At 42.9% G+C, this 51,156-nt stretch carries 55 protein-coding genes, 1 tRNA gene and 1 pseudogene; 46 read left to right on the top strand and 11 right to left on the bottom strand.

From position 1 onward, the window contains the following. The first annotated feature begins 691 nt into the window (after nucleotides 1-691). From FZ952_RS08400 to rpmH, 12 genes and pseudogenes are all read left to right on the top strand, one after another. Complete coding sequence (locus FZ952_RS08400; protein ID WP_148881337.1) at nucleotides 692-2,359, top strand: ribonuclease J; 1,668 nt, start codon at nucleotides 692-694, stop codon at nucleotides 2,357-2,359. A 160-nt stretch (nucleotides 2,360-2,519) separates the two neighbouring features. Beyond that, entirely contained in the window at nucleotides 2,520-3,299 is a 780-nt protein-coding gene (locus FZ952_RS08405; protein WP_148881338.1) for an alpha/beta hydrolase, read from the top strand. 111 nt (nucleotides 3,300-3,410) lie between these two features. Beyond that, nucleotides 3,411-4,868, top strand: coding sequence for a glutamate--tRNA ligase (gene gltX, locus FZ952_RS08410; RefSeq protein ID WP_148881339.1), 1,458 nt, complete (start codon nucleotides 3,411-3,413; stop codon nucleotides 4,866-4,868). A 97-nt stretch (nucleotides 4,869-4,965) separates the two neighbouring features. Further along, entirely contained in the window at nucleotides 4,966-5,541 is a 576-nt protein-coding gene (locus FZ952_RS08415) for a DUF6287 domain-containing protein (protein ID WP_148881340.1), read from the top strand. A 190-nt stretch (nucleotides 5,542-5,731) separates the two neighbouring features. Beyond that, entirely contained in the window at nucleotides 5,732-6,931 is a 1,200-nt protein-coding gene (locus tag FZ952_RS08420; RefSeq protein ID WP_148881341.1) for an argininosuccinate synthase, read from the top strand. Nucleotides 6,932-6,945: 14 nt separating this feature from the next. Next, nucleotides 6,946-8,328 carry an argininosuccinate lyase gene (gene argH, locus FZ952_RS08425; protein ID WP_148881342.1) on the top strand — a complete coding sequence of 461 codons (1,383 nt, stop codon included), beginning with the start codon at nucleotides 6,946-6,948 and terminating at the stop codon, nucleotides 8,326-8,328. A 226-nt stretch (nucleotides 8,329-8,554) separates the two neighbouring features. Next, complete coding sequence (rnpA, locus tag FZ952_RS08430; protein WP_148881343.1) at nucleotides 8,555-8,914, top strand: ribonuclease P protein component; 360 nt, start codon at nucleotides 8,555-8,557, stop codon at nucleotides 8,912-8,914. Then, a complete protein-coding gene (locus tag FZ952_RS08435; protein WP_148881344.1) occupies nucleotides 8,898-9,713 on the top strand; it encodes a YidC/Oxa1 family membrane protein insertase in 816 nt (271 codons plus the stop codon). Before rnpA ends, FZ952_RS08435 begins: the two co-directional genes overlap by 17 nt. A gap of 18 nt (nucleotides 9,714-9,731) precedes the next feature. Then, nucleotides 9,732-10,757, top strand: a complete 1,026-nt coding sequence (jag, locus tag FZ952_RS08440; RefSeq protein WP_148881345.1) for an RNA-binding cell elongation regulator Jag/EloR — start codon at nucleotides 9,732-9,734, stop codon at nucleotides 10,755-10,757. Between the two features lie 60 nt (nucleotides 10,758-10,817). Then, nucleotides 10,818-11,540: a hypothetical protein gene (locus FZ952_RS08445; protein ID WP_148881346.1), complete on the top strand. Its 723-nt coding sequence runs from the start codon at nucleotides 10,818-10,820 to the stop codon at nucleotides 11,538-11,540. A 27-nt stretch (nucleotides 11,541-11,567) separates the two neighbouring features. Continuing rightward, nucleotides 11,568-12,175, top strand: a pseudogene (locus FZ952_RS08450) (HI_0552 family protein). A 138-nt stretch (nucleotides 12,176-12,313) separates the two neighbouring features. After that, entirely contained in the window at nucleotides 12,314-12,448 is a 135-nt protein-coding gene (rpmH, locus tag FZ952_RS08455) for a 50S ribosomal protein L34 (protein WP_000831902.1), read from the top strand. A gap of 219 nt (nucleotides 12,449-12,667) precedes the next feature. Here the strand turns inward: rpmH and FZ952_RS08460 are convergent, their stop codons facing one another. Genes FZ952_RS08460 through FZ952_RS08470 form a run of 3 tightly spaced genes read right to left on the bottom strand, consistent with a single transcriptional unit; the run spans nucleotide 12,668 to nucleotide 14,786 of the window. Continuing rightward, on the bottom strand, nucleotides 12,668-14,080 hold the full coding sequence (locus FZ952_RS08460) for a DUF4153 domain-containing protein (RefSeq protein WP_148881347.1): 1,413 nt from the start codon (nucleotides 14,078-14,080) through the stop codon (nucleotides 12,668-12,670). 2 nt (nucleotides 14,081-14,082) lie between these two features. Next, on the bottom strand, nucleotides 14,083-14,301 hold the full coding sequence (locus FZ952_RS08465; protein ID WP_125406645.1) for a helix-turn-helix domain-containing protein: 219 nt from the start codon (nucleotides 14,299-14,301) through the stop codon (nucleotides 14,083-14,085). Between the two features lie 8 nt (nucleotides 14,302-14,309). After that, nucleotides 14,310-14,786 carry a DUF2975 domain-containing protein gene (locus FZ952_RS08470; RefSeq protein WP_148881348.1) on the bottom strand — a complete coding sequence of 159 codons (477 nt, stop codon included), beginning with the start codon at nucleotides 14,784-14,786 and terminating at the stop codon, nucleotides 14,310-14,312. A 255-nt stretch (nucleotides 14,787-15,041) separates the two neighbouring features. Here FZ952_RS08470 and FZ952_RS08475 point away from each other — a divergent pair, with 255 nt between their 5' ends. The 6 genes from FZ952_RS08475 to rsmA all read left to right on the top strand — a co-directional run bounded on the left by FZ952_RS08475 (nucleotide 15,042) and on the right by rsmA (nucleotide 20,572). After that, entirely contained in the window at nucleotides 15,042-16,079 is a 1,038-nt protein-coding gene (locus FZ952_RS08475; RefSeq protein WP_148881349.1) for a winged helix-turn-helix transcriptional regulator, read from the top strand. A gap of 133 nt (nucleotides 16,080-16,212) precedes the next feature. Beyond that, nucleotides 16,213-17,445 carry an MFS transporter gene (locus tag FZ952_RS08480; protein ID WP_148881350.1) on the top strand — a complete coding sequence of 411 codons (1,233 nt, stop codon included), beginning with the start codon at nucleotides 16,213-16,215 and terminating at the stop codon, nucleotides 17,443-17,445. Nucleotides 17,446-17,547: 102 nt separating this feature from the next. Continuing rightward, nucleotides 17,548-18,318, top strand: a complete 771-nt coding sequence (locus FZ952_RS08485) for a TatD family hydrolase (protein ID WP_037614830.1) — start codon at nucleotides 17,548-17,550, stop codon at nucleotides 18,316-18,318. Further along, nucleotides 18,284-18,880: a ribonuclease M5 gene (rnmV, locus tag FZ952_RS08490; protein ID WP_187423901.1), complete on the top strand. Its 597-nt coding sequence runs from the start codon at nucleotides 18,284-18,286 to the stop codon at nucleotides 18,878-18,880. Before FZ952_RS08485 ends, rnmV begins: the two co-directional genes overlap by 35 nt. A gap of 70 nt (nucleotides 18,881-18,950) precedes the next feature. After that, nucleotides 18,951-19,679, top strand: a complete 729-nt coding sequence (locus FZ952_RS08495; protein ID WP_148881351.1) for a hypothetical protein — start codon at nucleotides 18,951-18,953, stop codon at nucleotides 19,677-19,679. Nucleotides 19,680-19,699: 20 nt separating this feature from the next. Next, a complete protein-coding gene (gene rsmA / locus FZ952_RS08500) occupies nucleotides 19,700-20,572 on the top strand; it encodes a 16S rRNA (adenine(1518)-N(6)/adenine(1519)-N(6))-dimethyltransferase RsmA (protein WP_148881352.1) in 873 nt (290 codons plus the stop codon). Nucleotides 20,573-20,689: 117 nt separating this feature from the next. Here rsmA and FZ952_RS08505 read toward each other — a convergent pair. After that, nucleotides 20,690-20,772 (bottom strand) — tRNA-Leu (locus FZ952_RS08505). Nucleotides 20,773-20,873: 101 nt separating this feature from the next. Here FZ952_RS08505 and rsgA point away from each other — a divergent pair. The 12 genes from rsgA (at nucleotide 20,874) to FZ952_RS11605 (ending at nucleotide 32,634) form a co-directional block, all read left to right on the top strand. Beyond that, nucleotides 20,874-21,752, top strand: a complete 879-nt coding sequence (gene rsgA / locus FZ952_RS08510) for a ribosome small subunit-dependent GTPase A (protein WP_148881353.1) — start codon at nucleotides 20,874-20,876, stop codon at nucleotides 21,750-21,752. A gap of 14 nt (nucleotides 21,753-21,766) precedes the next feature. Beyond that, nucleotides 21,767-22,426 (top strand): ribulose-phosphate 3-epimerase, encoded by a 660-nt coding sequence (rpe, locus tag FZ952_RS08515; protein ID WP_148881354.1) that lies wholly within the window; start codon nucleotides 21,767-21,769, stop codon nucleotides 22,424-22,426. Continuing rightward, nucleotides 22,419-23,051, top strand: a complete 633-nt coding sequence (locus FZ952_RS08520) for a thiamine diphosphokinase (protein WP_148881355.1) — start codon at nucleotides 22,419-22,421, stop codon at nucleotides 23,049-23,051. Before rpe ends, FZ952_RS08520 begins: the two co-directional genes overlap by 8 nt. A gap of 1 nt (nucleotide 23,052) precedes the next feature. Next, entirely contained in the window at nucleotides 23,053-24,309 is a 1,257-nt protein-coding gene (rmuC, locus tag FZ952_RS08525) for a DNA recombination protein RmuC (RefSeq protein WP_148881356.1), read from the top strand. Then, on the top strand, nucleotides 24,299-25,243 hold the full coding sequence (locus FZ952_RS08530) for a 3'-5' exoribonuclease YhaM family protein (protein WP_148881357.1): 945 nt from the start codon (nucleotides 24,299-24,301) through the stop codon (nucleotides 25,241-25,243). The genes rmuC and FZ952_RS08530 overlap by 11 nt, the downstream gene beginning before the upstream one ends. Nucleotides 25,244-25,461: 218 nt before the next feature. After that, a complete protein-coding gene (gene purR / locus FZ952_RS08535) occupies nucleotides 25,462-26,283 on the top strand; it encodes a pur operon repressor (protein ID WP_037614848.1) in 822 nt (273 codons plus the stop codon). Between the two features lie 9 nt (nucleotides 26,284-26,292). After that, nucleotides 26,293-26,889, top strand: coding sequence for a hypothetical protein (locus tag FZ952_RS08540; RefSeq protein WP_148881358.1), 597 nt, complete (start codon nucleotides 26,293-26,295; stop codon nucleotides 26,887-26,889). A 388-nt stretch (nucleotides 26,890-27,277) separates the two neighbouring features. After that, the gene (rpsL, locus tag FZ952_RS08550; protein WP_005591658.1) at nucleotides 27,278-27,691 is read left to right on the top strand and encodes a 30S ribosomal protein S12; all 414 of its coding nucleotides are present in this window, start codon (nucleotides 27,278-27,280) and stop codon (nucleotides 27,689-27,691) included. A gap of 19 nt (nucleotides 27,692-27,710) precedes the next feature. Then, nucleotides 27,711-28,181: a 30S ribosomal protein S7 gene (gene rpsG, locus FZ952_RS08555; RefSeq protein ID WP_005591659.1), complete on the top strand. Its 471-nt coding sequence runs from the start codon at nucleotides 27,711-27,713 to the stop codon at nucleotides 28,179-28,181. Nucleotides 28,182-28,572: 391 nt separating this feature from the next. Next, a complete protein-coding gene (gene fusA, locus FZ952_RS08560; protein WP_148881359.1) occupies nucleotides 28,573-30,654 on the top strand; it encodes an elongation factor G in 2,082 nt (693 codons plus the stop codon). A 488-nt stretch (nucleotides 30,655-31,142) separates the two neighbouring features. Next, nucleotides 31,143-32,153, top strand: a complete 1,011-nt coding sequence (gene gap, locus FZ952_RS08565; protein ID WP_006154814.1) for a type I glyceraldehyde-3-phosphate dehydrogenase — start codon at nucleotides 31,143-31,145, stop codon at nucleotides 32,151-32,153. A gap of 340 nt (nucleotides 32,154-32,493) precedes the next feature. After that, the gene (locus FZ952_RS11605) at nucleotides 32,494-32,634 is read left to right on the top strand and encodes a hypothetical protein (RefSeq protein WP_187423902.1); all 141 of its coding nucleotides are present in this window, start codon (nucleotides 32,494-32,496) and stop codon (nucleotides 32,632-32,634) included. A gap of 14 nt (nucleotides 32,635-32,648) precedes the next feature. Here the strand turns inward: FZ952_RS11605 and FZ952_RS08570 are convergent, their stop codons facing one another. Beyond that, nucleotides 32,649-33,350 (bottom strand): hypothetical protein, encoded by a 702-nt coding sequence (locus FZ952_RS08570; protein WP_262366351.1) that lies wholly within the window; start codon nucleotides 33,348-33,350, stop codon nucleotides 32,649-32,651. Between the two features lie 144 nt (nucleotides 33,351-33,494). Here FZ952_RS08570 and FZ952_RS08575 point away from each other — a divergent pair, with 144 nt between their 5' ends. From FZ952_RS08575 to FZ952_RS08615, 9 genes are all read left to right on the top strand, one after another. Beyond that, nucleotides 33,495-34,694 carry a phosphoglycerate kinase gene (locus FZ952_RS08575; RefSeq protein ID WP_148881361.1) on the top strand — a complete coding sequence of 400 codons (1,200 nt, stop codon included), beginning with the start codon at nucleotides 33,495-33,497 and terminating at the stop codon, nucleotides 34,692-34,694. 515 nt (nucleotides 34,695-35,209) lie between these two features. Beyond that, nucleotides 35,210-35,875: a CHAP domain-containing protein gene (locus FZ952_RS08580; RefSeq protein WP_148881362.1), complete on the top strand. Its 666-nt coding sequence runs from the start codon at nucleotides 35,210-35,212 to the stop codon at nucleotides 35,873-35,875. A 272-nt stretch (nucleotides 35,876-36,147) separates the two neighbouring features. After that, nucleotides 36,148-36,672, top strand: coding sequence for an FUSC family protein (locus FZ952_RS08585; protein WP_037614804.1), 525 nt, complete (start codon nucleotides 36,148-36,150; stop codon nucleotides 36,670-36,672). 78 nt (nucleotides 36,673-36,750) lie between these two features. Then, nucleotides 36,751-37,116 carry a MerR family transcriptional regulator gene (locus FZ952_RS08590; protein ID WP_037614803.1) on the top strand — a complete coding sequence of 122 codons (366 nt, stop codon included), beginning with the start codon at nucleotides 36,751-36,753 and terminating at the stop codon, nucleotides 37,114-37,116. Nucleotides 37,117-37,151: 35 nt separating this feature from the next. Further along, entirely contained in the window at nucleotides 37,152-38,498 is a 1,347-nt protein-coding gene (gene glnA, locus FZ952_RS08595) for a type I glutamate--ammonia ligase (RefSeq protein WP_148881363.1), read from the top strand. Nucleotides 38,499-38,552: 54 nt separating this feature from the next. Beyond that, the gene (locus tag FZ952_RS08600; RefSeq protein ID WP_148881364.1) at nucleotides 38,553-38,972 is read left to right on the top strand and encodes a GNAT family N-acetyltransferase; all 420 of its coding nucleotides are present in this window, start codon (nucleotides 38,553-38,555) and stop codon (nucleotides 38,970-38,972) included. Between the two features lie 89 nt (nucleotides 38,973-39,061). Continuing rightward, on the top strand, nucleotides 39,062-39,481 hold the full coding sequence (locus tag FZ952_RS08605) for a VOC family protein (RefSeq protein WP_148881365.1): 420 nt from the start codon (nucleotides 39,062-39,064) through the stop codon (nucleotides 39,479-39,481). Further along, nucleotides 39,474-40,061 (top strand): TetR/AcrR family transcriptional regulator, encoded by a 588-nt coding sequence (locus tag FZ952_RS08610; protein WP_148881366.1) that lies wholly within the window; start codon nucleotides 39,474-39,476, stop codon nucleotides 40,059-40,061. Before FZ952_RS08605 ends, FZ952_RS08610 begins: the two co-directional genes overlap by 8 nt. Next, nucleotides 40,045-40,791: a DNA alkylation repair protein gene (locus tag FZ952_RS08615; protein ID WP_148881367.1), complete on the top strand. Its 747-nt coding sequence runs from the start codon at nucleotides 40,045-40,047 to the stop codon at nucleotides 40,789-40,791. The genes FZ952_RS08610 and FZ952_RS08615 overlap by 17 nt, the downstream gene beginning before the upstream one ends. A gap of 179 nt (nucleotides 40,792-40,970) precedes the next feature. On the opposite strand, the gene rnjA is transcribed toward FZ952_RS08615, so the two are convergent. Both rnjA and FZ952_RS08630 read right to left on the bottom strand, forming a co-directional pair. Further along, nucleotides 40,971-42,653, bottom strand: coding sequence for a ribonuclease J1 (gene rnjA / locus FZ952_RS08625; RefSeq protein WP_148881368.1), 1,683 nt, complete (start codon nucleotides 42,651-42,653; stop codon nucleotides 40,971-40,973). Between the two features lie 3 nt (nucleotides 42,654-42,656). Next, on the bottom strand, nucleotides 42,657-42,887 hold the full coding sequence (locus tag FZ952_RS08630) for a DNA-dependent RNA polymerase subunit epsilon (protein WP_062201107.1): 231 nt from the start codon (nucleotides 42,885-42,887) through the stop codon (nucleotides 42,657-42,659). Nucleotides 42,888-43,198: 311 nt separating this feature from the next. Here FZ952_RS08630 and tsaB point away from each other — a divergent pair, with 311 nt between their 5' ends. From tsaB to FZ952_RS08660, 6 genes are all read left to right on the top strand, one after another. Further along, nucleotides 43,199-43,885, top strand: a complete 687-nt coding sequence (tsaB, locus tag FZ952_RS08635; RefSeq protein WP_037614789.1) for a tRNA (adenosine(37)-N6)-threonylcarbamoyltransferase complex dimerization subunit type 1 TsaB — start codon at nucleotides 43,199-43,201, stop codon at nucleotides 43,883-43,885. Beyond that, nucleotides 43,882-44,334: a ribosomal protein S18-alanine N-acetyltransferase gene (gene rimI / locus FZ952_RS08640; protein WP_148881369.1), complete on the top strand. Its 453-nt coding sequence runs from the start codon at nucleotides 43,882-43,884 to the stop codon at nucleotides 44,332-44,334. The genes tsaB and rimI overlap by 4 nt, the downstream gene beginning before the upstream one ends. Then, the gene (gene tsaD, locus FZ952_RS08645) at nucleotides 44,324-45,349 is read left to right on the top strand and encodes a tRNA (adenosine(37)-N6)-threonylcarbamoyltransferase complex transferase subunit TsaD (protein WP_148881370.1); all 1,026 of its coding nucleotides are present in this window, start codon (nucleotides 44,324-44,326) and stop codon (nucleotides 45,347-45,349) included. Before rimI ends, tsaD begins: the two co-directional genes overlap by 11 nt. Beyond that, nucleotides 45,346-46,041: an AzlC family ABC transporter permease gene (locus FZ952_RS08650; RefSeq protein WP_148881371.1), complete on the top strand. Its 696-nt coding sequence runs from the start codon at nucleotides 45,346-45,348 to the stop codon at nucleotides 46,039-46,041. Before tsaD ends, FZ952_RS08650 begins: the two co-directional genes overlap by 4 nt. Further along, nucleotides 46,031-46,354 carry an AzlD domain-containing protein gene (locus FZ952_RS08655; RefSeq protein WP_062201092.1) on the top strand — a complete coding sequence of 108 codons (324 nt, stop codon included), beginning with the start codon at nucleotides 46,031-46,033 and terminating at the stop codon, nucleotides 46,352-46,354. The genes FZ952_RS08650 and FZ952_RS08655 overlap by 11 nt, the downstream gene beginning before the upstream one ends. 336 nt (nucleotides 46,355-46,690) lie before the next feature. Continuing rightward, complete coding sequence (locus FZ952_RS08660) at nucleotides 46,691-47,431, top strand: MerR family transcriptional regulator (protein ID WP_148881372.1); 741 nt, start codon at nucleotides 46,691-46,693, stop codon at nucleotides 47,429-47,431. 28 nt (nucleotides 47,432-47,459) lie between these two features. On the opposite strand, the gene FZ952_RS08665 is transcribed toward FZ952_RS08660, so the two are convergent. From FZ952_RS08665 to FZ952_RS08675, 3 genes are read right to left on the bottom strand one after another with little or no spacing between them, the layout of a single operon-like run. Further along, a complete protein-coding gene (locus FZ952_RS08665; protein ID WP_148881373.1) occupies nucleotides 47,460-47,915 on the bottom strand; it encodes an 8-oxo-dGTP diphosphatase in 456 nt (151 codons plus the stop codon). A gap of 9 nt (nucleotides 47,916-47,924) precedes the next feature. Continuing rightward, entirely contained in the window at nucleotides 47,925-48,470 is a 546-nt protein-coding gene (locus tag FZ952_RS08670; RefSeq protein WP_148881374.1) for a DUF1697 domain-containing protein, read from the bottom strand. A 12-nt stretch (nucleotides 48,471-48,482) separates the two neighbouring features. Then, entirely contained in the window at nucleotides 48,483-49,661 is a 1,179-nt protein-coding gene (locus tag FZ952_RS08675) for an NAD(P)/FAD-dependent oxidoreductase (protein ID WP_148881375.1), read from the bottom strand. 626 nt (nucleotides 49,662-50,287) lie between these two features. Here FZ952_RS08675 and rpsO point away from each other — a divergent pair. Further along, nucleotides 50,288-50,557: a 30S ribosomal protein S15 gene (gene rpsO, locus FZ952_RS08680; RefSeq protein ID WP_004193424.1), complete on the top strand. Its 270-nt coding sequence runs from the start codon at nucleotides 50,288-50,290 to the stop codon at nucleotides 50,555-50,557. 177 nt (nucleotides 50,558-50,734) lie between these two features. Here rpsO and FZ952_RS08685 read toward each other — a convergent pair. Then, nucleotides 50,735-51,156: transposase (locus FZ952_RS08685; protein WP_148881376.1), on the bottom strand; the 422-nt coding region annotated here is incomplete at its 5' end.

Consider the following 51,156-nt stretch of genomic DNA (forward strand, 5'->3'; position numbering starts at 1 on the left):
TTTAGTGCTCCTGGCCAATAATCTCCTTAAATACAATAAGAGAACGGTTCAAATTTAAAAAGCTAGAGTTCCATAATTGGGAATCTCTAGCTTTTTTGTGACTGAGAACTATTTTGTCTCAGACTCTCTTTTTTATTCAGACAACTCTAATGTCCGATGAAAAATGAACTCATGAAGAACATTAATCACTGAAAAAAGAAAACACTTAAACTCGCTATTTAAGAACATTGATATTTATTAGGTGGTTTTTATTAGATTGGTTTTTTGAGTGTCTCGGATATCTGACGAAAGTATCCCTAGGAGCGTTTTAGGACTCCAATGGGATGTCAGGATTAAGTTTTGAATGTAGAGTTTCAAAAACTCCCAGATCACAAAAACGTAAGCAAATTATTATTTTTGGCTTTCAATATGAATCGTTCAAAAACAATTCAACCTGCAAATTTTTTATCTACAGAAGAACAGTCTATCAAATTCCGATATTGGTGCGAAAATTTTGAAATATTATTTTAAGCCTCTGTTGTTTCGTTTTTTCTTTGTTTTGAAAAAAGGTCGGGAAAATGCTATAATGAGTAAGATGTGCGAACTGTGTTTGCAAAACTGTAATTCGACTTGGTTTTCCAAGGACCGTTAGTAATAAAAAAATCATTTGTTCAGCTGAATGCTGACAGAATAAAAATTGATAGGAGTAAAGATGAGTAAGAGCAATATTAAACTGATTGCTTTAGGCGGTGTGCGTGAGAATGGGAAAAATCTCTACGTTGCCGAAGTGGATGATTCCATTTTTGTATTGGATGCTGGGCTCAAATACCCAGAAAATGAGCAGCTGGGAGTGGATCTTGTCATTCCCAACATGGATTATCTGTTTGAAAACAAGGACCGTATCGCAGGTGTCTTTTTAACCCATGGTCATGCGGATGCTATTGGGGCCCTGCCCTATCTTTTGGCAGATGCCAAAGTGCCTGTTTTCGGCTCAGAGCTGACGATTGAACTAGCAAAGCTTTTTGTCAAAAATAATGATGTCGTCAAAAAATTCAATGATTTTCATGTCATTGATGAAAATACAGAGATTGAGTTTGGTAAGGTTGTGGTCTCTTTCTTCCGGACGACCCACTCTATCCCGGAGAGCTTGGGGATTGTGATTAAGACAGCGGAAGGAAACATCGTCTACACTGGTGACTTCAAATTTGACCAGTCTGCTAGTGAGTCCTATGCGACAGATTTTGGTCGTTTGGCTGAGATTGGGCGCGAGGGAGTTCTGGCTTTACTGAGCGATTCAGCCAATGCTGACAGTAAGATTCAGGTTGCCAGCGAAAGCGAGGTTGGGAGAGAGATTGAAGACACTATTGCTGACTGGGGAGGCCGAGTTATCGTGGCTGCGGTTGCTAGCAATCTATCTCGGATCCAGCAGGTTTTTAAAGCTGCAGCAGAAACAGGCCGGCGGGTGGTTTTGACTGGTTTTGATATTGAAAATATCGTCCGCACGGCTATTCGGCTCAAAAAACTGTCCCTGGTTGACGAGCGTCTCTTGATCAAGCCCAAAGAAATGTCCAAGTTTGAAGACCATGAGCTGATTATCTTGGAGACAGGCCGGATGGGTGAGCCCATCAACGGGCTGCGCAAGATGTCCATTGGCCGTCACCGTTATGTAGAAATCAAAGACGGGGATTTGGTTTATATCGTTACAACGCCATCTATTGCCAAGGAAGCAGTCGTAGCACGTGTGGAAAACATGATTTACCAAGCTGGCGGAGTGGTCAAGCTGATTACCCAGAACTTGCGTGTATCCGGTCATGCCAATGCGCGTGACTTGCAGCTCATGATCAATTTGCTGCAACCCAAGTACCTCTTCCCGATTCAGGGAGAGTACCGCGGACTGGACGCCCATGCCAAGGCTGCCATGGAAGTTGGAATTTTGCCAGAAAACATCTTGATTCCTAAACGTGGTAGCATTATGGCCTACGAAAAGGGTGACTTTGTACCAGCTGGAGCAGTGCCAGCGGGTGATGTCATGATTGATGGAAATGCCATCGGCGATGTGGGCAATATTGTCCTGCGTGACCGTAAGGTTCTGTCTGAAGATGGTATTTTCATCGTGGCGCTCACGGTTAATCGCAAGGAGAAAAAAATCATTTCCAAAGCCAAGGTCCACACTCGAGGATTTGTCTATGTGAAGAAGAGCCGAGATATCTTGCGGGAGAGTACTGACCTGATCAATAAGACAGTGGAAGAGTACCTAGCTCAGGAAAGCTTTGACTGGGGCGAGCTCAAGGGAGCGGTTCGTGATAGTTTGGCTAAGTTCCTCTTCGAGCAAACCAAGCGCCGGCCGGCTATTCTTCCGGTTGTCATGGAAGTTCGCTAGAGTCACTCGAGGGAGCAACTTTCCCAGTATTTTGCAGTGAGAAAGTCGAATATCGGCTTTTTCTTATCTTTTGGCGGTCGCAGAACAGGCTTTGCTTTCAGAGTGTGGCTGGCTGTGATGCCTAGTCAAGAACAGTAGTTTTTACAAGAGGAGAAAAAAGATGGCAGTGATGCAGATAGAATATTATTCAGAAGCTTTGGAGATGGAGTGGGGAGTCAATGTTCTCTATCCAGATGCGTCGCGCGTGGACAAGCCAGATGATAAGGATATTCCTGTTTTGTATCTGCTTCATGGTATGAACGGGAATCACAATAGCTGGCTCAAGCGCTCGAATATTGAACGTCTGGTTCGCTCGACTAACCTGATTGTTGTCATGCCGAATACCAGCAATGGCTGGTACACCAATACTCAATACGGTTTTAACTATTACGAGGCTATCGCTGAAGAGCTGCCACGGGTGCTCAAGCGCTTTTTCCCCAATATGTCTGACAAGCGGGAGAAGAATTTTATCGCTGGTCTTTCTATGGGCGGATACGGAGCCTTTAAGCTGGCTCTCAAGTCTAACCGTTTTTCATACGCGGCTAGTCTTTCTGGGGCTTTGAGTTTTCTTGATAGTCATCCAGATAATGCCGAAATGGCAACACCAGCCTATTGGCGAGGGATTTTTGGAGACTTTAAAGACTGGACCGGCAGCCCCCATTCGCTGGAAAGTATAGCCAAGCAATCTGATAAAAAGACTAAGCTTTGGGCATGGTGTGGCGAAGAAGATTTTCTCTACAAGGCAAATCAGGAGGCTGTGAAAAATCTTCAAGACTTAGGCTTGGAGATTACTTACAGCCACAGTTCTGGCAAGCACGAATGGTACTACTGGGAAAAGCAGATGGAGCAGGTTTTAGCTTGGCTGCCGATTGACTTTGTCCTCGAAGAAAGACTGTCTTAAAAAATCATGCGATTCAGCGGATTCTGGGTCGAGAATGTGATATAATAATAACGTTTGAATACGAAAGCAGGAGCGAGATATCCCTGCTATTCCCAAATAGGAGATCGAAAATTGACAAAAGATATTCGAGTGCGTTATGCACCAAGTCCAACGGGACTTTTACACATCGGAAATGCGCGGACCGCGCTCTTTAACTACCTCTATGCTCGTCATCATGGTGGAACTTTTATCATCCGTATTGAAGATACAGACCGTAAACGTCATGTCGAAGATGGTGAACGTTCACAGCTTGAAAACCTCCGTTGGTTGGGGATGGACTGGGATGAAAGCCCAGAAACACATGAAAACTATCGCCAATCAGAACGTTTGGAATTGTATCAAAAATACATTGACCAATTGCTAGCAGAAGGAAAAGCCTACAAATCTTACGTTACAGAAGAAGAATTAGCTGCTGAGCGTGAACGCCAAGAAGCAGCAGGTGAAACACCGCGCTACATCAATGAATACCTTGGCATGAGCGAAGAGGAAAAAGCAGCTTACATCGCAGAACGCGAAGCAGCAGGCATCATTCCAACGGTTCGTTTGGCTGTCAATGAAGCTGGTATCTACAAGTGGACGGACATGGTCAAGGGTGAAATTGAGTTTGAAGGTGGCAATATCGGTGGCGACTGGGTTATCCAAAAGAAAGACGGCTATCCAACTTACAATTTTGCCGTTGTGATCGATGACCATGATATGCAAATCTCTCACGTTATCCGTGGGGATGACCACATTGCCAATACACCTAAGCAGCTCATGGTTTATGAAGCACTTGGTTGGGAAGCACCAGAGTTTGGTCACATGACCCTGATTATCAACTCTGAAACTGGTAAAAAGTTGTCAAAACGCGATACCAATACCCTCCAGTTCATCGAGGATTACCGTAAGAAAGGCTACCTACCAGAAGCAGTCTTTAACTTTATCGCTCTTCTCGGTTGGAATCCTGGTGGCGAGCATGAAATCTTCTCTCGTCAAGAATTGATTGAGCTCTTTGATGAAAACCGTCTCAGCAAGTCTCCAGCGGCCTTTGACCAGAAAAAGATGGACTGGATGAGCAATGAATACATCAAGAATGCTGATTTTGAGACAATCTTTGCCATGGCAAAACCATTCTTGGAAGAAGCTGGCCGTTTGACAGACAAGGCTGAGAAATTGGTTGAACTCTACAAACCGCAAATGAAATCAGTGGATGAAATCGTTCCATTGACAGATCTTTTCTTCTCAGATTTCCCAGAGTTGACGGACGCAGAGCGCGAGGTCATGGCCGGTGAAACGGTACCGACTGTGCTGACAGCCTTCAAAGCAAAACTGGAAGCTATGACAGACGATGAATTTGTGACAGAAAATATCTTCCCACAAATCAAAGCAGTCCAAAAAGAAACAGGTATCAAGGGCAAAAACCTCTTCATGCCAATTCGTATCGCTGTTTCAGGTGAAATGCATGGTCCAGAGTTGCCAGATACCATTTACCTATTAGGCCGCGAAAAATCTATCCAGCATATCGACAATATGTTGAAAAAAATTCAATAAGATAAACCAGCTTTCGAGCTGGTTTTTGCTTTCAAAATTTTTACTTTTATGTCACAATTAGATTAAAAGTATACCAAAATATGTTGAGGAGGCAAAAATGAAAAAATGGACGCGTATCTTGGCCGGAGCACTGACGGCTTCACTCGTGCTGGTAGCCTGCGGTCAAAAGAAAGAAGAGCCGACTTCGACTTCTAGCAGTTCTAAAGTCAGTTCGACTAGCTCAACTTCTTCTAAAAAGTCTGAAAAAAGTGCAGGCTCGACAGCCAACTCTGGGGAGGTGGGAAGTCAGGAAGGTTCGGTTTCCAGCACCCAAGAGCCTGCGGTCACTTCCAGTTTGGATATGCAGGCGATAGCTTCTGGGGATTTTTCTAGCATGATTGGTACTTGGCAAGATGCCAATGGTGTTAGCTATACATTTGATGAACGGGGTATCGTGTCAGATGTCGCAAAGCTAGAGACAGATTACGCTAAACTTGATGAAAATGGCCTTTACTTAGTAGGGATTCGCTGGAATAATTTTACAGGTGCTGCTTTTCTCATTATTCCTGCGGGAAAGAGCTTACCTGCAGATAAGACGGCCGATGGAACGGATCCGACTGATACCAGCCAAGATCGCTTCATCATTGCCCAAAGTATCTCTGAGCATCCAGACGTTTTTTATCGTGTGAAATAAGGAGTCTTACCAGACTCTTTTTTTCTATTTCTAAGTTCAGTATTAAGTTCAGTATATAATATAGTAATTTTGAATAAAAATTTAAATTTTGATTATATTTGGATAAATATTAAATTTCCTCTTGACATAAATATTTTCATACAGTAGAATGTATAAAAATAAAAACTAAGTAGAAGGAAGAGGTAGTCACATGGTAAAGGAAAAAGTCATTTTAGCCTATTCGGGTGGTTTGGATACTTCAGTTGCTATTACTTGGCTGAGTAAAGATTACGATGTTATTGCGGTCTGTATGGACGTAGGAGAAGGAAATGACCTAGATTTCATCCACGACAAGGCTTTGAAAGTCGGAGCCATTGAATCCCATGTCATTGATGTCAAGGATGAATTTGCAGAAGACTATGTCTTGATAGCCTTACAGGGGCACACCTTCTACGAGCAAAAATATCCCTTGGTTTCTGCTCTGAGTCGACCATTGATTTCCAAGAAATTGGTAGAAATTGCCCACAAAAGTGGAGCGACGACCATTGCCCACGGCTGTACCGGAAAAGGAAACGATCAGGTCCGTTTTGAAGTCGCCATAGCGTCCTTGGATCCCAATCTCAAGGTCATTGCTCCGGTTCGGGAGTGGAAATGGTCTCGGGAAGAAGAAATTAATTATGCTAAGGCAAATGGTGTACCGATTCCGGCGGATCTGGACAGTCCTTACTCAGTCGATCAAAATCTATGGGGTCGGGCTAATGAATGTGGTGTTCTAGAAAATCCGTGGAACACACCACCAGAAGATGCCTATGATTTGACGGTAGCACCAGAAGATGCACCAGACAAGCCAGAATTTGTGGAAATCGACTTCAAGGCTGGTATGCCGATTGCTTTGAATGGTCAGACCATGAAGTTGGCTGATTTGATTTTGGAGCTCAATGATTTGGCTGGGAAGCACGGAGTTGGTCGGATTGACCATGTGGAAAATCGTTTGGTTGGGATTAAATCGCGTGAGGTTTACGAATGTCCAGGCGCTGTGACCTTGCTTGCAGCCCACAAGGAAATTGAAGATTTGACTTTAGTACGGGAACTGGCTCATTTCAAGCCCATCATCGAAAACGAGTTGTCTAATCTGATTTATAATGGTCTTTGGTTTAATCCAGCGACAGAAGCTTTAATTGCCTATCTCAAGTCAACCCAGCAAGTGGTCAACGGAACGGCCAAGATCAAGCTTTATAAGGGTTCGGCTACGGTTGTTGCCCGTAAGTCAGACAATTCTCTCTATGATGAAAATCTAGCCACTTATACCAGCGCAGATACCTTTGATCAGGATGCAGCTGTTGGCTTTATCAAACTTTGGGGCCTACCGTCCAAGGTTCATGCGGAAGTCCAGGCTCATGCTGAAGAATAGGAAGCGAGGCAGCTATGGCAAATCATAAACTATGGGGCGGTCGCTTTGAAGGCTCTTTAGAAGCTTGGGTCGAAGAATTTGGCGCTAGCATCGGCTTCGACTATCGCTTGGCTCCTTACGATCTGCGAGGGAGTTTGGCTCACGTTCAGATGCTGGGTGAAACGGGGGTTATTGCTCCAGAGGAAGCTAAGGCCATCCAGAAAGGTCTAGAAGAGCTCTTGGCTGATTATGAAGCTGGCTTGATTGAGTTTGATGTGACCAATGAAGACATTCACATGAACATGGAAGCTCTGCTGACCGAGAAAATTGGTCCAGTTGCTGGTAAGCTTCATACGGCTCGTTCACGGAATGATCAAGTGGCAACGGATATGCACCTCTATCTCAAGGACCAGCTCCAGCAGATTGGGGGCAAACTCTTTCATCTGCGCCAGAGTCTGTTGGACTTGGCAGAAGAGCATGTCGAGACCATTATGCCGGGTTATACCCACCTCCAGCATGCTCAGCCTATTAGCTTTGCCCATCACCTTCTGGCCTACTATCAGATGTTTAGTCGAGACAGTGAGCGTTTTACTTTCAACCTCAAACACGCTGATCTATCTCCCTTGGGAGCAGCGGCTCTGGCTGGGACCACTTTTCCGATTGACAGGGAGCGAACAGCTGAGCTCATGGGATTTGCAGACATTTACCACAATTCCCTGGATGCGGTTAGCGACCGAGACTTCATCTTAGAATTTCTGGCTAACAGCAGCATTCTTATCATGCATCTGTCTCGTCTCTGCGAGGAACTGATTAATTGGTGTAGCTATGAATATGGCTTTGTTAGCTTGTCAGATACCTTTAGCACCGGCTCTTCCATCATGCCGCAAAAGAAAAATCCGGATATGGCAGAGCTGATTCGGGGCAAGAGCGGCCGAGTTTATGGTCATTTAATCAGTCTTTTGACAGTCATGAAATCCCTGCCCTTAGCTTATAATAAGGACCTGCAGGAAGACAAGGAAGGTATGTTTGATACAGTAGATACCATCCAGAAGTCTCTGGATATCATGGCGGGCATGCTGTCCAGCATGACGGTCAATAAAGAGCGTATGCTGGCCTCTACCCAGCAGGACTTCTCCAATGCGACGGAGCTAGCTGACTATCTAGCCAAAAAAGACCTACCTTTCCGAGAAGCCCATGAAATTGTCGGAAAATTAGTGTTGGAATGCAGCAAGGCGGGCTATTATCTGCAGGATATCTCCTTGGAGCGTTATCAGCAAGTGTCACCTCTAATTGAGCAGGATATCTACCAGACCTTGCAGTCTCAGACAGCCGTACAGCGCCGCAATTCTCTGGGAGGTACAGGCTTTGCCCAGATTCGTAAGGAATTGGCCAGAGCCAAAAAAGAACTCAAATCATAAAACAAACAGGAAATGAGGAAGCTCATTTCCTGCTTTTTGAACTTGTGGTTATCATACTGTCTTTGTTATGTCTGCACTTAAATTTGATTAGAATATTATAAATTTCACAGCTTTTTTGCTTAGGAATTTCCCGAGAAATAGCAGTGTTCTCGAAATAGCCGACCCTTATTGGCATTTTGGGAAAATATGGTATAATAGAGTTAATTTTGGTGGATGGAGTTGAGTTTTGAGAAAAAACTATCGCGTCAAGAGCAAAAAAGATTTCAATGCGATTTTTAAAGACGGGCAGAATTTTGCCAATCGAAAGTTTGTCGTTTATAAATTGGAAAAAGATCAGAAGCACTTTCGAGTGGGGATTTCCGTCAGTAAAAAACTGGGGAATGCTGTTGTCCGCAATAGCATCAAAAGAAAAATTCGGCATGTTTTGATCAAGTATCAGGGGGACTTGGCTAAAGCTGATTTTGTCGTCATTGCCCGCAAGGGAGTTGAAACTCTGGACTACCACCAAGTAGAACAAAATTTATTGCATGTCTTGAAGATTGCAAAAATTTATCAGGAAGGATTTGTTTGTGAAAAAGAACAGTAAAATAGGAATTCTTTTAGTGGCCTCGTTGCTCATTCTCACGGCCTGCGGGACCAGTGAAGTAACAGCCAATTCAAGCGATTTTTGGGAAAAATTAGTTTATTTCTTTGCAGAAACGATTCGTTTCTTGTCTTTTAATGGAAGCACAGGAATCGGTATTATTCTCTTCACTTTGATTATTCGGACAGTCTTGCTGCCAGTCTTCCAGTTTCAGACGACGTCTTCAAGGAAGATGCAAGAAGTTCAGCCTTATATCAAGAAGCTTCAGGAGAAATATCCAAGCAAGGATATGGAAAGTAGGGCAGCTTTAGCGGAGGAGACGAACAAGCTTTATAAAGAAATGGGTGTAAATCCCTATGCTTCTTTTATTCCGCTATTTATCCAAATGCCGGTGCTGCTGGCGCTTTTCCAGGCCCTTACACGGGTTGAATTTTTGAAAACGGGGCCTTTCCTGTGGCTCAATCTGGGAGCGACGGATCCGACTTTTATCCTGCCGATCTTAGCTGCTCTCTTTACTTTCTTCAGTACTTGGCTGTCCAATAAGGCATTGCCAGAAAAAAATGGCGGGATGACAGCTATGATGTATGCTATGCCAGTGTTGATTTTCTTCTTTGCGGTTTATGCAGCCAGCGGGGTCGCCCTTTATTGGACAGTGTCCAATGCTTATCAGGTTGCTCAGACCTTGCTTTTAAGCAATCCGTTTAAGATTATTGCTGAACGCAAAGCGAAGGAAAAGGCAGAACGCCAGATGGAAATGAAGAAGAGACGTGCTCTGAAAAAAGCACAGAAAAAGAAAAAGTAAGAAGGAGGACTCTTGCAGATGGTTATATTTACAGGAGAAAGTGTTGAAGAAGCAATTCAAAATGGACTAAAAACGCTGGACATTCCCCGAATGAGAGCACATATTACAGTTGTTTCGCGTGAAAAAAAAGGTTTTCTCGGTTTATTTGGCAAAAAGCCAGCACAGGTAGATGTGGAGCCGATTGCGGAAACGACGGTGGTCAAGGCTAACCAAAAGGCAGTAAAAGGCGTTCCTGAGGAAATTAATGCTCAAAATGAGCCAGTACAAAGCGTTAGTGAAGCAACGGTTGACTTGGGACGTGTGGTTGCAGCCATCAAAAAAGTTGAAGAAGAGGGCGAGCTGGTTTCAGATGAAGTCAAAGCTCAAATCCTGAAAAATGATAAACAGGCCAACACCATTTTAGAAGAAACAGGTACGATTGATCTTTTAAAAACCAGCCAAGCCATCAATGAGACGGCAAACCAGAAAGAAACAGATAAGGTTGTTTCGTTTGAAAAAGCAGTCCCTCGTCAAGAGACACCTGTCTCAGATGCGCCGGCAGAATCATCTTTCTTTGATTTGGGAATCCAGGTTGAGGAAAATTATGATATTGAGGAAGTCGTAGCTAATGTGACAGAATATGTTCAAAGGATTGTCGATGAGATGGATGTTGAGGCGACCCTTTCTAGTAACTACAATCGCCGGACAATCAATATGCAGATTGATACCAATGAACCAGGGCGCGTGATTGGTTATCACGGCAAAGTATTGAAAGCCCTCCAGCTTTTGGCCCAAAACTATCTTTACAATCAATATTCCAAGAGCTTTTACATTTCTATCAATGTGAATGATTATGTGGAACATCGGGCGGAAGTGCTGCAAAGCTATGCGCAAAAATTGGCTCAGCGGGCTCTGGAAGACCGTCGCAGTCAGCATACAGATCCTATGTCTAATAATGAGCGCAAAATTATCCACCGAATTATTTCCAGAATTGCTGGTGTGACCAGCTATTCAGAAGGTGACGAGCCTAACCGCTATGTTGTGGTGGATATTGATTCAGAATAAATCTTAACCAGCTGAAAGGCTGGTTTTGTACTATGTCTGTAAAGGACAGGAGAATGATTTATGAAAAAACAAGTTATTCTTGTGGGGCTTACTTTCTTGATGCTCGTTGGCTGTGGCCACGAAAATATGAAAAATCAGTCGGATTTTTCTTCATCAACTACAGAAAAGATAAGGACATCAGGGAAGGATGAAAAGACTTCAGAAAGCAAGGAAATATCATCTAAGCCTTCTGAAGCATCTGCAGAATCATCAAGAGAGTCCCGTTCAGGCATGACTGATATGTTTAAGCAAAACGAACTCTTATATGCTTCGACCCTTGACAAATTAAAGGCTGATCAGTCTGAGGGGCATGCTCAGGTGTATACATTTTATGATATTGATGGTAATGGGACAGCGGAATTGTTGACAGGGCATCTGTCTACGAATGGTGATTATTATTTAGCAGCTATTTATTACTTGAATCAAGGAGTTTCGACTTATTTGGCACAATCGAGGGTTGCTTTGGCAGGTGGAAGCAGAGAGAGTGCTATGATATATACAGATGGGACGGTATTCTATGCATGCTGGCATTCATTGCACTCTGAGGCTAACGGTTATCTTTATAAATTGAGGAGTGATAATACAGGCTTTGATATAGAAAAAGAGGGAGAATTTCAGGTAGCTGGGGTAAAGCCTGCTGATGAACGCAGTGCGAACTCTATTTTTGGCTTAGGCTCAAAAACTCCCTTAGATCTGACTTCGCTGACTTGGAAGGAGATTTCTTCCTATTCCTCAAATTCATAAAGAGAAGAATACCCAGAAGGGGATGATATGTCACTTTTCCCAGCTATTGAAGTTTTGCCGGCTGAGCAAGGCAGAAAGTTTAATTCGCCAGACAAGGCAGGAGGCCTGCGAGAGATGATGTTAGATTTGAAAGCCAGAGGGCAGGAGGCTCGTCAGGAGTTTGCGGATTTGGTTTGGGATTTTCAGGTTCTCTATCCCAAGCTGAGTCTGGAGAGGATCAGTGATTTGATGAAACAGGCTCAGATTTAACGACCGCATTTTTGGAACTATCTGAAGGATCATGGTGACGTGGCCGAGCCTATGTTTGTTCTGGGGCTGTATGGGAAGTCTGCAGATTTCGGCGTTTCCTTGGAGGGCAGTTTTATCAAGTGTCAAAAGAATGATCAGAGTCTAGCCAAGCAAAACCGAGTTTTGACTGTTCCAATCAAGATGCCGACCTATTATTTTGCGCAGATAGAGGGTGTGAGTCAGCATTTCGAAGGAACAGAGAAAAATCGCCAGCTCGGTTCGTAAAGTTTTGGTTAAAGAGGGATGTCAATCTGTCTCAGGCTCCAACCAAGCAGCAGGTTTTGTCCGAGCACCAGCAGGCTATACTTAGCTTGATTCCCTTCTATGAAGTGACTCGATTCGAATGATTGCGTTTTCAAAACAAACATTTATCCTAATGCTATTGACAAACGGAATAGAATCAGATAGAATAGTAAGGTATGTTTAGTAACTGATCACAACTAGCCGGCTAAACGAATACAAGAATCTAAGAGGAGGTATTCATCGTGAAACGTACTTATCAACCAAGTAAAATCCGTCGTGCGCGTAAACATGGTTTCCGCAACCGTATGTCAACTAAAAACGGTCGTCGTGTATTGGCAGCTCGCCGTCGTAAAGGACGCAAAGTTTTGGCTGCATAATCCAAACGATTTATCAAGAAACCAGCGGAGACTCGAGACCGCTGGTTTTTCTATGTCTCTTAGGGAATCCCGTCTGCAAGACACAGATGGGGTGAGACTGAGGAGGAAGTGACGTTAGTGCTGCACGGCGACGCTTGAGAATGAAATTTCAACCAAAAAAACCAGAAAGAAAATCATATTCTTTCTGGTTTTTTGAATGTATTCAAGAACCATTGCTTATCATCCCGCTGGTAAAAGCATTGGATAAAGATAGCAGAGCAAGGTAAAGCTAATCAGGGCGTAAAAGATACCGATACGAATAGCTTGGATAGGTTTATAGAAACGAATCAGAGTTAGTAGGCACCAGACTAAGAGCACTAGGATGAACCAAGCTGAAATCAGACGCAGTGGCGTTGGTCCGTAGAGGTAGATGTAGATTCCAAATAATTTCCAACCAGCAAGCAAGGCCAGTAAGCCTGCAAAGATAAAGAGAATAGTAGCTACTAGTCGCGTTCCTTTCTGGTCCCAGAGCGGTATTTTGGCAATCAGATAGAAGACGCCTAGAACTGCAAAATTGAGAATGGATACCCGAACCAACTGCCAGAAGCCAGCTACGGCGACAGTCGAAGCATTCTGCGGAGAAATAGCTTGAGCTACTGTTCCACCGCTCAGCAACTGACCAAGCTCACTCAGACCGGTCAGGAAGAAGAGTGCATAGGTCAGGCAGAGGCTACCGATGATAATGTAGGCTGTGAAAGCAGGAGCGACTCGCAAAGGGCGAATGCTCGCTTGCAATTTTTTGTAGGTCAATTTAGTGTCTTTTTTACCTAACAGACTGCCAGCTATGAGGCCATACAAGTAAAGACTGATGGGGACAGCTAGGCAGGCTTGGAAGAGAATCACGCTGCTATCAATACTTGAAAAGAGTGAGTCAAGTAGATTCTCGATAAAATCAGCGGTATTGCTGAAGAAAGAGGCAAAGCTATCTGAAACCTGACGCAGCTGGGACCAGACAAAGTAGACCAAGATTCCTGCGACAAAGAAGCTGCTGACGATAATAACAAGCTGTTGGAGTTTCTTTGAAAATGGACTATCAGAACTGTCGGAAGTGTCAGACTGATTGCCTTGTATAAAGACCAGAATAGCAGCAATGAAATTTTTAAAAGGCAGGATGCAGAAAGCTTGAATGGTGTCAAACCAGACCAGGATACCCAAACGCCCCTGACTTAACCAACCTGTGCGGGACAGGATATAAAAGGCGAATGAGATATGGATGGCTAGAAATTGGAAAAATTCTAGCTGGCGATGAAGTCCCCAGATACTTAAAGCTAGAGCCTGAGCTAGTGTCATGATAAGAAAGATTCGAGCCTCTAACCCGCTGTCAAGATTCTTTATCTGCAGGGATGGATAGTCTAATTTTTTGATAAGAGCTTCACTCAATAGTACGAAGCCAATGGTGACAGGAAAAAAGGCTAGGGTTTGATCATTAATGAAGACAGCAGAATAAAAGTAGGTTAAAAGATAAAGAAGCGGATAGCTGATTTTAAAGAATCGTAGTTGTTTGTCCTCTAAGCCTGTGAAGATGGTCTGTCGTTCCTCATCTGTAGGCAAATAAGGCTGGGTATTCATCTGTTCTTGCACTGGATATTCCATAATTATTTCTCCTCCTCCTCATCAGGGATATACTCTAAAATATCGCCAGGCTGACAGTCTAATTCACGGCAGAGAGCGTTGAGTGTTGAAAAACGGACAGCCTTGGCTCGATTATTTTTTAGGATAGATAGATTGGCTGGTGTTAGGTCAATCAACTCTGCTAAACGGCCAGCACTGATGCGCTTTTGCGCCATGACAAGGTCTAAATTTATCTGAATCATAAGACCTCCTAAATAGTGTAGTCTACTTGATCCTGCAGCTCAATGGCCTTGCCAAAGGCATTGCGGATGACACGGATAATCAGGGTCAAGATGCTACAGGAAACAGTGACTAAGAGCATGGGCAAATAGGCTGTCAGCCCCATAAAAAGAGAGATAAGAGCGACAGTGCCGACTTCCCAGCCAAGATAGCGCATGTACAGAACATTTTGTGTGATAAAAACCTGATTTTTACCGATGCGGCTAAGGAGCCGATAGAGATGGACAATACAGGTCAGAGCCAGGCAGCCGAGGACATAGCCGAGCAGCAGCAAGATCCAAAAGCGCGTCTCTCCTTGAAAGAAAGGAGAGGGAAATTCGATAACTAGGTTGACGACCCAAGGTCCTAGAGCTATCAGGATAATTGAAGCAATAAATAAAAGGCTGATACTGATTTTTGTAAGAGTGATGCTCATATCTTCAGCTGTTTTTTGTCTTGTCTTTGACATGGATTCCTCCGAATAATATTTCTATTTTTACTTACTATATCACAAAACATATCGATAATCAATAACAATCTATCGAAATTTAATAAAAAAATATCAAAAAACGACAAATTCGGTTCCTGTCAAGCACTGAAAGAATGATAAATACCCGCTGGAGTAGATGGAGAGAAAGTAAAGCTCTTGCCCCTTTAACTGACTTTTTTGGTATAATGAAAGGCAGGAATAGTCTGGCTTTGCTGGTCGGAGGTCGAGAGAATAATGCAAGAAAGGAAAGAGTCCGTGGGTCTAAAAAATCTTCATTACCGTAGTAAAATATATGAATTTCTCATGGTGTCAGCTATCGTTTCAAGGGAAGATAAGTATATGTGGAAGGATTTGCGGCAGGAGCAGAAGAAGCTACTGCTTGATGTACAGCCTTATTATGATCAGCTTTATCAGGCTTTACTCCCTCTGAAAAGCGGGCTGGTTGCGGTTGGTTTATTTGAAGAAGCTACGGTAGGGCTGGCTCCGCTCCTTTATCTATACTTACTGGAAAAAGGAGAAGATCCAAGCAATTTAGAGGAATTATTGGAGTGTTTGAGAGCTTTAGACACAGATCAAATTCTTTATTGCCTAGAACTCAAGCTTTCTGCTGGGAAAGTTGCCAATAGAAGTCAGGAAGATTTGTTGGCTTTTCTAGAGGCTAGTGACAAGTCTCCAGAGAATAAATGGTACTGGTATCAAGCCATTCAGCATCCAGAGCAGCTGCGGGATCAGCTAGTTTCCTTACTGGAAGAAGTCTTCAAACTTTATCAGCCGATTTATGATCGGTTTGAGCAGGAAGTCTTGGTTTTTGAAAAAGACTTTAGCCTAGCTGATATGTTTGATGATGAAGCGCTGAAAGCTAAGTTGCTTGCAAATGACACACACGTCTTTGTCTTGTCTCCCATATTTATAGACTTCTTTTTTGAAAAAATTCCTGATTTTAGCTCTTATTTCTTGGTCGTTTCGACGAGAAGTTCCCAGGTGTCACAGACAGGATCGGAGCTTGATGACGAAACGTTCGCTCTGACCTTAAAAACTCTTGGAGATGAAACTCGTTATAAAGTCTTGATTAAGCTGATTCAGCCACATGCCAAGAATAAAGATATTGCGAAAAAGCTAGGACTCACAAGAGCTTCTATCTCTTTCCATACGCAGAAGTTGCTAAACTCTGGCTTGCTGGAGTTGGTGATGGATGATGGTTCTGTGAAATACACGGTCAATAAAAAATTGATTCAAAAAATTATAGAGAAGTTCAAGCAGGACTTGAAATAGCTGAAGAAAACCTAGATTTACTCTAGGTTTTTGTTTTTTATAAAGTGATTATTTAACAAAGAGTTGACGATCGTTTGATAAAATGCTATTATTCTGTTAAGCAAAACTCTAACAAAAATAAAGGAGTTACTTTATGAATGTCTTTCTAAAAAACAGAAATTTCCGTCAGTTGCTCATCAATCAATGGATTTCAGGTTTTGGAGACATTGTTTTCTATTTGGCTTTGATGAACTATGTTTCCGCCTATTCCTTTGCTCCACTTGCGGTTTTATTGATTTCTCTTTCTGAAACGCTGCCTCAGTTAATTCAAGTTTTTACTGGAGTTGCAGCGGACTTTCAGAAGGATCGTATTCATAAATACCTGCTTATACAGTTTAGTAAGGTGCTCTTATATAGCTTGGTAACGTTTTTGTTGCTTGGACAAGATTTCTCTTTCTTGATTTTGCTTGTGATTTGCTTGATTAACTTTCTGTCGGATAGTCTGAGTTATTTTTCAGGTGCCATGCTGACCCCAGTTTATGTAAAGGTGATTGAGCAAGATATGACCTCTGCTATGGGCTTTCGGCAGGCTAGTATGAGTCTGGTTCATATTTTGGGGAATCTAGCTGGCGGTTTTCTCATCGCTTGGATGAGTATTGGAGCTTTGGCAGGACTAAATGCTCTGACATTCTTGCTAGCTTACCTTGGGTTTTGGCATATTAGTAAAAACTTACAGGACTTAGAGCCGGAGTTTAGCAGTACCAAGGAGCTAAATAAAGAGAATTATTGGCAGCATTTATTGGATTCTCTTAAAGTCTTGCTGGGATTGAAAAACGTTGTGAGGTTGTTATTGGTTTCAACCTTTGGGCAGGTTACTCTGAATATTCTGACGCCGGTAGCGACTCTTTTATTGCTGAAAAGGCCTTTTTGGAATCTGCAGATTGGTCAGTCCATTGCCGTGTTAATTATTCTAAGTTCCGCTGGTCTGATCTTAGGGAACATTTTGAGTGGCAGTTTGCTAAAAAAAATTTCGACTAAGCTTGCTATGTATGCAAGCCAAGTATTTGAGGGCTTTATTCTTTGCGGTTTTTTCTTGCAGGATTTTTTACTTGTCTTGATAGCGACCTTTGCTTGTGCCGTTGCGGTAGGTTTGCTGAGTCCTAGATTGCAGAAATCTGTCTTCAGCCTGATACCAGAAGAGTCCATGGGATCCATCCAGTCAGCTATTAACCTATTTAGCATGGCTGTTCCAGGTATTTTATCCATGCTCTTGATAGCCCTTGCTAGTAGTATGGGGATTTCCTACATTCTCCTTCCACTTGTATTAATGCTGTTATTGTCTTTCTGGCTCATTATTCCGATGGGAGATTTGGATACGGATAGTTGACGAATAACAATTTCCTCGTTTTTCTGGTTTGGATAGAGTGGCTTCTGCATTTTTAGGTCATTTTTGGTATAATGAAGAACAGGAAATACAAGGAAGTAAAGCATGAAAATTTTTGACACACACACCCATTTAAACGTGGAAGAATTTGCTGGTCGAGAGGCAGAAGAGCTCCAGCTAGCTACAGAAATGGGCGTCAGCAAAATAAATATCGTCGGTTTTGACCGGCCGACCATTGAGCGTGCCTTGGAGTTGGCCGACAATTATGAGCAAATTTACGCTACGATTGGCTGGCATCCGACTGAGGCTGGTACTTATGATGAGGCGGTGGAAGCCTATCTGCTGGATAAGCTTGATCATCCAAAAGTGGTGGCTCTGGGTGAGATTGGTCTGGATTATCACTGGATGACAGCACCCAAGGAAGTGCAAGAGCGAGTGTTCCGCCGACAAATCCAGCTTTCCAAAGAGTTAGACCTGCCCTTTGTCGTCCACACACGTGACGCATTGGAGGATACCTATGAGATTATCAAGAGTGAGGGTGTGGGACCAAGAGGTGGCATCATGCACTCTTATTCTGGTTCTTTGGAAATGGCAGAGCGTTTTATCGAGCTGGGGATGATGATTTCCTTTTCTGGAGTCGTCACTTTTAAAAAAGCGATGGATATTCAGGAGGCTGCGCAGAACCTGCCTTTGGACAAAATCCTCGTCGAGACAGATGCACCCTATCTGGCACCTGTTCCCAAACGCGGCCGAGAAAACAAAACAGCCTATACTCGCTATGTTGTAGAGAAAATTGCTGAACTGCGTGGGTTGACGGTCGAAGAAGTAGCGCAGGCGACCTATGAAAATGCAAAGAAGGTGTTTGGGCTTGACTGAAAAGATAAAAATCCCGCAAGTTGTTGTTGTGGAAGGGCGTGATGACACAGCCAATCTCAAGCGCTATTTTGATGTTGAGACCTATGAAACTAGAGGTTCTGCCATTAGCGATGCGGATATCGAGCGGATTCGCCGCTTGCAGGACTTGCATGGAGTTATTGTTTTTACAGATCCTGACTTCAATGGCGAGCGGATTCGCCGTTTAATCATGACAGAAATTCCCGCTGTCCAACATGCTTTTCTCAAGCGTGACGAAGCAGCTCCCAGGTCCAAGACCAAAGGGCGTTCACTAGGTATTGAGCACGCTAGTTTTGAAGACTTAAAGATAGCCCTCGCTGGGGTGACCAGTCATTTTGAGTCAAGCAGTGATTTTGATGTGACAAAGAGTGACTTAGTGCGGCTGGGGCTACTCATGGGAAGCGACAGCCGTCAACGCCGAGAGTATCTGGGCGAACAGCTCCGCATCGGCTATTCCAATGGCAAACAGATGCTCAAGCGATTAGAACTGTTTGGCGTGACCTTGGCGGAAGTGGAAGAAGTGATAGAGAGGTATAAGAATTAAGAGATGTGCGGTGAAGAATTGCTAAATCAAATTACATTTGCTTAGAATAAAATCTATTAGGAGAAATTAAATGAATGAAAATAATTTACAGTATTCTTTTAGGGAGTCATTAAAAAAATATGGACAGCCACTAGTAATTGATATTTTAGAGTCAGGATTAGATGCTAACTTAAATGAGGGAGTTATAAAAGAAATTCCATTTATTTCTACGGCAGTCTCGCTTTATCATATTGGTAAAACAGTGAAGGAAAGATATCATGTTAGGAAAATGATAGAATTTATTCAGGAAATTAATAAAGGTATTGTAACTGAATATAAGCTGAATGAATATAAGAAAAAGTTTGACAGTCAAGAAAAATTTAGAATAAAAGAACTAGAATATATCGTTATTATTGTCGATAAATATATAGGATGTGATAAACCAGTTATGTTAGCGAGGCTATATCGCGCTTATTTAGATGGCATTTTAAAATGGACAGATTTTTTAGTATATTCTGAAGTAATAGATAGATTCTTAGTAAGTGATTTTAGTACACTAATTGAAAAAGATTTAACTATTTATGATAATGATAATACCAATGAAGATTCTGTACTAAGGCTTGTCGCGTTAGGATTAATGAAAGAAACAACTAATAATTCCATGTGGCAGGCGGTAGATGGCGGACGTTTTATTGTTACAGAGGATACAATGGAAAGAGCAAGATCTAAAAACAAGACATATATAAGAACTAGTTTTGGAGAAAGGCTAGTTAATATTTTACAAGTCCAAGATTTTAAGCTCAAAAAGTATTTTATTTAAGTGAAAAATAGGAAGAGAAAATGAGAATTGCAGACTATAGTGTGACCCGTGCCATTCTGGAGCGTCACGGTTTCACTTTTAAAAAATCGTTCGGTCAGAATTTCCTGACTGATACCAACATTCTCCAGAAGATTGTGGATACAGCCGAGATTGACAAAAAGGTCAATGTCATTGAAATTGGTCCTGGTATTGGGGCTTTGACAGAATTTTTGGCGGAAAGTGCCGCTGAAGTCATGGCTTTTGAGATTGATGAGCGACTGGTGCCGATTTTGGCGGATACTCTGCGCAATTTTGACAATGTGACCGTGGTCAATCAGGATATTCTCAAGGTTGATCTGGCCCAGTACATGGCAGAGTTTAAAAATCCTAACTTGCCTATCAAGGTAGTGGCAAATCTGCCCTACTACATCACGACGCCAATTCTCATGCATTTGATTGAGAGTGGGATTCCTTTTAGTGAGTTTGTTGTTATGATGCAGAGGGAAGTGGCGGACCGGATTTCGGCTCAGCCGAATACCAAGGCTTACGGCAGTTTGTCGATTGCGGTGCAGTATTACATGACGGCCAAGGTTGCCTTTATCGTGCCACGGACAGTCTTTGTGCCAGCGCCCAATGTAGATTCGGCCATTCTCAAGATGGTACGCAGAGACCAGCCAGCAGTGGTGGTTCAGGACGAGAAATTCTTTTTCAAGGTTTCCAAGGCTAGTTTTGTTCACCGTCGGAAAACTCTCTGGAACAACCTGACTAGTCATTTTGGCAAAGCAGAGGAGACCAAAGCCAAGTTAACAGCCGCTTTAGAGCAAGCTGAGTTATCTCCAAGTGTTCGAGGAGAGGCTTTGGCTTTAGCAGATTTTGCCCGTCTGGCAGATGCCCTGAGGACGCAAGGATTATAAGATTTGAAAACCAGCCCTTTTTGAAAAAGGCTGGTTTTTCTGAAAGATGTTTCATGGGAATCTCATGATTTTTCAAAAGAAAAGCTCTTGTCTATTTAGACAAGAGTTCCTGTTCTATGCGGAGGAAGGGATTTGAACCCTCACACCCGTACGGGCACATGCGCCTGAAGCATGCGTGTCTGCCGTTCCACCACCTCCGCTCGAACTCTATTATACCATTTTTTTTGAAAATGCCAATAGTAAAAGCCAAATATCTGTCTTTTTTTGATATAATAATTGTATTAACTTTAAAGGAGCAGTCTTGCAAGGAATAATTATCAAAGCCGTAGCTGGCTTTTATTATGTAGAGTCAGACGGGCAGGTTTATCAGACCAGAGCGCGGGGAAATTTCCGAAAAAAAGGTCAGACCCCTTATGTTGGTGACCATGTTGAGTTTTCAGCGGACAAGGATTCTGAGGGCTACATTTTAAAAATTGCAGAGCGAAAAAACAGCCTCGTTCGACCACCCATTGTCAACATTGATCAGGCGGTTGTTATCATGAGTGCCAAAGAGCCGGACTTCAATGCCAATCTTTTGGATCGTTTTCTGGTGCTTTTGGAGCATAAGGCTATTCACCCCATTATCTATCTCAGTAAACTGGATCTGCTGGAGGATGAGCGGAGCTTGGATGCTTATGCACAGACTTATCAGCAGATTGGTTATCAGGTAGTCCAGTCTATCGAAGATTTATTGCCGCTACTGACGGGGAAAATCACGGTTTTCATGGGTCAGACCGGTGTTGGAAAGTCCACCCTGCTCAATAAAATAGCGCCAGACTTGCAGCTGGAAACAGGAGAAATCTCTGAAAGTCTGGGGCGCGGCCGCCATACCACGCGGGCAGTCAGCTTTTACAATCTTAATGGAGGCAAGATTGCGGACACTCCGGGCTTTTCTTCTCTGGATTATGAGGTGGACAAGGCAGAAGACTTGAATGCTGCCTTTCCAGAGATTGCCGAGATGAGTCGGGATTGCAAATTTCGAACCTGTACCCATACGCATGAGCCAGCTTGTGCCGTCAAACCAGCCATAGAAGCGAAGCAAATTGCTGCTTTTCGTTTCGAAAACTACCTGCAATTTCTCAGTGAAATCGAGAATCGCCGTGAAACTTATAAAAAGACGGCTAAAAAACTTCCTAAATAGAGAAAGGAAACATCATGAAAACATTTAAAATTGCTCCCTCTGTTTTGAGTGCGGATTATGCTAATTTTGAGACTGAGTTGAAAAAGCTAGAAGCCAGTGGAGCAGAGTATGCCCATCTGGATGTAATGGATGGACATTTTGTGCCTAATATTAGCTTTGGTGCCGGTGTTGTAGCAAGTATGCGTCCCCACAGCAAGATGGTTTTTGACTGCCATCTCATGGTATCCAATCCTGAGCACCATATTGAGGAATTTGCTCGGGCGGGTGCGGATATTATCAGCATCCATGTCGAAGCCACACCGCATATTCATGGAGCTTTGCAGAAGATTCGTGCGGCAGGTGTTAAGCCTAGCGTTGTTATCAATCCTGGAACGCCAGTCGAAGCGATTAAAAATGTCTTGAATCTAGTGGATCAGGTCCTAGTCATGACAGTGAATCCAGGCTTTGGCGGTCAGGCTTTTCTGCCAGAAACCATGGATAAGATTCGTGAACTGGTCGTTCTGCGTGAAGTCAATGAGCTGAACTTTGATATTGAGGTTGACGGCGGTATTGACGATAAGACGATTCAGATTGCCCGAGAGGCTGGAGCCAATGTTTTCGTAGCAGGCAGCTATGTCTTCAAAGGTGATGTCAGCCATCAAGTTCAGACTTTGAGAGATGTTTTAGATGCCTAGAATTGCCCTTTTTGCCGGTGGTGATTTGATGGAGTTCAGTCGGGATTTTGATTTTTTTGTTGGGGTTGATCGCGGCTCACTCTTTCTGTTGGATCAGGGAGTCTGTCCTGACTTGGCAATTGGCGATTTTGATTCTGTCTCCGATGAAGAATTGCTGCGCATTAAAGGCAAGGCCAAGGAGGTCATTCAGGCTCAGCCTGAAAAGGATGATACGGACTTGGAATTGGCTGTTTTGGCTTGTTTTGAGCGATATCCGAATGCTCATCTGACTATTTTCGGTGCCTTTGGTGGTCGTCTGGATCATGCTTTGGCCAATGTCTTTCTGCCCAGCAATGACAAAATTGCACCCTATATGGAGCAGCTGATTTTAGTTGATTCCCAGAATTGCGTCCGTTATGTACCTTCTGGTCGTCATGAAATCAAACCGGTGGAAGGCATGGACTATCTGGCCTTTCTGCCGACAGAGGATGTACCTTTGACTATTGAGGGAGCTAAATATCCTTTAAATGAAAGGAATTTTTTCTTTAAAAAAGTTTATGCTTCTAACGAATTTATAGATAGACCTGTATTTTTATCCTTTGACAAGGGATATACGGTTATTATTTACAGTAAAGATAGGAGTTGAGATGGAATTTATCATCATCATCCTGCTCATCATCAATCTGGTCTTCCTCTATTTCTTCTGGCAAAGGCAGGGGCAGCAGGAGCAGGCAATCAAAGTCTTGTTAGAAGAGCAGGAAGATCATCTGTCCGACCAGCTGGATTACCGCTTTGAGCAGGAAAGACAGCAGGAGGCTCTTCGGCAAAAAGATCTGGAAATTGTTCTGGGAGATCGGCTAGCAGAAGTTCGAACAGATTTGCATCGACATTTGACGGATTTACGAACAGAAATGGCGGAGAGTTTCAGCAAAAATCGAGACAAGACTGATGAGCGGATGCGCCAAATTCAGGAGTCCAATGACTTGCGGCTGGAGCAGATGCGCCAGACCGTTGAGGAAAAATTGGAGAAAACTTTGCAGAGTCGCCTGCAGACCTCCTTTGAGACGGTGTCCAAGCAGCTAGAGTCTGTCAATCGTGGTTTAGGAGAGATGCAGACGGTGGCTCGGGATGTCGGCAGTCTCAATAAGGTTCTTTCCAATACCAAGACCCGCGGCATTATGGGCGAACTCCAGCTGGGACAAATTATCGAAGACATCATGACCCCCAGCCAGTATGAGCGCGAATTTGCCACAGTGGCAGGTTCTAGTGAGCGCGTGGAGTATGCTATCAAATTGCCGGGACAGACGGAGCAGGACTATGTCTACCTGCCTATTGACTCCAAGTTTCCTCTGGCGGATTACTACCGCTTGGAAGAGGCTTACGAGTCGGGCAACAAGGAAGAAATTGAACTTTACCGTAAGTCGCTATTGGCTAGCGTCAAGCGCTTTGCCAAGGATATCAACGGTAAATATCTAGCTCCGCCAGCTACGACTAATTTTGGGATTATGTTTTTGCCAACGGAAGGACTCTATTCCGAAGTGGTTCGCAATCCAGAGTTTTTCGACGGTTTGCGGCGAGATGAGCAGATTGTCGTAGCGGGTCCATCTACCTTGTCAGCCCTGCTCAACTCTCTCTCGGTTGGCTTTAAAACCCTGAATATCCAGCGTAGCGCAGATGACATCAGCAAGGTTTTGGGCAGTGTCAAGCTGGAATTCAATAAATTTGGCGGCATTTTAGCCAAGGCTCAGAAGCATCTGAAGAATGCTTCGGGCAGTATCGATGAGTTACTGACTCGCCGAACCAATGCTATTGAAAGAACGCTGCGGCATATTGAATTGTCTGACCAAGACCTTCAGTTACACTTGCTAGATATTCCAGATGAAAGGGAAGACTATGAAAATTAATCAAATGAAAAAGGATGAATTGTTTGAAGGATTTTATCTGATTAAGTCAGCCGAAGTCCGACAGACCAGAGCTGGCAAAAATTACCTCGCCTTCACTTTCCAAGATGATACTGGGGTGATTGAGGGGAAATTGTGGGATGCCCAGCCCCATAATGTGGCAGAGTTTACAGCGGGGAAAGTCGTCCACATGCAAGGCCGTCGCGAAGTCTACAATAACACCCCGCAGGTTAATCAGTTGACCCTGCGCCTGCCAAAAGCTGGTGAGCCCAACAATCCTTCGGATTTCAAAGAAAAACCACCTGTTGATCAAAAAGAACTGCGGGAATACTTGGCTCAGATGATTTTTCGGATTGAAAATCAGGTCTGGCAACGTGTGGTCCGCTCGCTTTATGGCAAATACGATAAGGAATTTTATTCCTATCCAGCAGCGAAAACCAATCACCATGCTTTTGAGTCAGGGCTCGCTTTTCACACAGCTACTATGGTCAAACTAGCGGATGCGATTTGTGACATCTATCCTCAGCTCAATAAAAGCCTCCTTTTTGCAGGGATCATGCTGCACGACTTGGCCAAAGTCATTGAGCTGAGTGGCCCAGAAAATACGGAATACACCGTGCGAGGCAATCTGATTGGGCATATTGCACTGATTGATGAGGAATTGACCAAAACCTTGGTGGAGCTGAAAATCGACGATACAAAAGAAGATGTCATCGTTTTGCGACATGTCCTCCTCAGTCACCACGGCCTTCTTGAATATGGCAGCCCCGTTCGTCCAAAGATTATGGAGGCCGAAATCCTGCACATGATTGACAATCTGGACGCTGAGATGATGATGATGACCGCGGCTCTGTCTCTCGTTGCTCCAGGAGAAATGACCAATAAAATATTCGCACTGGAAAACCGTTCCTTCTATAAACCTAAATTAGACAAGTGAAATACGAAAAATGGGCATTATATTTAGCATAATGTTCGTTTTTTTGCTAGAGTATGATATAATGAAAAAAATAAAATAAATACTCTTAGAAAATCTCTTCAAACTTTATTATCTTCAACAGTCTGAGTAGTTGGTTTATGCTGGAAATGTCTGGAGATCCTTTAGGCTTTCTCATATCAGTTTGTGGAGGATTTTTATTAAGTCAAATTGGTGAAAAAATGAAATTAAGAAGAAGTGAGCGGATGGTGGTTATTTCCAATTATTTGATTAACCACCCTTATGAATTAACAAGTTTAAACACATTTGCAGAAAAATATGAGTCTGCTAAGTCCTCCATCTCAGAAGATATTGTAATCATCAAGCGCGCCTTTGAGGAAATTGAAATTGGAACGATTGAAACCATTACGGGAGCTGGTGGAGGTGTTATCTTTACCCCTTCAATCTCAGAGAAAGATGCAAGAATTATTGTTCAAGATTTGTGTGCTCAATTATCTGAAAGTAATCGGATTCTTCCTGGTGGCTATATCTATTTGTCAGATTTGCTCAGTACGCCGTCTATCCTCAATAATATCGGTCGCATCATTGCCAAAGCCTTTAAAGGTCAAAAGATTGATGCTGTCATGACGGTTGCGACCAAGGGGGTTCCACTTGCCAATGCTGTCGCTAATGTCTTGAATGTTCCTTTTGTCATTGTGCGGCGCGACCTGAAAATCACTGAGGGTTCAACGGTCAGTGTCAACTACGTTTCTGGTTCTAGCGGGGATCGGATTGAAAAAATGTTCCTCTCAAAACGCAGTCTCAAAGCTGGAAGTCGGGTCCTCATCGTCGATGACTTTCTCAAAGGAGGTGGAACGATTAATGGGATGGTTAGCCTTTTGTCTGAGTTTGATTCAGAGTTGGCGGGTGTGGCTGTCTTTGCAGATAATGCCCAAACCACCCGTGATCATCTGGATTATAAATCGCTTCTGAAGGTAACCAATATTGATGTTAAATCGAATACGATTGATGTTGAAGTTGGCAATATATTTGATAAAAATTAGGAAAGTAAGATGAAAAATTTATTTGATAAATTGGAGCAGAGTTCAATCTTTGTGCGTTTAGGAATAGTATTGTTTTTAGTGGTTGTTTTAATTTCAGGTTTTATATTTGTCAAACCAACACAGAAAACCGGGCAATCTACTAAAATAGTTAGCTACAGCAGACGTTCAAGTTCTAGCAAAGCCGGATCCAGCAGTAACGCTTCATCAGACAGTACGGTACAAGAGGCAGAGTCTACCGTTAAAAAGCTAGAAGAGGAGCAGACTGCTGAGAATCTTTCTCGAGCTCAAGAAGCAGTTGACAAGGTAAAAGATGAGGCTGTTAAGGAGAAACTGCAAAGTAGAATTCAGGCGTTGAGAGATGCGATGTCTTCGAACCAAGCACCGACAGATTCTTCTGAACCTATTTCAGAACAGCAGCAATCTATTCCACCGGCTGCACCAGTCTATCGAACTCCCGCCATTTCAGTCGAGACACCGTCTCAGCCACAAGAAAATCCGAGTCCTGCCCCTTCTTCAACCCCAGAGCCTACTCCAAACCCATCTTCTGCTACGCCGGGTCCTTCCTCAGATGGCGGCTCAGCCCCTCAGCCTTCAAGCGGAGAATAACAGGATTATAGAAATGCTTGAGGTACTGGCATTGTTTTGTGATAAAAGAACCTCTGTAAAATATTCTGATGGTTTGAATCATATTTCAGAAACTAAGAAACTCTCAACAGTGCTTTAAAAGTAACTTTTTGAGAGTTTTTTCATTTTTTGTCATCAAGGGGAGAAAGCTATATTTACCAAGAGACTAAAAAGCTGAATCGGAGTAAAAAATAAACAAAAGGTATTGACTAAGCAATGCTTCTATGTTACAATAATGAACGGTACTTTTTACTTTTGGTCTCTCAAAAGTGTACAGAGACGTGCTGACAAATGTTGCAAAAGTACACGCAGATGATAGCTGTCACCAAGTGTATCATCACCAAAATTAAAAAAATACAGGAGAATGTAGATGCCTACAATTAACCAATTGGTTCGCAAACCGCGTAAATCAAAAGTAGAAAAATCTAAATCACCAGCTTTGAACGTTGGTTACAACAGCCACAAAAAAGTTCAAACAAACGTATCTTCACCACAAAAACGTGGTGTTGCAACTCGTGTTGGAACTATGACACCTAAGAAGCCTAACTCAGCCCTTCGTAAATTTGCCCGTGTACGTTTGAGCAACTTGATCGAAGTTACAGCTTACATCCCAGGTATCGGACACAACCTGCAAGAGCACAGCGTGGTGCTTCTTCGTGGTGGACGTGTAAAAGACCTTCCAGGGGTACGTTACCATATCGTTCGTGGTGCACTTGATACAGCAGGTGTTACTGACCGTAAGCAAGGCCGTTCTAAATACGGTACTAAGCGTCCAAAAGCATAAGGAAAGGGGAAAAAGATAAATGAGTCGTAAAAACCGTGCGCCTAAGCGCGAAGTATTGCCAGATCCGCTTTACAATTCACAATTAGTTACTCGTCTTATCAACCGCGTTATGCTTGATGGTAAGCGTGGTACAGCAGCTTCTATCGTTTACGGAGCTTTTGAGCAAATCAAAGAAGCTACTGGAAATGATGCACTTGAAGTATTTGAAACAGCGATGGAAAACATCATGCCTGTTCTTGAAGTACGTGCTCGCCGTGTCGGTGGTTCAAACTACCAAGTACCGGTTGAAGTTCGTCCAGAACGCCGTACTACACTTGGCCTTCGTTGGTTGGTAACAATTTCACGTGGTCGTGGTGAACACACTATGCAAGATCGTCTTGCAAAAGAAATCATGGATGCTGCTAACAACACTGGTGCAGCAGTTAAGAAACGCGAAGATACTCACCGTATGGCAGAAGCTAACCGTGCCTTCGCACACTTCCGTTGGTAATATAGGATGCGAAAGCGTTAAGAAAGCCCAAGAGAAAATAGGGAATCGAAGCAGGTTACGACTGCAACCAATGAGATTCATCTTTTTCTCCAGACTTTTAGCTTGAGCTCAACTAAATCATGATGCTGGGAACGGTAAGGCATAATGCAAAAATAGAAAACTGATGCAGTGTTCCTTGAGCATAAAGCAGTTTATCTTTTTTGTGCAGGGCCTCGCTCGGGTTCAAATCAGCTAAATATTTTTAATTTAGTTTAACTCAACTTGTCAATTTTCTAAGTTGAAACCAACAAAAACAAGATAAATATTAAGAACGGGTAGGTCCTGCCTATCCGTTTTTTCTAAATAATGTTATAATAAATTGTAAAATAAATTAATAGGAGAAAACAACCTCATGGCACGCGAATTTTCACTTGAAAAAACACGTAATATCGGTATCATGGCCCACGTCGATGCTGGTAAAACAACTACAACTGAGCGTATCCTTTACTATACTGGTAAAATCCATAAACTCGGCGAAACTCACGAAGGTGCGTCACAAATGGACTGGATGGAGCAAGAGCAAGAGCGTGGTATCACGATCACATCTGCTGCGACAACTGCTCAATGGGATAACCACCGCGTAAATATTATCGACACCCCAGGACACGTGGACTTCACCATCGAAGTACAACGTTCACTTCGTGTATTGGACGGTGCAGTAACTGTTCTTGACTCACAATCAGGTGTTGAGCCTCAAACTGAAACAGTTTGGCGTCAAGCAACTGAATACGGAGTTCCACGTATCGTATTTGCTAACAAGATGGATAAAGTCGGTGCGGACTTCCTTTACTCAGTAAGCACTCTGCATGATCGTCTTCAAGCAAATGCGCACCCAATCCAATTGCCAATCGGTGCTGAAGATGATTTCCGCGGAATCATCGACTTGATCAAGATGAAAGCTGAAATCTATACTAACGATCTTGGTACAGATATTCTTGAAGAAGATATCCCAGCTGAATACCTTGAGCAAGCTCAAGAATACCGTGAAAAATTGGTGGAAGCAGTTGCTGAAACGGATGAAGAATTGATGATGAAATACCTTGAAGGTGAAGAAATCACTAACGAAGAATTGAAGGCTGGTATCCGTAAAGCGACTATCAACGTTGAATTCTTCCCAGTATTGTGTGGTTCTGCCTTCAAGAACAAGGGTGTTCAATTGATGCTTGATGCAGTTATTGACTACTTGCCAAGCCCGCTTGATATCCCAGCTATCAAGGGTGTAAACCCAGATACTGAAGCAGAAGAAACTCGTCCAGCATCTGACGAAGAGCCATTTGCAGCTCTTGCCTTTAAGATCATGACCGACCCATTCGTAGGTCGTTTGACATTCTTCCGTGTATACTCAGGTGTCTTGAACAGTGGTTCATACGTATTGAACACTTCTAAAGGTAAACGCGAGCGTATTGGTCGTATCCTGCAAATGCACGCAAATAGCCGTCAAGAAATTGAAACAGTATATGCCGGTGATATCGCTGCTGCCGTAGGTTTGAAAGATACTACAACTGGTGACTCATTGACAGATGAAAAAGCTAAAATCATTCTTGAATCTATCGAAGTTCCAGAACCAGTTATCCAATTGATGGTTGAGCCAAAATCTAAGGCCGATCAAGATAAGATGGGTGTTGCCCTGCAAAAACTGGCTGAAGAAGATCCAACATTCCGCGTTGAAACCAACGTTGAAACTGGTGAAACAGTTATCTCTGGTATGGGTGAGCTTCACTTGGATGTCCTTGTTGACCGTATGCGTCGTGAGTTCAAGGTTGAAGCAAACGTAGGTGCGCCTCAAGTATCTTACCGTGAAACTTTCCGTGCTTCTACTCAAGCTCGTGGATTCTTCAAACGCCAATCTGGTGGTAAAGGTCAATTCGGTGATGTTTGGATTGAATTTACACCAAATGAAGAAGGAAAAGGCTTCGAGTTTGAAAATGCTATCGTCGGTGGTGTGGTTCCACGTGAATTTATCCCAGCGGTAGAAAAAGGTTTGGTTGAGTCAATGGCAAATGGTGTCCTTGCTGGCTACCCAATCGTTGACGTGAAAGCTAAACTTTACGATGGTTCATACCACGATGTCGACTCATCTGAAACAGCCTTCAAGGTTGCGGCTTCACTTGCATTGAAAGAAGCTGCTAAGACTGCACAACCAGCTATCCTTGAGCCAATGATGTTGGTAACAATCACTGTTCCTGAAGAAAATCTTGGTGACGTTATGGGTCACGTAACAGCTCGTCGTGGACGTGTTGACGGCATGGAAGCGCATGGTAACAGCCAAATCGTTCGTGCTTATGTTCCACTTGCTGAAATGTTCGGTTACGCAACGGTTCTTCGTTCAGCATCACAAGGACGCGGTACCTTCATGATGGTATTTGACCACTACGAAGATGTACCTAAGTCAGTACAAGAAGAAATCATCAAGAAAAACAAAGGTGAAGCTTAATTAGCTTACCCCTCGCACTAAAAGCTCTTCTTTCCTTTCATAGGAAGAGGAGCTTTTTATGCTTTTAACCAAACTAAAAATTGTTCAGTTTTAACAGAAAAATATGAAAAGGGTACAAATTCATAGGATATTACTGGATTCACAGGCGATAGTCTGCAACTTTTCATTGTAAATCCAGAATGGTCGAAAAAGCAAAAATCTATCTAAGTATAATATTTTCAATAAGCAGATATTTATTGGGGCTATTGGGACAAATTTAGAAGCTACACTCAAGTGTTCGTTGTGGTAAAGTGGTAGAGAAATCTTTTGTTTTCTGAAAAGGATTGGAAACTTCTGAAATAAATGATGTCCTTTGTTAATCCTAATGAAATCAGTTGCAATTTCATTCGATAAGTTATATAATAGATATGTTGAAAGGTGATTTGTAGCAACTCAAGTTACTCTTTTCACATAAAAATTTTTTGATTTTCATAAGGAGGAAATCACGAATGGTAGTTAAAGTTGGTATTAACGGTTTCGGTCGTATCGGTCGTCTTGCTTTCCGTCGTATCCAAAACGTAGAAGGTGTTGAAGTTACTCGCATCAACGACCTGACAGATCCAGTAATGCTTGCACACCTGTTGAAATACGACACAACTCAAGGTCGTTTCGACGGAACTGTGGAAGTTAAAGAAGGTGGATTTGAAGTTAACGGAAAATTCGTTAAAGTATCTGCTGAACGTGACCCAGAACAAATCGACTGGGCTAACGATGGTGTAGAAATCGTTCTTGAAGCAACTGGTTTCTTTGCTACTAAAGCAGCTGCTGAAAAACACTTGCATGCTGGTGGTGCTAAGAAAGTTGTTATCACTGCTCCTGGTGGATCAGATGTTAAAACAGTCGTATTTAACACTAACCACGATATTCTTGATGGTACTGAAACAGTTATCTCAGGTGCTTCATGTACTACAAACTGCTTGGCTCCAATGGCTAAAGCTCTTCAAGATAACTTCGGTGTTGTTGAAGGATTGATGACTACTATCCACGCTTACACTGGTGACCAAATGATCCTTGACGGTCCACACCGTAAAGGTGACCTTCGTCGTGCACGCGCTGGTGCTGCTAACATCGTTCCTAACTCAACTGGTGCTGCTAAAGCAATCGGTTTGGTTATCCCTGAATTGAACGGTAAATTGGACGGAGCTGCACAACGCGTTCCTACTCCAACTGGATCAGTAACTGAATTGGTAGTTGTTCTTGAAAAGAACGTTACTGTTGATGAAGTAAATGCAGCTATGAAAGCTGTTGCTAACGAATCATACGGTTACACTGAAGATCCAATCGTTTCTTCAGACGTTGTAGGTATGTCTTACGGATCATTGTTTGACGCAACTCAAACTAAAGTTCTTGACGTTGACGGTAAACAATTGGTTAAAGTTGTTTCATGGTATGACAATGAAATGTCTTACACTGCACAACTTGTACGTACTCTTGAATACTTTGCGAAAATTGCTAAATAATTCAAGTGTATGAAAAAAGAGATCCGCTGTGGATCTCTTTTTCAGTTTTGAGACAAGTATATTTGAGCCGCTGGAATGGATAGTTATTGGGAATCAAGTCGATATGCTATAGACAATGACGAGTACTAATGCGGCTTCATTGGCAACTAGGATAGAAATGAGAATTGGATAGCTTTTGCCCAGCATTAGATTGGACAAGGAAAATAGGATTTTATTTTGCTTTATCTGCTCTATACGACTTTTTCGAATCCACTTTTACAAATAGCCAAGGGAACTGGGAAAGTTTGCGTGTACAACTTTGAGATTGTCTCTTAAAGTGGACATTGGAATACAAAATTGGGTGGAAATTCAACAAAAAAATTTTAGAAAAATTTTTCAAAGCCTGAAATACTACCATGATAGAGTTGGAAACAGTAATTCTGGGCTGAAAAACAGCAGTTTTGAAGAAAATTATTTTGGGAAAAGAGCTTGGGGGAATTAGATTTTTGTTTAGTATTAAAATGCATTCCATAGAAGGCAAAAGATGAGAATACAACTCCATGCATTTCCGGATTTTCTTTGAATGACGAGCATGCCGTAAATGAGAATGAATACGGTGACGGCTTCAAATAGAGAAGTTGGATCTAAGCCAATCATTCCATGTATGAGCAGGCAGATTAGAGCGCAAATGAGAGCACCAAGATCGATTCCCTTCGTTTGGTATGGATAGCGGAGATTGATTTTCTGAGCAATTACAACATAATTAAAGCCTTCCCAGAATCCCCAGATAAGAGCAATGAGCAAGTAACCCAAGATGTTTGTCGGAAAAGAACTGGCAAGAATTTCTTTCGTTAAAGTGATTGATTGAAATGGGAGATAGGTGTGAACTTGTCCTGTAATGATGAGGAAAAGAAGCAAGGGAAGACAAATAACGGCAGTCTGAACGAGGGATGAGAGGAAATGCTGAGTAAGTAATCCATATTCTTTCCAACTTTCTTTGCGACGAATCATTACCACGCTTGTGCCTAATCCTGCTACACAAAATTGGCAGGCTGCGAGGACAAGAAGGCGGAGCCAGATGGAGACCGATAATTGACGAGTGAAGTCTAATAGTTGCTCTCGGAAAAATAGATAACTGATAAGGGGAAGGATTGTCAAGATAGCGATGCTATTTAAATCTTGGTCGGCTTTCTTTTGAAGGGGAGATAGTTCTGTCATCAAGGGGTCCTCCTTTATTATCCTTATTGTATCTTCTGAATGATGCTGTGTCAAGAAGAGGGCAAAAGCGTTTAATTTTGCTATCGCTTTTACAGCTTTTGTGATATAATTATCATGTATTAAAAATAGAAGGAGTCATATCCAATGGCAAAATTGACTGTTAAAGATGTTGACTTGAAAGGGAAGAAAGTTCTCGTTCGTGTTGACTTCAACGTTCCTGTAAAAGACGGTGTAATCACTAACGATAACCGTATTACTGCTGCTCTTCCAACAATCAAGTATATCCTTGAACAAGGCGGACGTGCAATTCTCTTCTCTCACCTTGGACGTGTGAAAGAAGAAGCAGATAAGGCTGGTAAATCCCTTGCTCCTGTAGCTGCTGATTTGGCTGCGAAATTAGGCCAAGATGTTGTTTTCCTTCCAGGTGTCACTCGTGGTGCTGAATTGGAAGCTGCGATCAATGCTCTTGAAGATGGACAAGTTCTCTTGGTTGAAAACACTCGTTATGAAGATGTTGACGGCAAGAAAGAATCTAAAAATGATCCTGAACTTGGTAAATACTGGGCATCACTTGGAGATGGTATCTTTGTAAACGATGCATTCGGTACAGCTCACCGTGCACACGCATCTAACGTTGGTATCTCAGCAAACGTTGAAAAAGCTGTTGCTGGTTTCCTTCTTGAAAACGAAATTGCCTACATCCAAGAAGCGGTTGAAACTCCAGAACGTCCATTCGTAGCGATTCTTGGTGGTTCAAAAGTTTCAGACAAGATCGGTGTTATCGAAAACTTGCTTGAAAAGGCTGATAAAGTCCTTATCGGTGGTGGTATGACTTACACATTCTACAAAGCACAAGGTATCGAAATCGGTAACTCACTTGTAGAAGAAGATAAATTGGACATTGCAAAAGCTCTTCTTGAAAAAGCAAACGGTAAATTGATCTTGCCAGTTGACTCTAAAGAAGCAAATGCTTTTGCGGACTACACTGAAGTGAAAGACACTGAAGGCGAAGCAGTAGATCCAGGTTTCCTTGGTTTAGATATCGGTCCTAAATCTATCGCTAAATTTGATGAAGCTTTGACTGGTGCGAAGACTGTTGTATGGAATGGACCTATGGGTGTCTTTGAAAACCCTGACTTCCAAGCTGGTACAATCGGTGTGATGGACGCTATCGTGAAACAACCAGGCGTGAAATCAATCATCGGTGGTGGTGATTCAGCTGCTGCAGCTATCAACCTTGGCCGTGCAGATAAGTTCTCATGGATCTCTACTGGTGGTGGAGCGTCAATGGAACTCCTTGAAGGTAAAGTATTACCAGGTCTTGCAGCATTGACAGAGAAATAATATTTGTAATGAAAAGAGTTGGGAAACCAACTCTTTTCTAGTGCCATTGAATGGATAGATGGCAAGATATTTATAATTTCTATCGGAATCTTCATCTGGAATCTCAAAGCGGAGCTTTTCTAGTGCCTTGTTTGCTCTAGTTGCAATTTAGGACATCCTATCAGATAAAAGGTTTACTTTCTGTATCCTCAACTTCCGATAGTTTGCTGAAATATTGGAATTATCCGCATCGGCTCAGGACAGTTTTTTTGTAAAATGATTGTTTTATAAAAAGGCTTAACGCAGAACTTAGAGATAATCCAATAGGATTTCTCGTAGTATGGGGAGTAGACTGAACTGCCATTATGCTTGGTTCAGTTCTTGTTATCTTCGGTTTTTAACTAAAAATCCTCCTAAAAAACACTGTAGTAAAAGTAGAAATTATTTGTAACATGACTAAAATATAAGCCTAAAATACCTGACATGTAAATAAGATATAATTTTTCTATTATCAACTTATACGGAGAAACATAATTATGAAAAAAGCATTTGCTAAAGCAACTCTTGGTTTGACTTCCACAGCTTTCTTGGCGACAATTGGGGCTCAAGCTGTTAGTGCAGATTCTTATGTTGTTCAACAGGGGGACTCTTTTTTTGCCATCGCCAGCGCTACTGGGATGAATCCTTATGACCTTGCTGCCAATAATGGAAAATCAATTTTTGATAGGATTAACCCAGGGGATGTGCTAGAAGTGAGCGGTACCACTCAGGTTCAGGCTTACAATCCTTACAGCAGTTCGGTTTATGAAGCGACAAGCAATGCTGATTTGGTATCTGATGTAGAAGATGTTGTCTTGAATACTCCGACTAATTATGGTAATTCCTATCCAATTGGCCAGTGTACTTGGGGAGTGAAAGAAATGGCTCCTTGGGCGAGCAACTGGTGGGGGAATGCCAACACTTGGGCTTTCAATGCTAGTGCCCAAGGCTACGCAACAGGAAATGTTCCAGTAGCAGGTGCTATTGCAGTTTGGGATGGTGGTGAATACGGACATGTTGCTTATGTGACAGATGTTCAAAGTGACGGCTCTGTCCAAGTCTTAGAAGCTAACTACAATCGCCAAAAGCAGATTGGCAACTATCGTGGTTATTTTAACCCCAATGAATTTATGGGCGGCGTCACCTACATTTATCCAAACTAAAGATTGTGAAAACAAGGCTGAGACATTTTTTGTCTCAGCCTCCTTTTGTTATAACAGAGAGCTCTTGACGTGCTAACTAATTGTTTTTTGTTCGTCTTTTAGATTCAAAAAGCTCTTTTGATGAAAACGTTGATTTTTTCAGCCATCAGTTCAACAGTCTGCTAGACTGTCGAACTGGCTTTTTGTTGTGAGAGAAACTTCCAAGCAGAAAGAGTTTTTTTAGGCTAAAATATGTTAAAATAAGGGTAGCAGACTTTTAAAAAGGAAATCGGATGGGTTACTTTAACAAATATAAACTGGATAAATCACAGTTTCGAATTGGTATGCGAACCTTCAAAACAGGAATCGCAGTGTTCATTATTTTGTTAATTTTTGGTTTGTTTGGTTGGAAGGGGCTTCAGATTGGGGCCTTGACAGCTGTTTTTAGCTTGCGGGAAGATTTTGATAAAAGTGTTCATTTTGGCACGTCTCGTATTTTGGGAAATAGTATCGGTGGTTTTTATGCGTTGATTTTTTTCTTAATCAATAGTTTCTTTCACAATCAATTTTTGGTGACCTTACTGATTGTCCCTATTTGTACCATGTTGACCATTATGACCAATGTCGCAATGAATAATAAGGCCGGAGTAATTGGCGGGGTTTCTGCTATGCTCATTATCACCTTATCAATCCCTGCCGGTGAGACAATTTTATATGTATTTGCCAGAATCTTTGAAACGTTTATGGGAGTATTTGTTGCGATAATTGTGAATACGGATATTGACCGTATTCGGATCTGGTTCAACGAAAAAAAATAAAATCCGTGTAAGAAAATCTTACATTAGTTCTTGACATAAAAAATATTTGGGATATAATAGTGCATAGAGGAGAAAATGATGAAGGAAAAAGAGTTTCGCCGAAATATGGCAGTCTTTCCTATCGGTAGTGTTATGAAACTGACGGATTTAACAGCTCGTCAGATTCGTTATTATGAGGATCAAAATTTGATTACTCCGATTCGGAATGAAGGGAATCGTCGCATGTATTCCCTTAATGATATGGATCGGCTTTTGGAAATTAAAGATTATATTTCAGAAGGTTGTAATATCGCCGCTATCAAGAAGAAATATGCTGAACGAGAAGCTAAGTTGAATAAAACCATTAGCGAAGATGATGTTCGTCGGGCTCTCCATAATGATATTCTTCAGCAAGGGCGCTTTGGCGCTTCGCTTCCAACCTTTGGTCACATGCGTCGACCATAAATTATTTTGTTTTTTTATTTACAAGGAGAAATCTCATGTCAATCACTGCAGCTGATATTCGTCGTGAAGTTAAAGAAAAAAATGTAACATTTATTCGTTTGATGTTTTCAGATATTTTGGGAACAATGAAAAATGTTGAAATTCCTGCAACCGACGAACAGCTTAATAAAGTTTTGTCCAACAAAGCAATGTTTGATGGCTCTTCAATTGAAGGTTTTGTTCGTATTAATGAGTCAGATATGTATCTTTATCCAGACTTAGATACTTGGACAGTCTTTCCTTGGGGAGATGAAAATGGCAGCGTGGCAGGTTTAATCTGTGATGTTTATACAACAGAACTCAAGCCCTTCCAAGGAGATCCGCGCAGTAACTTGAAACGTGCGTTAAAGCATATGGAAGCACTAGGATTTAAATCTTTTAATTTGGGTCCTGAGCCAGAATTCTTCCTGTTTAAATTGGATGAAAATGGCGATCCAACGCTGGAAGTGAATGACAAAGGCGGCTACTTTGATTTGGCACCGACAGACTTGGCTGACAATACTCGTCGGGAAATCGTAAATATTCTGACAAAGATGGGCTTTGAGGTAGAAGCTAGCCACCACGAAGTGGCAGTCGGCCAGCACGAGATTGACTTTAAATATGATGAAGTTCTACGGGCTTGTGACAAGATTCAGATTTTCAAGCTGGTTGTGAAAACTATTGCTCGTAAGCACGGTTTGTATGCAACCTTTATGGCTAAGCCTAAGTTTGGCATTGCAGGATCTGGTATGCACTGTAATATGTCTCTCTTTGATCAAGATGGCAACAATGCTTTCTTTGACCCAGAGGATCCAAAAGGTATGCAGTTGTCAGAGACAGCCTACCATTTCCTGGGTGGCTTGATTAAGCATGCTTACAACTATACAGCTATCATGAACCCGACAGTTAACTCTTATAAGCGTTTGGTTCCAGGTTATGAAGCGCCTGTGTATATCGCTTGGGCTGGTCGCAATCGCTCGCCTTTAGTTCGGGTGCCAGCATCACGTGGCTTGGGAACTCGCTTGGAACTACGCTCGGTGGATCCGATGGCCAATCCTTATATCGCTATGGCTGTTCTGCTAGAAGTAGGTCTGCACGGTATTGAAAATAAGATTGAAGCACCTGCACCGATTGAAGAAAATATCTATATCATGACTCCAGAGGAGCGTAAAGAGGCAGGCATTACTGATCTTCCGTCTACTCTTCATAATGCTGTTAAGGCTTTAACAGAGGATGAGGTTGTCAAAGCAGCCTTGGGCAATCATATTTATACCAGCTTTGTTGAAGCTAAACGGATTGAATGGGCTAGCTATGCAACCTTTGTTTCCCAGTGGGAAGTGGATAATTATCTAGATTTATACTAAACTTAGAGCAGGAGGATTGGCATATCCCCTGCTTTTTCGTGGAGGAGAAGAAAGATGGAAAAATTTCATGATTTTATCAAGCGTGTTTTTGATGAGCAATATGAGGCTTGTTTTGGTCCAGATATGCTTGAAAGACTTGAACCTCAAGATTATTATTTAAGGCTGGAGGAAGATGGCCAGTTAATTTCCTTGCTCCATGCCCAACAGGTGTTGGAAAATATTCATGTCAAGGCTTTGGTGGTGGATAAAGAGCATCAGAAAAAAGGTTTGGGAGCCAGTCTGCTGGCAGAATTAGAAGAAAAGGCTGCAGAAGCTGGAGTAACTAGCATTACCTTGTCCACTAAATCTTATCAGGCTAGGGATTTTTACATCAAGCAAGGCTATGAAATCTACGCCAGTCTAGAAGATGTCCCACAAAAGGGCATTACCAAATATCATTTTATCAAGCGATTAAACGAAGCCATTCTCAAATAGACGGAAGCCAATTTGGCTTCTGTTTTTTAATATTTGTTTACATACATTCAGTATGTATGTTAAAATTAAACTTAAGAAAAGGAGAACAAATGATTACCAGTTTATATCCCGTTTTAATGAGCGAAGATGTCCATCAAGCGGTACAATTTTTCATTAATCATTTCCAATTTCAGGAAACCTTCTGTTCAGATTGGTATATTAGTTTAAAGAATATTGAGAGTGGTTTTGAGCTTGCTTTTATTGATAGTAAGCATGGGACAGTGCCACAAGCCTACCAGTCTAAGGCGAGTGGCCTAATCATCAATATCGAAGTTGACAATGTGGATTGTTTTTATGAAGAATTGCGTCAGCAAGAAGAAATGGAGATCCTTCTTCCTATTAAAAATGAAGATTTTGGTCAGCGCTATTTCATTGTGGAAGCGCCGGGTTCTGTTTTGGTTGATGTAATTCAAGTCATTCCGCCTAGCGCTGAGTTTGCGGAAAATTATTTGGAGAGTGAAGATGAATAAAAAACAGCAGGCTTCTCTAGAGACAAGCAAGAAAATATTAGCTATCGCCCGGGAACATTTTTCTTTAAAGGGTTATGCAGAAACTTCCTTGGAAGAAATTGTAGATGAATTGGGAATGACAAGAGGCGCACTTTATCATCATTTCGGGAATAAGAAAACTTTATTTACCGCCGTACTGGCACAAATTCAGTCCGAACTGGGGTCTTATGTAGAAAAAAGCGCCATGGAAGCACACGATTCTTGGGAGCAGTTGGTAGAAGGCTGTGTTGCTTTTGTTCGTTTTGCGACCTTGACAGAAAATAAACGTATTCTCCTGCTTGATGGTCCCAATGTCGTTGAGTGGAAAGAGTGGCGTCGTCAGGACGAGGCTAATTCTTTCTTTCATTTGAGAGAACAATTAGACATTTTATCTAAAGAAGGAAGAGTTATCTCTATTGATTTGGATATGGCAGCTCATATGATTTCAGGCGCCTTGAACGAGTTGTCTCTTTTTCTGGCTGAGAAAGAGGAAGAAGCAGAAGTCAGAGGAGCAGTGAGAAGTCTGTTAAGGGGATTTAGAAATTATGGCGAAAAAGGTTAAAGATTATTATGATTTGGTTTATGCGGAGGATTTGAGCCGTCGCTTGCAAGAAGTCACAGATAAATTTGATGCTCAGCATTTTATGTCTCTAGTTGAAAGCGACTTAGAGGCTTTGGAATTTACTCAGCGTCAAGAGCTGCTGGCAAGGAGTATCAAAGAATGCTTGCCGCTTTCTTATGCGTATTCTCTGAAGGTTTTTGAGCAGATACTTGGTCCGGAGTTAGAGGGCGGCTTGGGTATGTTCTCAGAAGGGTACTGGTTGTGGCCGATTGGCAAATACGTAGAACTTTACGGAAGTCAAGAATTCGAGCTGAGTGCAGCCTTCAGCAAGGAATTAACCAAGCGATTTACTGGAGAATTTTCCATGCGGCCCTTGCTGGCTAATTATCCTAGAGCTACGATGGATTTACTGCTAGAGTGGAGCCGAGATGAGAATATGCGCGTCCGCAGATTAGCCAGCGAGTGTATGCGGATTCGTCTGCCCTGGGCTAAGAAGCAGACTGTGGTTTTAGATTATTTTGATGAATTTACCGCTATTTTGACAAATCTAAAGGATGATAGGGATAAATCAATCCAAAAAAGCGTCGCTAATAACCTGAATGATTTATATAAAGAAGATCCTGAAAAGTTTGAGAGGGTGATTGGATCTTGGCAAAAGGAAGAATTGAGTCCGAGTTGCGCTTGGATTATCAAGCATGCCTCTCGAACAAAAAATAAAGCAGAAAAATAGAGAGTGGGACAGAAATCGGTAATTCGTTAGAATTCGATTTCGTCGTCCCACCTCCGCACAGTTGAGTAGGGCTGTAAAAGCTGATGAAATCAGCGTAGTAGAGTCCACTCAACCACTGCGTCTTGCTCGACAATCCAAAAACAATTGAGAGGCTAGGACTTTTGTCCCAGCCTCTATTTTTAGTTGTCTTCGTCTGGTGTAAGCACCATCGGAATAATAATGGGTTCGCGCTCGGTGCTTTCGTAGAGGAAAGGACGCAAGGCGTTGACGATAGCGCCGCTGACAGATTGGACGCTGGCGTCTTTATTCTTGAGTGCAATGCGAATGGCATTGAAGAGGATACGCTGGCTTTGGCGAATGAGATCTCCTGATTCGCGCATGTAGATAAAGCCACGGCTGAGAATATCTGGACCTGCTAAAATCATCTTGGACTCAAAATCAACCGTCGCAACGGCCAGAACCACACCGTCCTCTGACAGGTCTTTACGATCGCGCAAGACTGCAGCTCCGATTTCACCAATGCGGTTCCCATCAACATAAATATCCTGAGCGTTGAAGCTGCCGGCAATACGGGCTGAGTCAGCTGTCAGAGCCAGCACGTCACCATTGCTCATGATGAAGATATTGTCTTTTGGTACTCCAGTATCAACGGCTAGACCTGCATGTACTTTCTGCATACGGTATTCACCATGGACTGGCATGAAATATTTAGGCTTGATCAAGCGAAGCATGAGTTTCTGCTCTTGTTGGCCACCGTGTCCAGAGGTGTGGATGTTGTTAATCTTACCGTGAATCACTTCTACACCAGCCTCGGAAATGATGTTAATCAGCTTGTTAACGCTGGTCGTATTACCAGGGATAGGACTGGATGAGAAGATGACTGTATCTCCAGGTTGCAGCTGAACCTGACGGTGGGTACCATTGGCAATCCGAGACAGGGCTGCCATCGGCTCGCCCTGGCTTCCGGTACACATAATCAGCACTTCGCCAGCTGGGTAGTCCTTAAGCTCGTTTGGCTCGATAAAGGTATCTTTGGAAACCTTTATATAGCCCAGCTCAATCCCATTGACAATAGCCTTTTCCATGGAGCGGCCAAAGACCGCAATCTTACGACCGGTCTTGACAGCAGCATCAGCTGCCTGCTGGAGCCGGAAGATATTTGAAGCAAAAGAGGCGAAAATAATCCGTCCATGAATGCCTTCGATGATCTTCATGATAGACTGTCCGACCACTTTTTCGGAATTGGTAAAGGTCGGAACTTCAGCATTGGTCGAGTCAGATAGGAGGCAGAGCACGCCTTCTTCGCCCAGAGCAGCCATGCGGTGCAAGTCTGCCGGCTCACCGACTGGTGTAAAGTCAAACTTGAAGTCACCTGTACAGACAATCTTACCCTGCGGCGTATGGATGACAATTCCCAAGGGTTCTGGAATAGAGTGGGTTGTCCGGAAGAAAGTAGCTTTCAGATGCTTGAACTGCAGTTCTGTGTTTTGATTGATTTCATAGAGCTTGGCATCACGTAAAAGTCCATGCTCTTCTAGCTTGCCCCGAATGAGGGCCAGCGCCAAAGGGCCAGCATAGATAGGAACATTGGCTTGCTTGAGCAGGAAAGGGATACCGCCGATATGGTCCTCATGCCCGTGGGTGATGAGGACAGCTTTTACACGGTCAATATTGTCTACGATATAAGAGTAGTCGGGAATGACATAGTCAATTCCTAGCAGGTCGTCTTCTGGGAACTTGATACCGGCATCCACGATGATAATTTCATTTTGGTATTCAATCCCGTAGGTGTTTTTACCGATTTCGCCTAGACCACCGATGGCGAAAACACCAACTTCTTCTTTCTTTAAGTTATATGCCATAGGTTATAACTCCGTCAATTCGAAGGCGCCTGACTCTTTTTCGTACTCCAAATGTTTGTCAGACAAGAGCTCGATAAATTCGATATTGTATGGAGTCTTTTCTTCGACCAATTTGCGGGCTTTGATGCGGCCTTCCAATTCATTAGCTGCTTCGACATCTAAATAAAGGGCACGTGTCTTTTCACGGCGTGGGCTACGATCTTTTGTTTCCTGATAAAAAACTTTGTAAATCATTATATTTCCTTCCATTTTCATGATCAAGCTACAGAAAACGACAGCTGGTCAGCTGCTTTGTTTTATTCAATTTTCTGGGTAGTAGATTGACCTTGATTCGTTATAATTCTAACCAATTATAACATAAAATAACGTATTAGTAAAAGGCAGAATTGAGAAAACAGAGGGAGAAGCGTTTTGCATTGCGAGGACAATTTCATTTTAGGAGAAGTCGCTCTTAGCTAAATAAATCTTTGAAAGGTTTCTCTATCCGCGATTAGGCTTTTTGTAGTATAATAGTAGGCAGACATTCGAGTAAGGAATAACTTAGTATGAAAATTTTAGCATTTGATACATCAAATAGGGCTTTGTCGCTGGCTGTTTTAGAAGATAAGGATCTCTTAGGACAGGTGACGCTCAATATCAAGAAAAATCATAGCATTACCCTTATGCCGGCTATTGATTTTCTGATGAATAGTCTGGATTTGAAACCGGCCGATTTGGATCGTATCGCGGTGGCTCAGGGGCCGGGTAGCTACACAGGCCTGAGAATTGCGGTGGCGACAGCCAAGACTTTAGCGCATACCCTCAAGATCGAGCTGGTCGGTGTGTCTAGTCTGCTGGCTTTAGTACCAGAGCAGGTGGAAGGTTTGGTCATTCCCATCGTGGATGCCCGCCGCAATAATGTCTATGCTGGCTTTTATCAGTCTGGTCAGGCTATGCGGCCGGAGGCCCATCTTCCTTTGGCAGAGGTTTTAGACATAGTTAGCGCTGCTAATCAGCCCGTCACTTTTGTCGGAGAGACAGCAACTTTTGCGGAGCAGATTGAAGCTGCTCTTCCTCAGGCTGCCCTTCAGCCGACCTTACCAGACGCAGCAGCTATTGGTCGTCTCGGTTTAGACCTGCCAGCCCAGTCCATTCATGACTTTGTCCCTAACTATCTCAAGCGGGTAGAAGCCGAGGAAAATTGGCTCAAGACCCACCAGGAATCCAGCGATTCTTACATTCAGCGCCTATGATTAAGTTGAGAAAATGGAGCGACAGCTTGAATGCGGACGCGGCAGTTCTAGCAGAAGAGCTGGAAGAGCTCTTACTTGCAGTCTATGAGGTCAGTCCTTGGACAGCCATACAAATGGAAGAGGTTCTGCGTTCGGATGTGAACAGTTGTGCAATAGCAGCAGATGAGACTCAGCTTGTCGGCTTTTTAATCTGGCAGGAGACAGACTTTGAAGCAGAAGTTCTGCAAATTGCTGTATTGCCTAGCTATCAGGGGCAGAAAATCGCGACAGCCTTGTTTGACTTTTTGCCAGCAGATAAAGAAATTTTCCTCGAAGTTAGGGAGTCGAACAGGCCAGCTCTGCTATTTTACAAAAAAGAAAAATTTGAAGAAATCGCGCGGCGGAAGGCCTACTATCATGCGCCGGTGGAAGATGCGATTGTCATGAAAAGAGAGATCCATGAAAGATAGATATATTTTAGCTTTTGAGACGTCTTGTGACGAGACTAGTGTGGCGGTTCTGAAGAATGAGACTGAGCTTTTGAGCAATGTCATTGCCAGCCAGATTGAGAGCCACAAGCGTTTTGGCGGAGTGGTACCGGAAGTGGCCAGCCGTCACCATGTGGAAGTTATTACGGTTTGCATTGAGGAGGCCTTGGCAGAAGCGGGGATTAGTGAGGAGCAAGTCACAGCAGTGGCCGTTACCTATGGTCCGGGTCTGGTTGGGGCGCTTCTGGTCGGCTTGGCAGCGGCCAAGTCCTTTGCTTGGGCCCATGGGATTCCCCTGATTCCAGTCAATCATATGGCTGGGCACCTGATGGCAGCCCAGAGCGTGGAGCCCTTGGAATTTCCCTTGCTGGCTCTTTTGGTCAGTGGCGGCCATACTGAGCTGGTCTATGTCAGTCAGGCTGGTGACTATAAGATTGTGGGGGAAACTCGCGATGATGCGGTCGGTGAAGCCTATGACAAGGTCGGTCGCGTTATGGGGCTGACCTATCCAGCAGGCCGAGAGATTGACCAGCTGGCTCATCAAGGACAGGATATCTACGATTTTCCGCGGGCCATGATTAAGGAAGACAATCTGGAATTTTCTTTTTCCGGTCTCAAGTCGGCTTTTATCAATCTGCACCACAATGCCCAGCAAAAGGGAGAAGTCTTGTCTAACCAAGACCTGTCAGCAAGCTTTCAGGCAGCGGTCATGGATATTCTCATGGCCAAGACTAAGAAAGCGCTGGAAAAATATCCAGTCAAGACTCTGGTCGTAGCGGGCGGCGTTGCGGCCAATCAAGGTCTGAGAGAACGCTTGGCAGCTGAGATTCAGGATGTCAAGGTGATCATTCCGCCTCTGCGCCTCTGCGGTGACAATGCTGGTATGATTGCCTATGCCAGTGTCAGTGAGTGGAACAAAGAAAATTTTGCCAGTCTAGACCTGAATGCCAAGCCAAGTCTGGCCTTTGAAACGATGGAAGAAGAGAAGGATTTATGAGAGGACAGACTTTTAAACAGGGGGTTCAGGCAGCGGTGCCAACGGCTTTGGGCTATATTGGAATCGGTCTGGCCTGCGGTATCATGGCAGCGCCTTATATGAATCCGTTTGAGATGGCTCTAATGAGCATTCTGATTTATGCAGGCAGTGCCCAGTTTGCTATGATTGGTCTATTTGCCCAGCAGGCGCCGGTTTTGGCCATTGCTCTAACGGTCTTTCTCATTAATATCCGCCATCTCTTGCTTTGTCTGCATGCATCAGCTTTTTTTCGTAAATCTAGTCTGGCGCAGAATATGATTATTGGTTCTTTCTTGACGGATGAGTCCTACGGTGTCCTGATGGGAGAGCAGGTACATACAGGGGAAATTTCTGCTTACTGGATGATGGGCAATAATTTCATGAGTTATACTTTTTGGGTCTTGGGAACTATTTTAGGGGCAGCTTTAGGCGGGCTCCTGCCCAATCCTGAACGATTCGGCTTGGATTTTGCCTTGGTGGCTATGTTTGTTGGTATTTTCTCTTCTCAGTTTGCCATTATGTTGCGTCGAATTAAGATGAACAAGCTTTTTCTGGTTTTGAGCGTGGTGGGTATCACCTATCTGCTTTTGACCATGGTGGTTCAAAATTCATTGGCGGTGCTCTTTGCTACTTTGTTGGGTTGTACGGTGGGGGTGATCTTGGATGATAAGTAAGTATATTTTGCTGGCTATTCTTTTTTCGGCCGTCGTCACTTGGATTCCGCGAGTCTTGCCTTTTATTTTGGTTAAATACAAGGGGCTTCCGCCCATGGTGGAGCGTTTCCTTAAATACTTGCCTGTATCTATTATTTTTGCTTTGATCTTATCTAGCATTACCAATGCTCAGCCAGGACACTTTCCTAGTTTCAGATGGCTGGATTTGTTAGTTGTTTTTCCGACAACCTATGTATCCTTTAGATACAAAAATCTGATTGCAACCGTTATTTTTGGCGTTGTATTGGCAGCACTCTCACGTCTCATTTTTTAATCAATGCACCTTCTTGGAGGAGGTGTCTTTGTTTTTGTAGAAGTTATCTGGAAATATCAGAAATTCTGCTACAATAGGGGAAAAGCTTTCGATGGGGTGGATGATGCCCTAGGCAGCACTCTGAAAATCTGCTTCAATGCACTCAAAAATTGAAACTACGCCTAAGTTATGAAAATGTTCCCAAAAAATCAAGAAAAACTAAGCTTTATCACCATGGTTTTCGTAAATAAATTCTAGTCGCTTGGGAAAATCTAAAGTAGTTTTAAAATTTTTATAAAAAAAGCTTGACTCTGACCTTTGGTCAGGGCTTATACTATAGTGGTAAGGAGGTCTATCATGTACCATATCAAAGAAGCTGCGCAGCTTTCGGGTGTCTCTGTCAAAACCTTGCATCATTACGACAAAATCGGACTTTTAGTTCCTGCCAAATCAGAAAATGGCTATCGGACATACAGCCAAGTTGATCTAGAGCGGCTGCAGGTCATCCTTTACTATAAGTATCTGGGTTTTTCCTTAGAGAAAATAGCAGAGCTGCTGAGCCAGGATGATCAGGACTTATTGCCGCATCTGCTGAGGCAGTTGGAGTATTTGCAGCAGGAAAGAGACCGCTTGGATACCTTGATTTCCACCTTGCAAAAAACCATCCAAGAAGAAAAAGGAGAAAGAAAGATGACAATGAAAGAAAGATTCGCAGGCTTTACCTACGAAGATAATCAAAAATACCATCAAGAAGCTGTCGAAGAATACGGTCAAGAAGTCATGTCGGAAGCACTGACTCGTCAAAATGGAAGGGAAGAAGAGTCTGCCGCCGCCTTCAATCAAGTTTTTCAAAGTCTGGCAGAGAATATGGGGCAAGGCTTGCCGGTTGACGCAGCAGAAAATCAAGAGCAGGCAGCCCAGCTCTTGCAAGCCATCCGTACTTACGGCTTTGACTGCTCTATAGAAGTCTTCGGTCATATCGGTAAAGGCTATGTCTATAACCCAGAGTTTAAGGAAAATATCGACAAATTCGCTCCAGGAACAGCTCAGTACACAGCAGATGTCATTACAGCTTACGTTCAGACAAAGGCAAAATAAATAGGCTAGAAAATTCCTAGCCTATTCTTTACTTCAAGTCATAAAGCCAGTCGTCGCCGTCTTTATAGTAAAAGAATTCACTTAAATCATCTTCTAGAAAAACACGGAGCATATCTGACATATCCTTAGTTGCAAGTTTCAGATGAGACAGATTTTGCAACTCTTCCCACCGGACCTTTCCTTCATCTGAGGATTGCAGCACACCGGAATAGTGCTTTGTCTTATAGAGCAGCACAACATAGCGAAAATCTTTGTCATCATACCAATTTTTGATGCCGCAAAGTTGAGGTTTGGAGATGGTAAGTCCCGTTTCTTCTTTGACTTCTCTGATAACGGCATCGGTAAAAGATTCCCCGCGCTCTACATGCCCGCCAGGAAAAGTGATGCCGGGCCAGTCAGGACTAACTCGGTCTTGGACAAGAACTTTTTCTCCGTCATAAATCATGCACATGTTGACGAATTCAACCGTTTCGCATCTATTCATCTTGTTCTCCTATTTTGTTAGTAACTTTTCCACCACGTTTAACTTTCTCATGGTCAGATCCACGCCAAACAGCTTTTCAAGATAGTTGGTATTGAGCTTTTTTCGTTTTGCAGTTCTCGGGAGATAGAGGTAGAGACAGTGATCGCCTACACAAATTTCTTCTTCACCGTAGTCAGCTTTCAATTTTTCTAGTGGCAGACTTTGGATAAATCCCTGATAAAGAATCACATGTACACGATCATGAAGATAGTCTTCTTTAAATGGATTCTCATGAACAATCTTATCAAGATCGTTCTTATTATTGATAACCATTTTTAAGTCGGCTCCAATTTTTTCCTTTATCAGAGTATGAACGCATTCTCGTATTTCTTCTAAATCTAAGTCACTTTCAAGAATGATATTCCCACTTTGAATATAGGTTCGAACGTGTTGAAAACCAGCTTCTGTCGAAATATCTACCAAATAAGACATTTTTGGGATAGCATTCTTTCCATTAGGAGTAACACCTCTTAGTAAAATAATATGTTCCCAAGGACTTCCTTTCTTATTTGGTATTTAGCCATTAAATTATTTATATATTGGATTTGAGCCTGCCACCCAGCCGGTGCAGAGGGCAGAAGTGATATTGAAGCCGCCCGTATGGGCATTGATGTCTAGGACTTCGCCGGCAAAGTGGAGACCGGGAACGAGCTTGCTTTCCAGAGTTTTAGGATTGATTTCCTTGAGACTAACGCCACCCTTGGTGACAAAGGACTTGGCCAGGGACATTTTGCCAGTGACAGGGATGGGCAGTTCTTTAATTTGCTTGATGAGAGCTTCTTTTTCACTGAGATTGAGTTGTTTGACTTTCTCGGGAAAGGGCTGGGCAAAAAATTCTGCCATTCGCTCGGGTAGGAGGATTTTCAGGCAGTTCTTCAGCGATTTTTCCCGATGTTCTTCTAAAAAGTCTGCCAAATCCTGCTGACTCATCTGTGGCAGGACATCCAGATAGATGGTTTCGCCGCCCTTGACAAAGCTAGACAAGCGCAGAGCAGCCGGACCGGATAGGCCAAAGTGGGTAAAGAGCAGGTCGTGGGTGATGACATGTTTGCCATAGCTTAGAGTCACATCGTCCAGCGAAATCCCCTGAAGCGCTTTGTGAGGGAAGTCAGTCAGAAGAGGACTTTCAGCGGCTTCCAGGTCAGTTACTGTGTGCTTGAAGTGTCGGGCGATATCGTGGCCGAAGCCTGTCGATCCAGTTGAAGGGTAGGACTTGCCGCCAGTCGTCACAATTAATTTCTGACAGGTCCAAGCCTGGTCGCTGGATTTGACAGTGAAAAGCTCATCAGATTTTTTAACGGAGACGATTTCGGTATTGGTGATGACAGTACCACCTAGCTCTGCAATTTTCTTTTCCAAAGCTTCGATAATGGTGCGGGACTTGTCTGTCGCTGGGAAAACACGACCGTGGTCTTCGACCTTGAGTTTGACACCATTCTCGGTAAAAAAGTTAATGATATCATGGTTGTTAAACTGGGAAAAGACGCTGTAAAGAAAGCGCCCGTTGCCTGGAATACCGGCCATGAGGTCATCTAGGCTTCCGTTATTGGTCACATTGCAGCGCCCGCCGCCCGTTCCGGCTAGTTTCTTGCCCAATCGTTTATTTTTATCAAGGAGCAAGGTCTTCTGTCCATAGAAAGAACTGGAAATGGCAGCCATCATGCCAGCCGGTCCTCCGCCGATGACGATTGTGTCGAAATGGTTCATGTATCTTTTCCTTTCATGGAGAGTGGTTTTTATCTGTTAGTTGGAAATCTTGGATTTCTTTGCTGAGTATCCTTTTCCAGTCTTTAAATACGACAAATTTGCCCCTGTGATTCTGGAGTTCCTATTAACGAGGCATTCTTCAGCAGGCTCTAATCACGTCTCGGCTCTACTCAGGAGAGGATTTTAGCTGAAAAATTATAGTTTTTATACACATCTTCTGTTTGGGGCAGTTTAGAAAATTCTCGCTTGCGCTCCCCTAAACTCGATATATTTCATAGGACGTTCTCTTTGTATGAACTTAAATTCAGTATAAGCTAATCCTGCTCCAATGTCAAAAAGTGGCTGCTTAGACGTGGGGGCTCGATAAAAGTGTAAGAAGTCCTCGATTTTTGATGAAGCGACTAGGTCAGTTTTTCACAGCTGGTCATCCAAATCCTTTTGCAAAAATTCTTGAGTGATGCTTGGGGACTATCTACACAGATTTATCGTGTATGAAAACTAGAACATTTGACAAAACCTTTCCTTCCTGATAGAATAAGAATGTCTAAAAGACAAATAACTTCTTCTTGGTTGCAGGCCATGCCAAACCTGTCACTCGGATGAAGCGTAAAGAAAAGGAGCTTATCATGGCAATCTCAAAAGAGAAAAAAAATGAAATCATTGCACAATACGCACGTCACGAAGGTGACACTGGTTCAGTAGAGGTACAAGTTGCTGTCCTTACTTGGGAAATCAACCACCTCAACGACCACATCAAACAACACAAAAAAGACCACGCTACTTACCGTGGCTTGATGAAGAAAATTGGTCGCCGTCGTAACCTCTTGGCTTACCTTCGTAAGAACGACGTTAACCGTTACCGTGAGTTGATCAACTCTCTAGGACTTCGTCGTTAATCATGATGCTAAGGGCGTCAAAAATCCGTATGAAAATAGGGAAACGACACCGTGTTCGATGAACACAAGGAGTTTCATCTTTTTCACTAGGATTTTAGCCCGAGCTCAAATCAGCTCTCTGACTCCAGAGGGCTTTTTTACTTGGCTCTTTGTCAACTGTAGTGGGTTAACGAAAAGTCATACTCTGGAGAGGACAACATTTGTTCTCTCCTTTTTGATATTCAAAGTGATGAGAATTCTAGTTCTAAAGTTGTCAAAGTTCCGAAAGCCAAAAACGTTGCGCTTGATAACCTTGATGAGGTTGTTAGTAGCCTCCAGTTTTGCATTTGAGTAAGGGAGTTCAAGAGCGTTGATAATTTTATCTTTGTCCTTGAGAAAGGTTTTAAAAACAGTCTGAAAGATAGGATTTATACAAGAAATTGTTTCTTCAATGAGTCCAAAGAAATGGTCAGCCTGTTTCTCTTGAAAATGAAAAAGCAAGAGTTGGTAAAGCTCATAGTGTTCTCTGAGTTCTTGAGAGTAAGAGAGAAGCTTTTCAAGAATCTCTTGATTTGTCAAGTGCATGCGAAAAGTCGGACGATAAAAGCGTTTATCGCTGA

This window comes from Streptococcus sp. Marseille-P7376 (assembly GCF_902460385.1).
GTDB lineage: Bacteria > Bacillota > Bacilli > Lactobacillales > Streptococcaceae > Streptococcus > Streptococcus sinensis.

Bases quoted from the DNA above. Each gene is read 5' to 3' on its own strand.
- FZ952_RS08540 (WP_148881358.1), top strand. From the start codon at position 26,293: ATGAAAAATTTATTTGATAAATTGGAGCAGAGTTCAATCTTTGTGCGT.
- rpsL (WP_005591658.1), top strand. From the start codon at position 27,278: ATGCCTACAATTAACCAATTGGTTCGCAAACCGCGTAAATCAAAAGTA.
- tsaD (WP_148881370.1), top strand. From the start codon at position 44,324: ATGAAAGATAGATATATTTTAGCTTTTGAGACGTCTTGTGACGAGACT.
- FZ952_RS08665 (WP_148881373.1), bottom strand. From the start codon at position 47,915: ATGAATAGATGCGAAACGGTTGAATTCGTCAACATGTGCATGATTTAT.
- FZ952_RS08400 (WP_148881337.1), top strand. From the start codon at position 692: ATGAGTAAGAGCAATATTAAACTGATTGCTTTAGGCGGTGTGCGTGAG.
- FZ952_RS08460 (WP_148881347.1), bottom strand. From the start codon at position 14,080: ATGGAATATCCAGTGCAAGAACAGATGAATACCCAGCCTTATTTGCCT.
- jag (WP_148881345.1), top strand. From the start codon at position 9,732: ATGGTTATATTTACAGGAGAAAGTGTTGAAGAAGCAATTCAAAATGGA.
- FZ952_RS08585 (WP_037614804.1), top strand. From the start codon at position 36,148: ATGGGTTACTTTAACAAATATAAACTGGATAAATCACAGTTTCGAATT.
- glnA (WP_148881363.1), top strand. From the start codon at position 37,152: ATGTCAATCACTGCAGCTGATATTCGTCGTGAAGTTAAAGAAAAAAAT.
- FZ952_RS08495 (WP_148881351.1), top strand. From the start codon at position 18,951: ATGAATGAAAATAATTTACAGTATTCTTTTAGGGAGTCATTAAAAAAA.
- fusA (WP_148881359.1), top strand. From the start codon at position 28,573: ATGGCACGCGAATTTTCACTTGAAAAAACACGTAATATCGGTATCATG.
- FZ952_RS08660 (WP_148881372.1), top strand. From the start codon at position 46,691: ATGTACCATATCAAAGAAGCTGCGCAGCTTTCGGGTGTCTCTGTCAAA.
- FZ952_RS08480 (WP_148881350.1), top strand. From the start codon at position 16,213: ATGAATGTCTTTCTAAAAAACAGAAATTTCCGTCAGTTGCTCATCAAT.
- FZ952_RS08470 (WP_148881348.1), bottom strand. From the start codon at position 14,786: ATGTCAAAGACAAGACAAAAAACAGCTGAAGATATGAGCATCACTCTT.
- FZ952_RS08605 (WP_148881365.1), top strand. From the start codon at position 39,062: ATGATTACCAGTTTATATCCCGTTTTAATGAGCGAAGATGTCCATCAA.
- FZ952_RS08610 (WP_148881366.1), top strand. From the start codon at position 39,474: ATGAATAAAAAACAGCAGGCTTCTCTAGAGACAAGCAAGAAAATATTA.
- gap (WP_006154814.1), top strand. From the start codon at position 31,143: ATGGTAGTTAAAGTTGGTATTAACGGTTTCGGTCGTATCGGTCGTCTT.
- rpsG (WP_005591659.1), top strand. From the start codon at position 27,711: ATGAGTCGTAAAAACCGTGCGCCTAAGCGCGAAGTATTGCCAGATCCG.
- FZ952_RS08465 (WP_125406645.1), bottom strand. From the start codon at position 14,301: ATGATTCAGATAAATTTAGACCTTGTCATGGCGCAAAAGCGCATCAGT.
- argH (WP_148881342.1), top strand. From the start codon at position 6,946: ATGGCAAATCATAAACTATGGGGCGGTCGCTTTGAAGGCTCTTTAGAA.
- tsaB (WP_037614789.1), top strand. From the start codon at position 43,199: ATGAAAATTTTAGCATTTGATACATCAAATAGGGCTTTGTCGCTGGCT.
- FZ952_RS08415 (WP_148881340.1), top strand. From the start codon at position 4,966: ATGAAAAAATGGACGCGTATCTTGGCCGGAGCACTGACGGCTTCACTC.
- FZ952_RS08655 (WP_062201092.1), top strand. From the start codon at position 46,031: ATGATAAGTAAGTATATTTTGCTGGCTATTCTTTTTTCGGCCGTCGTC.
- rnmV (WP_187423901.1), top strand. From the start codon at position 18,284: ATGAAAATGCAAAGAAGGTGTTTGGGCTTGACTGAAAAGATAAAAATC.
- FZ952_RS08475 (WP_148881349.1), top strand. From the start codon at position 15,042: ATGCAAGAAAGGAAAGAGTCCGTGGGTCTAAAAAATCTTCATTACCGT.
- FZ952_RS08485 (WP_037614830.1), top strand. From the start codon at position 17,548: ATGAAAATTTTTGACACACACACCCATTTAAACGTGGAAGAATTTGCT.
- FZ952_RS08530 (WP_148881357.1), top strand. From the start codon at position 24,299: ATGAAAATTAATCAAATGAAAAAGGATGAATTGTTTGAAGGATTTTAT.
- FZ952_RS08575 (WP_148881361.1), top strand. From the start codon at position 33,495: ATGGCAAAATTGACTGTTAAAGATGTTGACTTGAAAGGGAAGAAAGTT.
- FZ952_RS08405 (WP_148881338.1), top strand. From the start codon at position 2,520: ATGGCAGTGATGCAGATAGAATATTATTCAGAAGCTTTGGAGATGGAG.
- rsmA (WP_148881352.1), top strand. From the start codon at position 19,700: ATGAGAATTGCAGACTATAGTGTGACCCGTGCCATTCTGGAGCGTCAC.
- FZ952_RS08590 (WP_037614803.1), top strand. From the start codon at position 36,751: ATGAAGGAAAAAGAGTTTCGCCGAAATATGGCAGTCTTTCCTATCGGT.
- FZ952_RS08615 (WP_148881367.1), top strand. From the start codon at position 40,045: ATGGCGAAAAAGGTTAAAGATTATTATGATTTGGTTTATGCGGAGGAT.
- rpe (WP_148881354.1), top strand. From the start codon at position 21,767: ATGAAAACATTTAAAATTGCTCCCTCTGTTTTGAGTGCGGATTATGCT.
- FZ952_RS08600 (WP_148881364.1), top strand. From the start codon at position 38,553: ATGGAAAAATTTCATGATTTTATCAAGCGTGTTTTTGATGAGCAATAT.
- FZ952_RS08650 (WP_148881371.1), top strand. From the start codon at position 45,346: ATGAGAGGACAGACTTTTAAACAGGGGGTTCAGGCAGCGGTGCCAACG.
- FZ952_RS08675 (WP_148881375.1), bottom strand. From the start codon at position 49,661: ATGAACCATTTCGACACAATCGTCATCGGCGGAGGACCGGCTGGCATG.
- FZ952_RS08580 (WP_148881362.1), top strand. From the start codon at position 35,210: ATGAAAAAAGCATTTGCTAAAGCAACTCTTGGTTTGACTTCCACAGCT.
- rnjA (WP_148881368.1), bottom strand. From the start codon at position 42,653: ATGGCATATAACTTAAAGAAAGAAGAAGTTGGTGTTTTCGCCATCGGT.
- rmuC (WP_148881356.1), top strand. From the start codon at position 23,053: ATGGAATTTATCATCATCATCCTGCTCATCATCAATCTGGTCTTCCTC.
- FZ952_RS08570 (WP_262366351.1), bottom strand. From the start codon at position 33,350: ATGACAGAACTATCTCCCCTTCAAAAGAAAGCCGACCAAGATTTAAAT.
- FZ952_RS08630 (WP_062201107.1), bottom strand. From the start codon at position 42,887: ATGATTTACAAAGTTTTTTATCAGGAAACAAAAGATCGTAGCCCACGC.
- purR (WP_037614848.1), top strand. From the start codon at position 25,462: ATGAAATTAAGAAGAAGTGAGCGGATGGTGGTTATTTCCAATTATTTG.
- FZ952_RS08520 (WP_148881355.1), top strand. From the start codon at position 22,419: ATGCCTAGAATTGCCCTTTTTGCCGGTGGTGATTTGATGGAGTTCAGT.
- rimI (WP_148881369.1), top strand. From the start codon at position 43,882: ATGATTAAGTTGAGAAAATGGAGCGACAGCTTGAATGCGGACGCGGCA.
- rpsO (WP_004193424.1), top strand. From the start codon at position 50,288: ATGGCAATCTCAAAAGAGAAAAAAAATGAAATCATTGCACAATACGCA.
- FZ952_RS08445 (WP_148881346.1), top strand. From the start codon at position 10,818: ATGAAAAAACAAGTTATTCTTGTGGGGCTTACTTTCTTGATGCTCGTT.
- FZ952_RS08420 (WP_148881341.1), top strand. From the start codon at position 5,732: ATGGTAAAGGAAAAAGTCATTTTAGCCTATTCGGGTGGTTTGGATACT.